Consider the following 54,309-nt stretch of genomic DNA (forward strand, 5'->3'; position numbering starts at 1 on the left):
GTTGCCCTTGCTGTTCTGAAGAGGGGGAACCACCTGTTTTGGGTCTATCCCCCCCTCCCTCCCCCTCCCCTCCCGCGCCCCACATCCCCCCCCCCGCCCCCCCCCCCCCCCCCCCGGGCCCCCCCCCCCCCCCCCCCGGGCCCGGGCGCCGTGCCGGTCACGGACGTGCCGTGCCGGTCACGGACGTGCCGGTCACGGTACGACGGTGACCGGCCAGCGCCCGGCCTTCACCAGCCGTACCGCCACCGAGCCGATGATCCGGTGGCCGGCCTGCTCGGAGGCGCCCACCACCACCGCGTCCGCCTTCAGATCGTCCGCCGCCTTCACCAGGCCGGTGTAGGGGTCGCCGCGGAAGGTGTGGAACTCCCAGCGCACCTCGTACAGCCCCCTGACCCGCTGGGAGGCCTCCCGGATCTGCTTGACCAGGTCCTCCGCGATCTCGTCGGTCGTGTCGGCGACCGGCGCCCCCATCGCCGCCCCCGCCGCCATGACCGGCTGGACGTACACGACGGCGAGCAGCGCGTGCTGCCGCCTGGCCAGGCCGGCCGCGTACGCCGCGGCACGGAGCGAGGAGTCGGAGCCGTCGACGCCGACCACGATGACCTTCGGCCCGTCCGTGCCCCGCTCGAACTGGTGCGAGTGCTGTTCCGTCACGGCTTCGAGGCTATCGGAAGCCGCAGGTCCGGCCGCCACGCGGGATCCTCCCGGCGGGCGGGGCGCACGCGGCACGCACCCCGACGCCGTTGGGCCGAGGGCCGGCCGCCGGACCGGACGCCCGGGTCGTCGAGATCCGTCGGCGGGGCCGGTCGTCGCCGCCCGTGCGCAAACTCCGGTGAAAGGGGCACCCGTAGACCGCGCCGCGGCCCGGGATCACCCGCGGACACGTCGTCGCCGTCGGCGCCCGGCCTCGCCGAGGGGACGAGGCCGGGCGCGACGCCGCCTTCTACGGCCGGCGTGAACGGACCGTCCCCGGTCCCCTGGTCGCCGTCCCCGCGCGTGCCTCCGCCGCCCGGGCGGCGGCCAACCCGCCCTCACCCGACCGGAAGACGGCGTTCGTCGTATGACCCGAATACTTGAGCCGGGTGAGTGCATTCCTACCGCCGCATCGGTGCAGGTGCGGTGCGCCCGGCTACGGCCGGTCGACTGATGAGTCATGAAGAAGGATCAATTGCTCACCCGACGGCGGCTGTTGCTCGCGGGCGGCGCCGCAGCCCTGGGCGCGGCCGGCACGGTCGGTGTGTTCACGCTCGGCGGGGGCGACGCGCCCGCCGGGTCCACCGCCCCGGTCGCCGGCCCGCAGGCCCGCCGGGCCCGCCAGGCCCGCCAGGCGCTCAAGCCGTCCGCCTACCGCCTCCAACCCCTGACCGGATACGGCCCGCCGCGCGCCGCCCCCGGCCCGACCGTGGTGCGGCACGAGCCGTTCCTGCGGCTGCCCGGAAACGGCCGCACCATGGTGTTGACCTTCGACGACGGACCGGACCCCCGGTACACGCCGCGGGTCCTGGACGTGCTGGCCGAGCACGACGTGCACGCGATGTTCTTCGTGTGCGGGGAGATGGCCTCCTACAACAAGAACCTGCTGGCCAGGATGGCGGACGCCGGTCACGTGATCGGCAACCACACCTGGTCGCACGCCCTGCTGACCAGTCTGAGCGGCGCCCGGATCCGCTCGGAGATGGAAAGCACCAGCGCCGTCGTCGAGGAGGCCTGCGGCGAACGGCCCGCCTGGTTCCGCGCGCCCTACGGGGCCTGGAACCGCACGGTCTTCCAGATCGGCGCCGAACTGGGCATGGAGCCGCTCGCCTGGAGCATCGACACCCTCGACTGGACCACCCCCGGCACGGGCGCCATCGTCGACCGGGTCGAGCACGGCGCCGCCCCCGGCGTCGTGGTGCTCTCCCACGACGCCGGGGGCGACCGCTCGCAGAGTGTCCGCGCGCTGCGCGACTATCTGCCGTACCTGCTGAACAACGGCTATCACATCACCGTGCCGCGAAGGCACCCCGTGTGACGGTGAATCCGCCCGCCCGGGCCGGGGAACGCTCAGCGGACCTCGGCCAGGCGGGCGAAGACGACGACATTGCCGTCGTATCCGTTCTGTTTGGTGAAACCGCCCCCGCAGGTGATGACCCGCAGTTCCGGGGTGCCCTTGGAGGCGTAGACGCGGTCGCCGGGGAAGTTGCTCTTCGCGAAGACCTCGACGCCGTAGATCTCGAACACGGCCGTCTTTCCGTCCTGGCGGGCGACCTCGATGTGATTTCCCTTCTTCAGGGCCCCGAGACCGTAGAAAACGGCGGGGCCCTGCATGTTGTCGACGTGGCCGACCACGACCGCGGTGCCCTTTTCGCCGGGAGTGACGGCACCGGTGAACCAGCCCGCCAGATTGGGGTCCTCCGGCGGCGGTGCCGCCACCCAGCCGTCCACGTCGAGCCCGACCGGCATGACGGGCGCGTCGACCTGGATGGCCGGGATCCGCACCCGGTCGGGGGCGGAGTAGGGCAACGCCTGGAGCGTGGCGGGGGCGGCGGAAGGGACGCGACCGTCCGCGGCGGCCGCCGAGGCGGGCTGCGGCGGGCCCATGTCGAATTCTCCCGAACCATTCCGAATGAGCGCGAGGCCGGTCAGCAGAACCAGCGCTATCACGCCCCAAGGAGCACGCCTCTTCGGCCGCAGCTCCTCCTCGTCCTCGGCCAGCTCGAACGCAGACATTCGACTTCCCCTCTCGACGCGGCCGTCGCCGCGTCATTCGCGCATACGAGAAAGCTATGTCCCGCGCGCGGAACCGGCGACGGGGAAGAAGCGAACGGGTGGCCCCGTACTTCCTTGGTGAGCCATCCGAGTTGCCGAGTAAAGAAATTTTCTGACGGTCCGTGACCTGGGCTGATATCCGGTTGCGCGGTCATCGCCCGGCGTGTTGTCTCACCAGGACGGACCATCGCCGAAATGCGGGCGGGCACGCGGCAACTGAGGGTCGATTGCGGGAGGCGCTTTCTCGCCGATCCACCGGGGACGGGCCCCGGGGCGTCTTCCGCGGAGGATCACATGCGTACTACTCGTGCCCTGGCTGCCTCTGCCGCCGCGGTCGCCGCCCTCGGGCTCGCCGCACCGGCGGCGGTCGCGCGGGACGGCATGAACGTCAACCCGCGCAACATCGTCGCCCTGCCGAGCGTCATCGCCCGCGGCGGGCAGCTCACCATCACCGTCGACGGCTGCCCCACCGGGGGTACCGCCACCTCGGACGCCTTCCAGCAGCCGGCCACCCTGACACCCATTCGCGATGACGGCTCGATTCACAGTGACGGCTCGACCATGCGCCGTGACGGCACGACCGCGAAGGGCACGGCGACGATCAGCCTCAACGCGAGGACCGGATCGCACAGCATCACCGTCAACTGCAACGGCAAGATCCTGACCAACCCGGCCGCCTTCACCGTCATCGGCGGTGTCCGCGGCGGCCTCGGCGGCAGCAGCTCCAGCGGGGCGACGCCGACCGACATCGCGATCGGCGGTGGGCTGGTGGCGGCCGCCGTCGTCGTCGGCGGGCTGTTCTGGATGCGCCGCCGCTCGGAGAGGCAGGTCTGAATCCCCGGGCACACCGGACCCCCGGACCCCCGTTCCCCTTCGCGGGGCCGGGGGTCCGGTGCGTCCGGCCGGGTGCGTCCGGCCGGGTGCCCGCGCGGGGTGGGCCGGTCAGCCCGTGACGTGGGGGAAGAGGTGCAGGAACGGGGAGGCCGAGGCGGGCAGGCCCCGGCTGTAGGGCGCGTCGAAGTCCCAGATGAGGAACAGCAGGAAGGCGATCAGGGCGGAGAACAGGGCAGCCAGCGCCAGTTCCCGGGCGGTGCTCCGGATCTGCAGCGCGAACACCATCCCCACGGTGACCACGGCGCCGCCGATGAGCCCGAACCACACCACCCCCGGCATCGTCGCCCCCTGCGAGTCGGCGCGGGCGCTGCGCGCCTGGTCCGCCGCGGCGACCTGGTCGACCAGGGGCTGGTAGGCCTGTGCCTCGAAGTCCGTCCTCGGCTGGTAGTCGGTGACGTCCCGGCGGACGCGGCCGAGCAGTTCGGCGCCGCGCTCGGTGACCCGGTGGTGTTCCGCCATCGCCTTCCACTCGGTGCCGACGACGTGTCCGACGTAGGCGTCGACATCGCCGCGGACGCGGTCGCGGACGCCGGCCGGGTAGACCCGTACCCGCTCGGAGATCTCGTGCAGGGCGACGGCCTCGCTGCGGACGTGGTCCTGGGCCGCGCTGCGCGCCTCCCACACCCCGGCGATGGCCAGGCCCAGCACGATGGCGTACACCACGCCGATCCACATCGTCATGTACTCGATGACGTCCGGGGTCTCGCTGGGGTCCTCGTCGGCGGCGGCGGTGCGGTGGCGCAGGAAGGTGACAGCGACCACCGCGACGCAGGCGGCCGGCAGCGTGAGGGTGAGAACGAGCCAATCCGGCAAGACGTGCCTCCTGAGGGTCAGCGCGGCCGCAGCGCGGCGACGGCGATCACCGCGGGCGCGGTGATGAGCAGGACGAAGGTGACGGGCGACCGGCGGTGGCGGGGAGGCAGCCGGGGCGGCGCCTGGAAGCGGGGGTAGCTCACCGGAGTCGCGGACGGCCGCGGGGCCGGTGTGGCCGAGTGCCGCGGGACGGGTCTGGGAGCGGGCGCCGACGGGTGCGGCGGGGGTGCGGGTGGCGGGGGAGCGGGAGGGGCGGGCGGTGGCTGGGGCCGCGGCTGCGTCGGCCGGGCCGACGGGGGCTTCGGCGGCGGGGCCGGAATCCTGGTCGGCGTCGGCGTCGGCGTCGGCGTGGGCGTGGGCGTGGGTGTCGGCGTCGGGGTGGTCTGCGGGGGGTCCGGGCAGGCCGGGGGTGTCGGCCAGGTGGCCGGGGATGTCGGCCAGGCATGGTTCCCGGCGACCGCCACCGCCGTGGTGCCGCCCGGCCCGGTCGACGCGTAGGCGCAGGCGTCGGCGGCCGCGACACCGGCCGGGGCGGCCAGCAGCAGCCAGGTCAGCGCCGCCGACGCCAACATCCGTACGACGAGGCCGGATCGGGACGGTTCGGGTCGATGCACGACGGAGAGCATGAGCCGCCGCGGGGCGTCACATGCCGCCGCGCCGGGAGGGTTGGCCCGAAGGGAGGATGCGTGGGCTGTGCCGGTTTGGCCGCGACCGGTGCCACATGTCGGCGTGGTGGACACTTGCGCGGGATGTCGCACCGGTTCACAGATCCCGGAAAGAAATTCGTGCCGCGGTTGAACACATCCGCGTGCTCCGTGCGTACCCAGTGTCGTGCGGCGGCGCAGCAGGGCGCTGCGACACCCGTTGTGATTTTGGGGAGTTGACGATGAAGACCTCCTGGCGGAGCGCCTCACTCGTGGCAAGCGCTGCGGCCGTGCTGGCGCTGACGACGGCGTGCGGTCAGGAAAACGCCACGTCGGCGGGCACGCAGAACGTGGGCGCCACGGCGGCGGCGGGGGACTACGGAAGTGTGGGCGCCGCCGCGAGCGCGAGCCCCAGCAACGGATACGGCGCGGACGGCCAGGGCGCCGCGACCCAGACCTCCGCCGCGGGCAAGCTGTCCGTCGCCCAGAACCCGGAACTCGGCAAGGTGCTGACCGACGGCGCCGGCCTGACTCTCTACCGCTTCGACGCGGACACCGCCGAGCCGCCCAAGTCCAACTGCGACGGAGCCTGTGCCACGACCTGGCCGCCCGTGCCCGCGGACGACGCCACCGCGGGCGCCGGTGTCGACAAGTCCCTGCTCGGTGAGGTCACCCGGGCCGACGGCAGCAAGCAGCTGACCATCGGCGGCTGGCCCGCGTACCGCTACGCGAAGGACACCAAGGCCGGGGACATCACGGGACAGGGCGTCGGCGGCAAGTGGTACGCGCTGGCCCCGGACGGCAAGAAGGCCACGCTGGCCTCCCTGCCCGGACTGTCCACCCGTAACGATCCCAAGCTCGGTGAGATCGTCGTCGACAAGAACGGCCACACGGTCTACCGCTTCATGAAGGACGAGGCCTGGCCCAAGCCCGTGTCCGCCTGCACCGGCTCCTGCCTGGAGAAGTGGCCGGCGGTCGGCCCGGTGGCCGCGAACGACACCAAGGGCGTGCAGAAGAAGGGCCTGATGAGCTTCACCCGGCCCGACGGCGTCAAGCAGCAGACCATCAACTGCTGGCCCGTCTACACCTTCTCCGGTGACAAGAACCCCGGGGACACCAACGGTCAGGGCATCGGCGGCACCTGGTACGCCGTCGCGCCCGACGGAAAGCCGGTCGGCGCGCCGAAGCAGTAGCGGTCGCCTCCCCACGGCTGATCGCCCGGCAGCGCGCTCGACCCACCGTCCGCCCCCTCCGCACCGCACGGAGGGGGCGGACCGTTGTGCGTCATGCCCGGACATGGTGGTATCGCTTCGTTCGTATCGTCCTGGACCGGAATCTTGCGGAAGGCTCCGATACCTTTCGCAGCGAGTGTGTGGTATGTCAAATCGGCACATGCCGCAGGCAGTGACCGGGAACGGATGGTCAATTTCCGTTTCCTCTCGCCCTGTTGGCAGGCGATCAGTAGCCTCACTTCGAACACCGGATCGCCTACGCCTGGAGAGATAGATGGAGCGTCCCGCCTGGGCCCCACGGAGCATCGACATCTCGGTGCCGAGCGTTTCGCGAATCTACGACTACTACCTGGGCGGTTCGCACAACTTCGAGGTCGACCGGGAAGCGGCCCGCAAGGCCATGGAGTTCCTGCCGGGACTCCCCAAGATCATGCAGGCCAACCGGGCGTTCATGCGCCGCGCGGTGCGCTTCGCGGCCGCCGAGGGCATCACCCAGTTCCTCGACATCGGCTCCGGCATACCGACGTTCGGCAACGTCCACGAGGTGGCCCAGGCGGCCGCACCCGGCACCCACGTCGTCTACGTCGACCACGACCCGGTCGCCGTCGCCCACAGCCAGGCGGTGCTGCAGGGCAACGACGACTGCGGCGTCGTCGCCGCCGACCTGCGCAAGCCCGAGGAGATCCTGGAAAGTTCCGAAGTCCGGCGGCTGATCGACCTGAACCGCCCGGTGGCGCTGCTTCTGGTTGCCATACTGCACTTCGTGGAAGACCAGGACGACCCGTACGAGGCGGTGGCCCAGCTGCGCGACGCGCTCGCGCCGGGCAGTCTGCTGATCCTCACCCATGCCTCGTACGAGGGAATACCGCTCCCTCAGGAGCGGGCCGCGGGCACCGTGGACGTCTACAAGGACATCCGCAACCCGCTGATCATGCGCTCGCGCGACGAGATCGCGCGGTTCTTCGAGGGGTACGACATGGTGGAACCGGGACTGGTGCCGATGCCGCTCTGGCGGCCGGAGACGGCGCCGGAGGACGAGGATCCCTTCGCCTTCTCCGGTTTCGCGGGCGTGGGGCGTACGGCGTGATCGAGGAACCGGACGGCCCGGAGGGCAGACTGCGCCGGTTCGCGACGATCTGGAGCCGGGCCGTGTTCCCGGTGACCTCCACGTCGCTGACCCGGCCCGAATTCGAGGAACAGCTCCTGCCGCTGGCGCGGCGGTTGAGTCAGGCACTGCACACCCGGGCCTTCGACGCGGACCAGGGCAGGGCCGCCGGCGCCGCCCTGGTCACCGCGCACTGCACCGACCCGGAGGCCCTCAGCCGCACCCTGGACTGCGTCGACGCCTACCTGGTGCTGTACTGCGGCGAGGACGGCGACCAGGAGGAGCTGCGGGCCCGTTCGGCGCGGCTGCAGCACGCCATGGCCGCCGGGTTCGCGCAGGCGCTGCGGGAGCGGACGCTGGCCGAGCAGGAGGCCATATCGGCGGCAGCCCTGACGGCGCAGGGGGTGGTGGCGCAGGCGCTGCACGCCAGCGAGGCCCGGTTCCGGGCGGTCTTCGAAGGCGCGGCGATAGGCATCGGCATAGCCGACCTCGAGGGCAACATCCTCCAGGTCAACGGGGCGCTGCTGCGCATGTTCGGCCAGTCCCCGCAGGCCTTCCGGGGCCGTAACGTCACGGAGTGGACGCACCCCGAGGACGCGCCGCAGACCTGGCGGCTCTACGAGGAACTCGTGCGCGGCGAGCGCGAGCACTACCACCTGGAGAAGGCGTTCAACCGGTCTGACGGAACGGTTCTGTGGACGAACCTGACGGTCTCCCTGCTGCGCGACCCCGACGGCAACCCGCAGTACCAGCTGGCCCTCATGGAGGACACCACCGAGCGGCGGCTGCTCAACCTGCGCCTGCGCTACGAGGCCACGCACGACGCGCTCACCGGCCTGCCCAACCGCACCTTCTTCTTCGAACGTCTGGAGAAGGCGCTCGGCGCCGGGGAGGGCCACCGTTTCGGCCTGTGCTACCTCGATCTGGACGGCTTCAAGACCGTCAACGACAGCCTCGGTCACGCGGCCGGCGACCGGCTGCTGGTCGAGGTCGCCGACCGGCTGCAGGCGTGCGCGACCGCGCCCGGCGAGATGGTCGCCCGGCTGGGCGGCGACGAGTTCGTCGCGCTCACCACCGGCCCCGACACCGAGCGCGGGGTCGACGAGCTCGCCACCCGCATCATGAACGCCCTCATCGCCCCGATCAGCGTCGACGGCCGGGAGCTGACCGTGCGCGGCAGCATCGGCATCGTCGAGGGCCCGGCGGCGGAGCGCAGCCCGGCGGAGGTGCTGCGCAGCGCCGACATCACCATGTACCGGGCCAAGTCGGCGGGCGGCAACCGCTTCGAGCTCGCCGACCCCGAGGCCGACGCCCGCGTCATCACCCGGCACGGGCTGACCACCGCGCTGCCGACGGCGCTGGACCGGGGCGAGTTCTTCATCGAGTACCAGCCGCTGGTCCACCTCGGCGACGGCAGCGTGCGCGGCGCCGAGGCGCTGGTGCGGTGGCTGCATCCGCAGCACGGCGTCCTCGGCCCGGACCGTTTCATCCCGCTCGCCGAACACACGGGCCTGATCGTGCCGCTCGGCCGCTGGGTGCTGGAGCAGTCCATCCGGCAGGCCCGCGCCTGGCGCGAACGGCACGGGGCGGGGGCGGACGCGGGGCCGTTGCGCATCAACGTCAACCTCTCGCCGTGCCAGCTCACGCATCCCGGCCTGGTCCAGGACACCGTGGACATCCTCGAGCGGGCCGGCGTCGAACCGCACGCGCTGTGCCTGGAGGTCACCGAGTCCGCGCTCATCGGCGCCGACGACGACCTGCTCAAACCGTTGCGCCGGCTGGCGGAGATGGGCGTCGACATCGCCCTGGACGACTTCGGCACCGGCTACTCCAACCTGGCCAACCTGCGCCGGCTGCCGGTGAGCGTCCTCAAGCTGGACCGCTCCTTCACCCAGAGCATGCAGCAGTTCCCCGCCGACCCCGTCGACCTGAAGATCGTCGAGGGGATCGTCTCGCTCGCCCACAGCCTGGACCTCGCGGTGACCGTGGAGGGCGTGGAGACCGGAGCCCAGGCCGAGCAGCTGCGGCTGCTGGGCTGCGACACGGCCCAGGGCTGGTACTACGCCCGCCCGGGCCCGCCGGACCGCCTGCACGAGCTGGCGCTGGTCGACGCGACGGGCTGACGCCCCGACGGGCTGACGCCCCGACCCGCACGCCGTCATGTGCGGGTGACGCGTGAACCGGCCGACGACGTGGGCGCGGCGATCGCGGGCGAACCGACCCCCCGGACCCGGCGGTCCGCTCCCGCGTTGAGACCGCCTGCCCGACCTCAGTTCGTGTCGGGGGCGTCCCGCGTAGCCGACGGGCGCGGGCCTGTTCGCGCGACTGGTGGCGTGCACGGTGTTCCGTGCGGCCGGCCGCGCACGGTGCTGGACGGCCGACGGGCCGCGGTGCTCGGGCCGCGGTGCCCGGGCCGCGCAGCCCGGCCCGCGGAGCCCGGGCCGAGTGGGGACGGTCGGCCCGGTCGGGCCGGCGTCGGATCACCGCCCGGCCGTCCCGGACGGTCGGTGGTCCGCGGAGTCCGGTCCGCCCTGCCCGCGCGACCCGCCGTGCCCGCGCGACCCGCCCGGGCCGCGCGGGCAGGGCGCGGTGGCGTCGGGTCAGCGTTCCAGCAGCATCCGCTGCAGCTCGCGGGCCGCTCGTGGCGGAGCCACGTCGCTGCGGTGGGCCAGGGCGATGATGCGGTGCAGGCCGGGGCGGGCCAGCGGGGTGACCCGCAGGCCGCGGCCCGACCGGGTCGCGACCATGCGGGGGACGACGGCCACGCCCAGGCCCGCCCGGACGAAGCCCAGCACCGCGTCCATCTCGCCGCCCTCCACCGCGAAGTCCGGCTCGAACCCCTCGGCGCGGCACGCGGCCACGGTCAGTTCGCGCAGGTCGTAGCCGTGCCGGAACATCACCAGACGCTCGCCCTCCAGGTCGGCGACGCGCACGGTCCGCCGGCCCGGTCCGCCGGGCGCCGGCGCCTCCGGCGAGGAGACCACCACCAGATCCTCGCGCAGCAGCTCCACCGTCGTCAGCGCGGGCGACGGCGTCGGCAGCGGCAGCACCACCAGGGCGAGGTCGAGGGCGCCGCGGGCGAGCTCCCGTACCAGGTCGTGGGAGCCGCCCTCCTCGACCATCAGCCGGATGCCGGGGTAGCGGTCGTGGAAGGCGCGCAGCACGTCCGGCAGCAGGCCCGTGCACAGGCTCGGCGTCGCGCCCAGCCGGACCCGCCCGCCGCGCAGCTGCACCAGCTCCTGCACCTCGTACCGGGCCGTCTCCGCGTCGGCGAGGATCCGCCGGGCCAGCGGCAGCAGGGCCTCGCCGGCGTCGGTGAGGCTGATGTTGCCGCGCGCCCGCAGGAACAGGTCGGCCCCCAGCTCCCGCTCCAGCGCCTTGATCTGCTGCGACAGCGACGGCTGGGCCACGTGCACGAGTTCGGCGGCCCGGGTGAAGTGCCGGGTCTCGGCGACGGCCACGAAGTACTGGAGTTGCTGGAACTGCATACACCCACGATAGTGCCGGCCTATGGAAACAAGGCGGACCATGTCTTGGACCGATGGGGCCTTTCGGTCCTAACGTCAGGACACATGGCTCTGGCAACGCGGACGGACCGACGGCCGTCTATGGCGCGCACCGTGTGGGACTCCTCCGTCGGCAAGAAGACGGTGATGGCCGTCAGCGGCGTGATCATGCTGCTGTACCTGGTCGCCCACGTGATCGGCAACCTGAAGATCTTCTTCGGCCCGCAGGAGTTCAACCACTACGCGCACTGGCTGCGCACCGTGGGCGAACCGTTCATGCACTATGAGTGGACGCTGTGGCTGATCCGCGTGGTCCTGGTGGTCGCGGTCGTCGCGCACGCCGTCTCCGCGTACCAGCTCAGCCGCCGCGACATCAAGGCGCGTCCCAGCAAGTACGTGCACTCCAGGCCGCGGGCGAGCTACGCGACGCGGACGATGCGCTGGGGCGGGATCATCCTCGGCCTGTTCATCGTCTGGCACATCCTCGACCTGACCACCGGCACCGCCCACCCGGGCGCCTTCCAGGAGGGCCACCCGTACCAGAACGTCGTGGACACCTTCTCCACCTGGTACGGCAACGCCGTCTACATCCTCGCGGTGCTGGCGCTCGGCCTGCACATCCGGCACGGCCTCTGGAGCGCCGCCCAGACCCTTGGCCTCGGCAGCCGCGCCCGCGACCGCGCCCTGAAGACCGTCGCGAACGTCCTCGCGCTGCTGCTCACGGCCGGCTTCATCGCCGTCCCCGTGGGCGTCATGACCGGAGTGGTGAGCTGACATGACCTACACCGCCTACACGACCGGTGAGCCGGTCGCCGACACCAAGGCCCCGTCCGGCCCGGTCAACGAGCGCTGGGACAAGCGCCGTTTCGAGGCCAAGCTGGTCAACCCCGCCAACCGGCGCAAGCACACCGTCATCGTCGTCGGCACCGGTCTGGCCGGCGGTTCCGCGGGCGCCACGCTCGCCGAACAGGGCTACCACGTGGTCCAGTTCTGCTACCAGGACTCCCCGCGCCGCGCCCACTCCATCGCCGCGCAGGGCGGCATCAACGCGGCGAAGAACTACCGCAACGACGGCGACTCCGTCCACCGCCTCTTCTACGACACCGTCAAGGGCGGCGACTTCCGGGCGCGCGAGTCCAACGTCCACCGCCTGGCCCAGATCTCCGTCGAGATCATCGACCAGTGCGTGGCGCAGGGCGTGCCGTTCGCCCGCGAGTACGGCGGCCTGCTCGACACCCGCTCCTTCGGCGGCGTCCAGGTCTCCCGCACCTTCTACGCCCGCGGTCAGACGGGCCAGCAGCTCCTGCTCGGCGCCTACCAGGCGCTCAGCCGGCAGATCGCGGCCGGCAACGTCGAGATGCACCCGCGCACCGAGATGCTCGACCTGATCGTCGTCGACGGCCGGGCCCGCGGCATCGTCGCCCGGGACCTGATCACCGGCAAGATCTCCACCTACTTCGCCGACGCCGTGGTCCTGGCGTCCGGGGGCTACGGCAACGTCTTCTACCTGTCGACGAACGCCATGAACTCCAACGCCACCGCCATCTGGCGGGCGCACCGGCGCGGCGCGTACTTCGCCAACCCGTGCTTCACGCAGATCCACCCGACCTGCATCCCGCGCACCGGCGAACACCAGTCCAAGCTGACGCTGATGAGCGAGTCGCTGCGCAACGACGGCCGGATCTGGGTGCCGAAGGCCAAGGGCGACACCCGGCCCCCGAACCAGATCCCCGAGGACGAGCGCGACTACTACCTGGAGCGCATCTACCCGTCCTTCGGCAACCTGGTCCCGCGCGACATCGCCTCCCGCGCCGCGAAGAACGTCTGCGACGAGGGCAGGGGCGTCGGCCCCGGCGGACAGGGCGTCTACCTCGACTTCGCCGACGCCATCGCGCGCATGGGCCGGAAGGCCGTCGAGGCGAAGTACGGCAACCTCTTCGACATGTACCAGCGGATCACCGACGAGGATCCGTACCGGGTGCCGATGCGGATCTACCCGGCCGTGCACTACACGATGGGCGGCCTGTGGGTCGACTACGACCTGCAGACCACCGTCCCCGGCCTGTTCGCGATCGGCGAGGCCAACTTCTCCGACCACGGCGCCAACCGGCTGGGCGCCTCCGCCCTGATGCAGGGCCTGGCCGACGGCTACTTCGTGCTGCCGGCGACCATCAACGACTACCTCGCCCGCAACCCGCACCAGGGCGAGGTGGGCGACGGACACCCGGTCGTACGGGAGGTGCTGGCCGAGACCGAGGACCGGCTGACGCGGCTGCTCTCGGTCGACGGCGACCGCACCCCCGACTCCTTCCACCGCGAGGTCGGCGAGCTCATGTGGGAGTTCTGCGGCATGGCGCGTACCGAGGCGGGGCTGCGCAAGGCCCTGGAGCGCATCCCGCAGATCCGCGAGGAGTTCTGGCGGCGGATCAAGGTGCCGGGCACCGGCGAGGAGTTCAACCAGTCGCTGGAGAAGGCCAACCGCATCGTCGACTACCTCGAGCTCGCCGAGCTGATGTGCCTGGACGCGCTGCACCGCGCCGAGTCCTGCGGCGGCCACTTCCGCGAGGAGTCCCAGACCCCCGACGGCGAAGCCGCCCGCCGGGACGACGAGTTCGCCTACGCGGCCGCCTGGGAGTTCACCGGCACCGGCGACGCTCCCGTCCTGCACAAGGAAGACCTGGTCTTCGAGTACGTCCACCCCACTCAGCGGAGCTACGCATGAAGCTCACCCTGCGCGTCTGGCGGCAGAAGAACGCCGACGCGGAAGGCACCATGTCCACGTACGAGGTGGACGGCATCTCCTCCGACATGTCCTTCCTGGAGATGCTCGACACGCTCAACGAGGAGCTCATCCTCAAGGGCGAGGACCCGGTCGCCTTCGACCACGACTGTCGCGAGGGCATCTGCGGCGCGTGCTCGCTCGTCATCAACGGCGACGCGCACGGGCCGGAGCGCACCACCACCTGCCAGCTGCACATGCGGTCCTTCAAGGACGGCGACACCATCGACATCGAGCCCTGGCGCGCGTCCGCGTTCCCGGTGATCAAGGACCTGGTGGTGGACCGCTCGGCGTTCGACCGGATCATCCAGGCCGGCGGCTACATCACCGCGCCCACCGGCTCCGCCCCGGAGGCGCACTCGACGCCGGTGCCGAAGCCGGACGCCGACTTCGCCTTCGAACACGCCGAGTGCATCGGGTGCGGGGCGTGCGTCGCCGCGTGCCCGAACGGCGCGGCGATGCTGTTCACCTCCGCCAAGATCAACCATCTGAACGTGCTGCCGCAGGGCGCGCCCGAGCGGGAGACCCGGGTGCTGGACATGGTCGCGCAGATGGACGAGGAGGGCTTCGGCGGCTGCACGCTGACCGGCGAGTGCGCCACCGCCTGCCCCAAGGGCATCCCGCTGATGTCCATCACCAGCATGAACAAGGAGTGGCTGCGCGCCACCCGGAAGGTCGCCAAGCGGTAGCGCCTGCGCTTGGCACAGTGAACGTTCGCCGAGGGCGCGGACGGGCGGGGCCGGGAGTGGTGCTCCCCGGCCCCGTCTCGCATGTCCGGCGGTCGCCGGGGGCGCCGCGCGAGCCGTTCAACAACCTCACACCGGCACTCCTGGCGCCGGTCACGCGAAGGTCAGCCGGCCTCGGAAGAACAGGGGCGGCAGATCGCACGCCCCGGTTCTGCTCCCCGCCTCGCCGACCCGGCCCGCGACCAGGAGACAGCCATGACCGCCACCGCACTCGACCTTCCCCCGCAGCCCGCGGCCCCCGCCCGCTACACCGTCACCCTCGCCCGCGACGAGTCCGACGTGCGCGCCGCGCAGCGGCTGCGGCACGAGGTGTTCGCCGGGGAGCTGGGCGCCCTGCTGACCGGCCCGGAGCCCGGCCTCGACATCGACCCCTTCGACGCGTACTGCGACCACCTGCTGGTGCGCGAGGAGACGACCGGGCAGGTCGTCGGCACCTACCGGCTGCTGCCCCCGGAACGCGCCGCGGTCGCCGGACGCCTCTACGCCGAGGGCGAGTTCGACCTCGGCCCGCTCGACGCCATCCGGCCCGGCCTGGTCGAGGTGGGCCGCTCCTGCGTGCACCCCGGCCACCGGGACGGCGCCGTCATCGGGCTCATCTGGGCCGGCATCGCCCGCTACATGGTCGACCGCGGCCACGACTGGCTGGCCGGCTGCTGCTCCGTCCCGCTCGCCGACGGCGGCGCGCTCGCCTCCGCGACCTGGGACCGGGTGCGGACCAAGCACCTGGCCCCCGAGGAATACCGGGTACGGCCGCTGCTGCCGTGGATCCCGGACGCGGCGACGTCCGCCGCCCCGGCCGAGCTGCCGGCGCTGCTGCGCGGCTACCTCCGCCTCGGCGCCTGGGTGTGCGGGCAGCCCGCGCACGACCCGGACTTCGGGGTCGCCGACCTGTACGTGCTGCTGCCGATGCGCCGGGTCAACCAGCGCTACCTGCGGCACTTCCTCTCCCTCGTCCCGGCCTGATGAGCGGCTGGCTCCCCAGCGCTCCCTGCACCCCCGGGGCGTGCCTGGAGCCGGCGCGGCCGACGGCCACGGGGCTGGCCGTGCTGCGGCTGGCCGCGGTGCTCGCCCTGGTCCTCGCCGGCATCGCGCTGTCACCGCTCGGCGGGCACCTGCCGGCCGGGCTGGTGCGGTGGTGGTGCCGGTGCATCGTGCGGGCCGCCGGAGTGCGGGTCCGGGTCACCGGCGCCGCCCCGCCCACCGGCGGACTGCTGCTGGTCGCCAACCACATCTCGTGGCTGGACGTCCCGCTGCTGGCCGCCGTCCGCCCGGCCCGGATGCTGGCCAAGGCGGAGATCCGGCGGTGGCCAGTGCTGGGCCGGCTGGCCGCCCGGGGCGCCCTCTTCATCGAACGCGACCGGCTGCGCTCGCTGCCCGGCACGGTCGCCCGCATCGCGGACGCCCTGCGCGCCGGCCGGGCGGTCGCGGTCTTCCCCGAGGGCAGCACCTGGTGCGGCCGCGCCCAGGGCCCCTTCCGCCGCGCCGCCTTCCAAGCCGCGCTCGACGCCCGGGTCCCGGTGCAGCCGGTGCGCCTGCGCTACCGGAACGCCGCCGGAACGGCCAGCACGGCGCCCGCCTTCGTCGGCGACGACGCGCTGGCGGCCTCGGTGTGGCGGGTGGTGTCGACGCGCGGGCTGGTGGCGGAGGTCGAGACAGGCGCCGTCATCCTCCCGGGCAGCCACCCCGACCGGCGCAGCATGGCGCGTGCCGCCCAGCCGGACGCGCCGGCCGCTCCGGACCCGGCCCATGCCGGGCCGAGGACGGCCGTCGGGCCGAGGACGGCCGTCGGGCCTACGGCGGCAGTCGGACCGCCGGACGGACGGACCGCGGCGGAAAAATCCTGACGGCGCGGGAGCGGAGAAAATCCGGTGGGGAAAAGGGGGTCCGGCATCGTGGCCGGTTTTTCCGGCCGATGTTTTTCCGTGGCGCCGAATCGTTCCGTGCTAGGCTCAGCGTCAGTTGCAGTCGTGGTTGCCATTCTTGCCATTTTTCGGGCAGGTGATCATCACAGCGATGAGGAGGCCCGCGAGGTGCGGGCACCCTAGCACTTGCCTTAGGAGAATTTGACATGGCCACCGGTACCGTGAAGTGGTTCAACTCGGAAAAGGGCTTCGGCTTCATCGAGCAGGACGGCGGCGGCGCTGACGTCTTCGCCCACTACTCGAACATCGCCACCCAGGGCTTCCGTGAGCTGCAGGAAGGCCAGAAGGTGACCTTCGACGTCACGCAGGGCCAGAAGGGCCCGCAGGCGGAGAACATCCTTCCCGCCTGACACCAGCGACGGTCGTGACGCGCGCCTGAGTTGTCGGCGCGCGGTCGCGAGCCAGGGGCCCGCACCTCGGTGCGGGCCCCTGGGCTGTTTCCGGACGATTTTTCCGCCGTCCGATCGAGTGGAATTTTCCGGCGCGAAGGCGCGATTTTCCGCAGCCGTTTTTTGCCGCTTCCGGTCGCGCCCGGTCAGTGGGACGCGCGGTGGTTCAGCCCGCGCGAGAGTTCCCGGCGGAGCGATGTCCGCCGCCGGACCGTGGTGCCGGGCTCCCGCGTCACGCCGAGCCGCCGCCGGCCGCGCGTTCCCGGGACGCCTCGATCTCCGCGTACGCCGCGTCCCGGCCCTCCCAGTGCGATCCCTCGACGGACTTGCCCGGTTCGAGGTCCTTGTAGACCTCGAAGAAGTGGGTGATCTCCAGCCGGTCGAACTCGGCGATGTCGCCGATGTCCTGCACATCGGCGTAGCGCGGGTCGTGGGCCGGGACGCACAGCACTTTCTCGTCGGGCCCGTGCTCGTCCTTCATGCAGAACATGCCGACGGCCCGGCACTCGACGGCGCAGCCGGGGAAGGTGGGGTCGGCGGTCAGGACCAGCGCGTCGAGCGGGTCGCCGTCACGGCCCAGCGTGCCGTCGATGTAGCCGTAGTCGGCCGGGTACTGGGTCGAGGTGAACAGCATGCGGTCCAGGCGGATGCGGCCGAGCCGGTGGTCCATCTCGTACTTGTTGCGGGAACCCTGGGGAATCTCCACGATCACGTCGAACTGCACGAAGGCCTCCTGGTGTCGTAGGTGTTCTCGTCCGGCCGGCGGGTGAGCGCGGTCACATAGGTCTGTTCCCAGGAACCATGCCCCGGCACGCCGGGGGTCCTCCGGGAAGCCCAACGAACGGGATGCAGAGTTGCAAAATTTCGCAATTCGTTAGATGCTGTATTCGCTGTGCTCGCAGGTAGCCGCGGGTGCGGCCTTACGCACCGGCCCCGAGACGGGGCTTCGCAGAAAAGCCGAGGGTTCGTGTCCGTTCCGCTGTACCAGGCCAAGGCCGAGTTCTTCCGGATGCTCGGACATCCGGTCCGTATCCGAGTGCTGGAGTTGCTGCAGAGCGGGCCGAAACCGGTACGGGACCTGCTCGCCGCCATCGAGGTCGAGGCCTCCGGCCTCTCCCAGCAGCTCGCGGTGCTGCGCCGCTCGGGCATCGTCACCTCCACGCGGGAGGGCTCGACGGTCGTCTACGAACTGGCCGGCGGCGACGTCGCCGACCTGCTGAAGGCCGCCCGCCGCATCCTCACCGAGATGCTGTCCGGGCAGAACGAACTGCTGGCCGAGCTGCGGGAAGCCGAGGTCACGGCGCGATGACGACCCCCACCCGAACCGGCCGGACGTGGGCCCGGATCGCCGCACTGCTGCCCGGCCGTGACGATCTGGCACAGATGCGGCGCAACCCGCGCCGGGACCTCCTCGCGGGCCTGACCGTGGCCATCGTCGCCCTGCCCCTCGCCCTGGGCTTCGGCGTCTCCTCCGGGCTCGGCGCGGAGGCCGGACTGGCCACCGCGGTGGTGGCCGGCGCACTCGCCGCGATCTTCGGCGGATCCAACCTGCAGGTGTCCGGCCCGACCGGGGCGATGACCGTGGTCCTCGTGCCGATCGTCGCCCGGTACGGTCCGGGCGGCGTGCTCACCGTCGGCCTCATGGCGGGACTGATGCTCGTCGGCCTGGCGCTGCTGCGGGCCGGAAAGTACATGCGGTACGTGCCCGCCCCTGTCGTCGAAGGCTTCACCCTCGGCATCGCCTGCGTGATCGGCCTGCAGCAGGTCCCCAACGCGCTCGGCGTGCCGAAGCCGGAAGGCGACCGGGTGCTGGTGGTGACCTGGCGGGCGGTCGAGGCGTTCGCCGGTTCCCCGAACTGGACGGCGGCCGGCTTCGCCGTCGCGGTGGCCGCGATCATGCTGGTCGGCGCCCGCCTGCGGCCGACCGTGCCGTTCTCCATCCTTGCCGTGATCGCGGCGACCGTCGTGGCGCAGCTGGCCCACCTGGACGCGGCGAAGCCGATCGGCGATCTGCCCGCCGGGCTGCCCGCTCCGTCGCTGTCCTTCCTGGAACTCGGCTCGCTCGGCACCCTGCTCGCCCCCGCCGTCGCGGTCGCGGCGCTGGCCGCGCTGGAGTCGCTGCTGTCGGCGTCGGTCGCCGACGGCATGACGGTGGGTCAGCAGCACGATCCCGACCGCGAACTCTTCGGCCAGGGGCTGGCCAACATCGTCGCCCCGCTGTTCGGCGGCGTGCCCGCGACCGGCGCCATCGCCCGTACGGCCGTCAACGTCCGCACCGGCGCGGGCTCCCGGCTGGCGGCACTCATCCACGCCGCGATCCTCGCCGTGATCGTCTTCGCGGCGGCGCCCCTGGTCTCGAAGATCCCGCTGGCCGCGCTGGCCGGCGTGCTGCTGGCCACCGCGATCCGCATGGTCGAGGTCGGCTCCCTGCGAGCGATGGCCCGGGCCACCCGGTCCGACGCGGTGATCCTCGTCCTGACCGCCGTCGCCACCCTGGCCCTCGACCTCGTGTACGCGGTGATCATCGGCCTGGTCGTGGCCGGCGCCCTCGCCCTGCGCGCGGTGGCCGCGCAGGCCCGGCTCGACCAGGTGCCCCTCGACCGCGGCGACCACAGCGCCGAGGAGCACGCCCTGCTCGCCGAGCACATCGTCGCGTACCGCATCGACGGGCCCCTGTTCTTCGCCGCCGCGCACCGATTCCTGCTGGAGCTGACCGAGGTCGCGGACGTGCGCGTCGTCATCCTGCGTATGTCGCGGGTGTCCACCATCGACGCCACCGGCGCGCTGGTCCTGAAGGACGCGGTGCAGAAGCTGAAGCGGCGCGGCATCCTCGTCATCGCCTCGGGCATACGTGCCGAGCAGCGCCAGGTCCTGGACTCCGTCGGCGCATTGGACCTGCTGTGCCCCGGCGGCCGCGAGTACGCCACCACCCCGGAGGCGATCCAGGGCGCCCGGCACCTGCTGGAGTTCTCCGGGGTGCTGCCCGCCGGCCCCGCCCGGAGGGCCGGGGCCTCCCACGAGGAAGCCGTGCGATGACCGCACAGACCGCACAACTGGCGGCCCTGCCCTTCCGGCACGTTCTCACGGTGCCCGCGGAACCCTCCGCCGTCCGGCTCGCCCGGGAGACGGCCGAACTGGCCCTGGCCGAGTGGGGGATCAACCCCCACCATCCCACCGTGGACCCCGCCCTGCTGATCCTCAGCGAGCTGGTCACCAACAGCGTCCGGCACGCCGCCGACCGCTCCCCGCAGGTCACGGTGATCTACGCGGCCGGCGCCGACTGCCTGGCCTTGGCCGTCCACGACCGGCACCCCCACCGGCCCACGCTGCCCGGACCGGCCACCGGCGACGGCTCGGGCGGGCTTGCCACCGTCATGGAACTCACGCTCGGCCTCGGCGGTACCGCCGTGATCCGCGCCGACGCGGACGGCGGCGGCAAGAGCATCTGGATCACCCTGCCTCTCTGACCGACCGGACAGCAGACCCCGACCGGCAACCCCCGCAAGGAAGTTCATCACCATGACCATCGACTGGCGTTACACCGTCGAGGAGAACGTCGGCATCCTGTCCGTCGCAGGCTACCTGGGCCCGGAGGCCGTCCGCCGCTTCAGCGGCGCGGTCGGCTGGGCGCTGGCCCGGGGCACCGGCCCGGTCGTCGTCGACCTGACGGAACTGCGCAGTTGGTCGCCCGAGGGGCAGCTGGCCATCACCGAGGCCGCCGTCCGGCTCGCCCGGGCGGGTCGGCGACTGGAGCTGGCCGCCATCCCGGCCGACGGCTCCCTCGTCCCGGCCGGCGACTGCCCGCCGATCCCCGTCCACGCCGACCTGGCCGCCGCTCGCGCCGCGCACAGCGCGGAGCCCGGCGAACAGGTGGAGGGCCGCCACGAGTGGTGCACCACCGGCTGGCCGGCCGGGGACCACGCGGACGCCTGACCGACCCCGGACCACCGCACCGCACTGCACCGCACCGGGCCGCGCGAGAACGAGTCGTGGCCGCCTGCGTGCTGTCCGGTGCGCGTGGCGCGCGTCCGTGGTCACCGGCTCGCTTGCCGGGTGCCGGGTGCCGGGTGCCGGGTGCCGGGTGCCGGGTGCCGGTGTCCGGCCGTTCGTCTCGGATGGCGCCACTGCCCGCTCCGGTGGCGGATCAGCCGCGTCCTGCTCCCACCACCCGGTATCCGGTGACGATCACCGGCCGGATGCGTATCAACTGGCCCGGCTCCGCGTCGAGCCACGGCATGAGCAGCCGGTGGTAGCGGGCGAGCGCGTCGGGGTCCTCCACCCGGGTGGCCGTCCCGGTCACCACCACGCTCCACCCGGTCCGCGTCGCCGCGTCGATCTCGTCGGCCTCGTAGGCCACCACCTCGGACAGCAGCGCCCGCCCCAGCAGGGCCGCCCCGCCGTGCGTGCGCACGATCAGGTCGCCGCCCTCGACGAGGTGGTTCACCGGACGGATCGCGGGCAGCGCCCGCTCACTGAACGCCACCCGCCCCAACTGGACGGTCCCCAGCAGCCGTAGGGCCTCCTCGTGGCTCAGCTCGACCATGCGCCGGGACGAACCGGACGCCGGGAGCTGCGGGATCACGAGGCCCTCGCGCCCGGCATCATGCGACCGGCTCCCTCGGGCCACAGGATCTCGACGTCCATGCCGCTGCTGCGGGCGAAGGCCACCAGATGGGCCGTCGCGTCACGGCCGCTGGAAGGGGAGCCGTCCCACACCGCCAGCAGACGCTCGCAGGAGCGCAGCAGGCTCTCGTCCGCGCCCACGCACGCGTCGCGGTCGGACGGGTCGAACTCCAGCAGCCGTACCTGCTCCGAGAGCAGCAGCAACTCGCCGGCCGCCCTGCGATCGCCCGGCCGCAGCACCTCGGGCACGCCGTTCCTGGACGGCAGGACGGTCACCAGGGCCAGTCCCGCGGCGCGGGCGGCCCTGCCGAAGGCGACCGGCAACCCCTGACCGGCGCGCACCAGCCCGGCCCGGCCCGCCCTCGCGAAACCTGCCAGCCGCTTGCGCAGCTCTTCCTCCAGCATCGCCAGCGTGGGCGCGGTGAGGTCGGAGTGTCCCACCACAGCGATCACTTCGGGCAGTCCTTCCGGGCTTGTGCGGGTGGCGCAAGTGTCCGATCGGGGAGAGTCTCCCCTCGGCCGCCGCACAGCGTGCCAGACCGCGCGCGACCGGCACCAGGGCCGGTCGGCCCTACCCCCGGGGGTTTGTGCCCGCCTCCACAGGCAGGCCGAACCGGACCACGACGATCTTCCCGTCGTGGTCGACGGCGGGCTCCGCGCCGACGCTGCCGCCGTGGTCGGCGGTCACCTCGGTCACCAGCCGCAGCCCGGCGCCCATGCCCTCCGCGCTGAGGTCGGGCAGCCGGGGATCGGCGTCGGCCACGCCGACGACCAGCTGCCCGGCCGCGACCGTGAGCCCCACGTCGATCACCGGGGTGCGCGGGGCGTGCCGCAGCGCGTTCGTGACCAGTTCGCTGGTCACCAGCAGCACCGCGTCCGCGAACGCCGACCTGGGTGCGACGCCGACCGCGGGCAGGTGCCCGGTCAGCGCCTCCCGGGCGCGCCGCACCGTCTCGGGGCCCGGCGTGAGGGAGGCGACGTGCCGGCGTACCGCCCGTGGCGCGGGTTCGACGACCGCCCGCTGTCCGCCCCGCCGCCACGGCAGCCGGAACCGGCCGCCGACGGTCAACGCGCCGGTCCCGTCGCGCGCAGTTCGTCCAGCAGGTCCTGCCTCCCGGTCAGCAAGGTGGCCAGGATCCGCCGGGCGGCGGCGAGCAGTTCGGCCACGTCGCCGCCGGCCAGCTCGTACACCACCGTGGAGCCGGTGCGGGTGGCGGTGACGATGCCCGCGCGGCGCAGCACGGCGAGTTGCTGGGACAGGTTCGACGGCTCGACCTCGATCGCGGCGAGCAGCTCGCGCACCGGTTTCGGCCCGTCCTGCAGCAGCTCCAGCACGCGTATGCGGACGGGGTGCCCGAGCATCCGGAAGAACTCGGCCTTCGCCTCGTACAGCGGAACCGGCATCCCGGTCACTCTCCTGTCACCTAGTGAATTGAAGAACTCTTCAATTCTAAGGCCGCTTCGCACGGGGTGGAGACGCAGGTCACACCGGCCCGCGTCACACCGCGCCCGGCCGTTCCGTCAGAGAAGTGGAAGTGCCCACGAATACACGGGAGTCGACCATGGAAGCTCGTCTGAACCTCTTCGCCAACGCCGTCGCAGGCCGGTTCTTCAAGCACCTCAACGCGGCGGGCGGCACGGTCACGAACTCGCCGTTGCCGCTCGCGACGCAGGAACTGGTGAAGCTGCGCGCCAGCCAGATCAACGGCTGCGGGTTCTGCACCGACATGCACGGCAAGGAGGCCGCGCACGCCGGGGAGAGCCAGACGCGCCTGAACCTGGTGGCGGCCTGGCGGGAGGCCACGGTGTTCACCGACGCCGAGCGCGCCGCGCTCGAGCTGGCGGAGCAGGGCACCCGCATCGCGGACGCGGCGGGCGGTGTCACGGACGAGGCGTGGGCGAACGCCGCCAAGCACTACGACGAGGATCAGCTCGCCGCCCTGGTGTCCCTCATCGCCGTCATCAACGCCTACAACCGCCTCAACGTCATCGTCCGGCAGCCCGCCGGCGACTACACGGTGGGCCAGTTCGGCTGACATCTGCCGGCCTGTCCCCTCAGCGGTCCGGCGGCCACGGCCGTTCCGGGGCGACGAAGGGCCGCAGGTGGTCGGCGGCGATCCGCAGCCCGGTCTTCGTCCGCTCGAGCGTGCCGCCCCACACGGGATCCTCGTGCTCGACCGCGACGGCGCCGTCGTAGCCGGCCCGGTGGAGCCTGTCGACGAGGCGGTTGAAGTCGAGCGAGCCCCGCCCCGGGACGCGGTAGCGCCACCAGCCCACGTCCGTCGGCGAGCCGCGTCCCACCGTCTTGCCGAACACGCCGTAGCGGGTGCGGGCGCTCTCGTCGATCTCGACGTCCTTCGCCTGGACATGCGCGACGATGCCCCGCTCCAGGGCGTGGTCCAGGGCGGCGACCGGGTCGATGCCCAGCCACACCAGGTGGGAGGGGTCGTAGGTGAGGAGGAAGCCGCGGCCCTCGCCGCCGAGGCCGGCCATCCAGTCCCACAGTTCCGGGGAGTAGGCCAGGTTGCCGGGGTATCCGTCCGGGTGCCAGCCCTCCATGGGGCAGTTCTCGGCGAGCAGCCGGACGCCGCGTTCGGCCGCGTAGTCCAGCAGCGGCGGCAGGATCCGTTCGGCCAGCTCGATGCCGGCGGCGACGGGCCGGGTGACGTCGCGGCCGACGAAGGTGTTGACGTGGGGGACGTCCAGGGCCTGCGCGGCGTCGACACAGGCCCGCAGGTGACGGTGGACGCGGTCGCGTTCGCCGGGGTCGGGGTGCAGGTTGTTGTCGCAGTAGGTGACCGCGGAGACGGTGAGTCCGTGCCGGTCCAGCAGTTCGCGGACGCGCGCCGCGTCGTCGCGGGAGAAGCCGGCGACGTCGAGGTGGGCGGCGTGGTGCGGGTGCGTGCCGCCGGACGGCCAGGCCGCCAGCTCCAGGTCCTGGTAGCCGGTGCGGGAGGCGAAGGCCGCGACCTCGTCGAGGGAGAGTTCGGGCAGGCACGCGGTGAGGAGCCCGAGTCTCATCGGCCCGCCGCCGATCCGGTGAGCACGGTCAGCCACTGCCGGGTGTCCCGGGTGTTGAGGTGGTCGGGGCCGTGCCGCCGGGTCTGCGCCCGCGCCACCCGCCGCAGTTCGCGGACCGCCCGGCGGCGCGTGAGGCCGCCGCGGCCGGGCCGCGCCAGGGCGTGGGCGACGGCGAGGTACTTGCGGGTCTCCAGCGTGTCCGGGTGGCGGCGCCCCAGGACCCGTGCGCGGTCGGCGAGCAACGGCCGGAGAACCGCCAGCGCCCCCGCCGCGTCCCCGGACCGCACCAGCATCTTCCCCTGGGAGTGCCGGGCGTCGAGGGTGTCGGGGTGGCCGGGGCCCAGCTCGCGCGACCTGAAGGCGATCACCGAGTCGTAGGCGTCCTCCGCCTCGTCGTGCCGGCCCTGGCAGGCCATCGCCCAGGACAGCATGCACGCGATGTGCAGCTTCAACGCCATCTCGTCGGCGGGCACTCGATCCGCCAGCGACCGCAACTCCGCCTCCGCCTCGGCGAAGCGGCGCTCGCCCACCAGGGCCCAGCCGAGCAGGCGGCGCGTGCGGAACGTCTCCGGCGCGCCCGGGCCGAAGACCCGGACCTCGTCCGCGCCGAGCTCGCGCAGCAGCGCCTCCGCCCGCCGGAAGCGGCCCAGTTGGAGCAGCGCGTGGGCGTGGGCGCGGCGGATGCCGAGCACGGCCGGATGCCCGGGATCCAGGCTCTGCGTCAACGGGCGTGCGGCGACGGCGAGTTCCTTCGCCGTGTGCTCGTCCCGGTCGTCGATGAACGCCTCGCACGCGGTCACCGCGGCCGCGAGCAGGCCCGCCGCGGTGTCCCGGTCCGCCGGGCGCTCGAGCTGTTCGCGCAACCGGGCGGTCAGCGCCGCGAACTCCCGGCGGCGGCCCGGGGGCAGCGCCCGGACGTCCTCGAAGCCGTCCAGACGGACGGGCGTGACCGCGGCGAGCGCCTCGGCCATCCGCGCACCGCCGCGCCGGAGCCACAGGGACAGGGCGTGGCCGGTGGCCCTGGCCAGCCTGGTGAGCGGCCCGGCCTCCTCGTCGTGCAGGATGAAGTGGAGGTCCGGCAGCCACGTCTCCTCGTAGATGTCGGTGCGCTGGTCGGGTGGCAGCCTGCGGGCGGCCAGCCGCAGGACCAGGAACGGCAACCGGAAGAGACGGGCGCGGATCTCCTGGCTGAGCAGGTCGCACACGACGAGGCAGGCGAGCGCTCCCGCCAGGGCCACCACGAAACCGGCCGTGACGGAGGCCGCGCTCACGAGGGATCTCCCTGCGGGCGCAGGATCCCGACGCCCGCGTCCACGGGCGGACGCAGTCGCTCGCTGAGCGCGGCGAGCTCCAGTCGGGCCGACTCGATCCCTTCGGGGCTGAGCCGGTACATACGGCGCGCAGGGCGGCCGGCCACGGAGGGATCGATGTCCTCCTGCTCCTTGACCAGCCAGCCGGCCGCCTGCAGCCGGGCCACGATCGGGTACAGCTTGCCGCTGGGGAAGCCGGTCACCCGCATGAGGTCGTAGCCGTAACGAGGCCGGCCGACGTCTTCGAGGAAGACCCGCAACACGGTCGCCACGGCGACGGTCATTCGCACAGAGGGCACAGAAGGCACGGTAAGACTCTTACATAGGGGGTCCGGGTCGTCCAGACGCCCCCTGTGTCCACCGCACGATTCCGGCCAGCCGCCGGTAGGAGTCCAGCAGCGCCGCGTGGTCGTAGGTGCTGGTGGTGACGAGGACTTCCTGCGCCCCGGTGTCCTTCAGGACCGTCTGCAGTTCGCGGGCGACCTGTTCCTCGGTGCCGGCGATGTGGCCGGTGAGCGCGGACTCGAAGAAGCCGCGCTGCTTCCCGGTCATGGTGAGCGCCTCGACGCGCTCGGCGGGCGGCAGCGGCGGGAAGGTGCCGTGCGTGCGGGAGTACGCCGCCGACCAGGCCTCCGGCACCAGCAGCCGCCGTGCCTCCTCGGCGGTGGCGGCCACCGCGACCGTGCCGGAGACCACGACGTACGGTTCGGCGGCGAAGGCGGAGGGACGGAACTCGGCGCGGTAGCGATCGATGCCGCGCCGCATCCGGTCGCGGTCGCGCAGGTCGCCGATCACCATCGGCAGGCCCGCGCGGGCGGCGATCGCGGCGCCCTCGCCCATCGCCAGCACGAACGGCGGCACGGCCAGGCCCTCGGCGGGGCGGGCGTGCACCCCGGTCGGGGAGGTGCCGCGGAACCAGCCGAGCAGTTCGGCCAGTTGGTCCGGGAAGTCGTGGGCGTCGTCCTTGTCGCGGCCCAGGGCCTTGCGCACGCCGTCCGTGAAGCCCACGGACCGGCCGAGGCCCATGTCGATCCGCCCGGGGAAGAGCGACTCCAGCACCCCGAACTGCTCGGCGACGACGAGTGGCCGGTGGTTGGGCAGCATCACCCCGCCCGTGCCGACGCGGATCGTGCGCGTCGCGGCCGCGACGGCGGCGGCCAGCACGGTCGGCGCGGAGCCGGCGACGCCGGGAACGCCGTGGTGCTCCGACACCCAGAACCGGTGGAAGCCCAGTGCCTCCGCCTCCCGGGCCAGCGCCACGGTGTCCCGCAGCGCCTCGGCGGGCGGGTGCCCCTCGCGGACGCGGGAGCGGTCGAGGACGGAGAACCGTACGGCGGTGGTGTCGGGGCTGGTCGTGGTCACGTGGGGTCGACGCCGCCGGGGACGCCGTTATTCCGGGTCCCGCCGGGCCGGGCGGGACCGGAGCGGCGCGGCGGCCGCGGGGTCGCCGCGCCGCGCGGGTCAGCCGGTGGTGCAGGAGACGGTGGGCCAGGTCCAGTTGCCGTTGTGCTGGATGGTGACGCCCCAGTTGTTGCCGTTGCCGTTGGGTTTGGCGGTGAGTACTTGGGCGCTGGGGTAGTTCGCGGTGATGTTCCAGGTGGAGAGGATCTTGGCGGGGGAGGGGACGTTCATGGTGACGGTCCAGTTGTCGGAGCCGGAGACCGAGACGTCGAGGTTGTAGCGGTCGCTCCACTGCTGGCCCGCGGAGAGCGTCGCGGTGCAGCCGCTGTTCCCGCCTCCGCCGGTGCCGCCGCCCGAACCGGTGTCGCCCACCGTGATGCTGGAGTTGCCGCTGCTCTGGTATCCCTCGGTGGCCATGATCATGTAGTTGAAGCTGCCGAGGTTCATCCCGTGACCGGCCCACGCGTCGAAGTGGTTGCCGGTGGTGATGGTGCCGCCGGTCCGCCTGGTCTGGCGCACGCTCCAGTACTGGTTGAAGGTCTTGTTGCCCTCGATGGAGGGGGCGTTGTACCGGGTCGTCTCGTAGATGTCGTAGGTGCCGCCGTCGCTGGTGACCGTGCCCTTGTACGTCCCCGTGGGCCGGTAGGTGCCCCAGTTGTCGACGATGTAGTACTCCACGAGCGGGTTCTGCGACCAGCCGTACAGCGCGAGGTAGGCGTTGCCGGACGGGTTGAAGCTGCCCGAGTAGTTCACCGTCCGGCGTCCGCCGGTGCTCCAGCCCTTGCCGGCGACGAAGTTGCCGGTGTTGCTCCAGGAGGTGCCGTAGCCGCCGCCGGAGCCCAGGTTCATCGAGACCGACCCGGGCGAGTCGGTCCAGAAGGAGTAGAAGTAGCCGTTGTCGGTGCCGGTCTGGTTGCTGGTGACGACCGTGTCCGCCCGCGCGGTGCCGGGCAGGACCAGCGCGGCGACGGCCACCAGCAGCAGGGTGCAGGCGCCGCTGAGGAGCAGCCGGAAGCGGCTGCGTAAGCGTGCGTCGTTCATGGGCGTGCTTCCTCCTCGTCCTCGTGAGCCCGTCGGTGCCGGGTCCTCTGCCAGTGGCGACAGTGTTGGTCTGCCCCTGTCAACTGTCAACGGTTTCGGAGACTGTTGCGAAAGCTGCGAGGGGTCGACCGACGCTGCTCTGAGTTCGTGGCCGCAGCTCAGGCGGGTCGTTGTGGCGATCCGGCCATTGAGGACGAGGAGGGTTGACGCGGTGTTGGATTCGTTCGGCGGATTCGATCTTCCGAATGTTTCGAAGGCGGCCGGATCACTCGCTGCCGACGAGCATCCTCACCTCGAACTCCTCCTCCACGACGGTCTCCTGACGTGCCGTCAGTACCGTGCCGAGCCAGCCCAGCAGGAAGCCGGCCGGGATGGAGACGATGCCGGGGTTCTGCAGCGGGAAGAAGGCGAAGTCGGCGTCCGGGTAGATCGAGGACGGCGTCGAGGAGACGACCGGCGAGAACACCACGAGGAGGACGGAGCATGCCAGTCCGCCCCACAGGCTGAGCAGCGCGCCCTGCCCGGTGAAGCGCCGCCAGAACAGGCTGTAGACGATCGTCGGCAGGATCGCGGACGCCGCGATGGCGAACGCGAGGAAGGCGAGGTTGGCGGTGTTGGCCTGCCAGGAGAACAGGGACAGCAGGATGCCGAGGACCCCGATGACGACCGCGGACAGGCGGGCGACGGTGAGTTCCTCGGCCTCGGTCGCCCGGCCCCTGCGGATCACCTCGCCGTACACGTCGTGGGCGAGGGAGGAAGCGGCGGCGAGGGTGAGCCCGGCCGCGACGGCGAGCAGGGTGACGAAGGCCAGGCAGGACAGCAGCGCGGTGAGCACGCCGCCGCCCAGGGCGTGGGCGAGCAGCAGGACGGCCGCGTCGCCCTTGCGGTCGGTGGCGGCGATGGTGTCCCGGCCGACGACGGCGGTGGCGCCGAGGCCGAGGATGCCGGCCGCCAGGCAGACCAGGCCGACCAGGCTCACGGCCCACACCACGGAGGTGCGCAGTACGGCGCCGGTGCGCGGGGCGAGCAGCCGCATCAGCACATGGGGCAGGGCGGCGAGGCCCAGCACGATGGCCAGTTCCAGGCTGAAGAAGTCCAGCTTGCTGGAGGTGCTGGCGCCGTAGCGCAGTCCGGGCTGCAGGAAGCGCTCGCCGCCGCCGCTGCCGTCGGCGGCCGCGGAGAGCAGGGCGTCGGGGCTCCAGTGGTAGTGGTGGAGCACCATCACCGTGGTGATCGCCACCCCGGCCAGCAGCATCACGGCCTTGATGATCTGGATGACGGTCGCTCCCGGCATGCCGCCGATGGAGGCGTAGGCGATGACGATGGTGCCGATGACGACGATGCACAACGTGCGTGTCGTGGCGCCCGGTTCTCCGGTGAACTGGGTCAGCAGGGCGACGCTGCCGAGCAGTTGGGCCACCAGGTAGAGGGTGGTGAGGGTCAGGGTGCACACCGCCAGGGCGATCCGCACCGGCCGCTGCATCCGGGGCAGCCGCAGGGCGATCATGTCGCCGGGCGTGAACCTGCCCGCGTGGTGCAGGGGTTCGGCGATCAGCAGCACCACCATCATCCAGGCCACGGTGGTCCCGCCCAGGTACAGCAGTCCGTCGTACCCGGTCAGGGCGACCAGCCCGGTGGTGCCCAGCAGCGTCGCCGCGGACAGGTAGTCGCCGCACATGGCCAGGCCGTTGCGCAGCGCGGACATGCCGCGGTTGCCGAGGTAGAACTCGCTGATCTCGTCGCGGTGCGGGGCGGTCAGCAGGGCCATGAACAGCGTGACGACGACCACCGACAGGAACAGCAGGAACGTCAGCTGCATGCTGAACCGGTCGACCACGCCCGCGGATGTGGTCACCACGTGCGGTACCCCCTCGGACCCTGGTCCGGGTTCTGCCCGGCGGCCTCGTGCGGCGCGGCCGTGCGGGCGCGGTGGGCCGGGCGCTGGTGCAGGTGCGCGCGCACGCCGCGGGCGAGCGGATCGACGCGGGTGCGCATGTGCCGGGTGTAGGCCCACACGGTCACCGCCATGACGGCGAACTGCCCCAGTCCCAGGGCGAGTCCGAGAGTGAGGTGACCCGCCAGGGGCTGGTTCATGAGGCCCGGCGTGAAACTCGACAGCAGTACGTACAGCAGGAAACCGCCGACCGACCACATCGTTGCCCGGACGCCGAACCGCCGGTGCGCATGGCGCAGTGAACGGAATTCGGGATGGGCGGAAATAAGGGGCGGGTCAACCCGGCCGCCGTGTGCGCGGTGGTAGGCGGACGAGTCGTCGGGCCATGCGGACTGCTCGGGCACAAAAGCACCTTCTTCGCTGCTTCGTGCCCGCACCGGCTCGGGGGAGCCGTCGGGCGTCCGGCTTCCCTGAGCGGTGGGAAGAGGCGGACGCGCTGGTGAGGTGCGGGCTCAGTCGGGGGACCGTGAATCGGAATTGCTCGGTTTCTGAATTCACGGGGGTGTTATCGGGGATTTGGTGTGAAGATCCCGGGGCCTTGTCGGGGGGTGAGGACGAGGCCGGAAGCGGAGTATGACAGCGACGTCTTTATGTAATCAACAGGCGGGGTCGATTTGTCGGCGCATCCGGCGTATCCGGCGCCTTCGCGCGCGAGGCGGGGATTCCGGGATGGCATGCCGCCGGTCCCCGGGGCCGTTCCCGGTGAAAAGTCCGGACCAATTTCCGGGTCAAAGCATCTCGAATGCGACGACTTACAGGGGCGGCAGTGCGGTGGCCCGGTGGCCCGGTGGGGCGGCAGTACGGCGGTCCGCTGCGGCGGCAGCGCGAGGGCCGCTCCGGCGGCGGTCCGACGGGCACGGGGGCGGGTGGGCCGATCGGCGTGGCTTGTGCCCGTTGGACCCATGAAACCCGCATCGCACCGCACAAGGCTGGACGTGACGGGAGGGGTGGACCAGCACACCGGGCGCCGCCAGGACACCGGCGGCGACGACGGCCCGGGGCGAGGAGTGTGGACATGACGTACGAGCACAAGACCCTCTGGGACTACGGCAAGTACGCCCCCCGGACACCCTTGAGCGGACATGTCCTGGTCGGCGTCGACGGATCGGCCGAGGCGGCACGCGCTCTGGACCGCGCGGTCGCCGAGGCCCGGGCCCGCCGGGCGCCGCTGGAGATCCTGCACGGCTGGCCGTGGGCCAGGCACGGGACCCCCGAGCCGCCGCGTGGCGCGGACCAGGGCGCGCACTCCCTGCTCGACCGGGCCCACGGTGTGCTGCAGACCGCCGTGGTGCAGGCCCGACAGCGTGCTCCCGGGCTGAGCGTGACGGCGACCCTGAGCCCGCAGCCCGTCGCCGCGGAACTGGTGCGCCGGGGCCGCAACGCCGCGCTGACCGTCATCGGCAGCCGCGGCCTGGGCGAGATCACCGGCCTGACGGCCGGGTCCGTCGGCTGGCGGGCCGCCGCGCACTGCGCGAGCCCGCTGCTGGTGGTGCGCGGCGAGGCGGCCCACGGAGGGCTCGAACACGGCACCGTGCTGGTGGGCGTGGCCACCGACCTGGACACCGAGGCCACGCGGTTCGCCTTCGAGGAGGCGCGGGTGCGGGGCTCCCGGGTGCGGGTCCTGCACGCGTGCGCCGTCCCGGTGTCCGCGGGAACCGCTCCCGCGGCCGAGGCGGACGCCGCCGTACGCAGGCGGGCGGCCGTGCCCGGACGGGCCGTCGCCGCGCTGCGCGGGAAGTACCCCGAGGTCGAGGTGGAGACCGACACGGTGTGGGGCGGCGCGACCCAGGCGCTGGTCGAGGCCACCCGCGCCGCGGACGCGGTCGTGATCACGGTGCATCGGCGGCACGGTCAGCGGCCCGGTCCGCGGCTCGGCCCGGTCACGCACGCCCTGCTGCACCACGCGCACTGCCCGGTCTTCCTCGTGCCCATCCCCTGAGCGCGGCGTCCGCCGCCACCCCGACCACGACCCCGATCCCGACCCGGACTCGGACCCGGAAGGAACACGAACACGACGATGAGGCACCGCAGGATCACCGACGTCATGACCCGCGAGGTCGTACGCACCACCGGCGACACGCCGTTCAAGACGGTCGCGCGCCTGCTGGCGGAGCATCGCATCAGCGGGCTGCCCGTGGTGGACGACGAGGAGCGGGTCCTCGGGGTGGTCTCCGAGACCGACCTGCTCCGGCACCAGGCGGTGCGGGACGGGGAACGCCGTGCCCGGCGCTTCGGCCTGCCGCCACTGACCCGGTCCGCGCGCGCCGCGGCGGTCGAGGCCCGCGCGCTGACCGCGGGGGACCTCATGACCCGGCCCGCCGTCACCGTGTCCCTCGGCCAGACCGTGCGGGAGGCCGCGCACACCATGCAGTGGCACGGCGTGGAACGCCTGCCCGTGGTCGACGGGCGGAACCGCCTGGTCGGCATCGTCACCCGCGGCGACCTGCTCCAGGTCTTCCTGCGCCCGGACGAGGAACTCCGGCGCGACGTGCGCGACCAGGTGGCCGGCGCGCTCTCCCGGCCCCCCTCCACGGTCGAGGTCGGGGTCGGCGGGGGAGTGGTCACCCTCACCGGACACCTGGAACGGCGCGCCGACGCCGCGCTCGCGGTACGGGTCGCGGGCGGCGTGGACGGCGTCGTGGCCGTCGTCGACGGCCTCGTGCACAGCCTGGACGACACCCGGCCGCTGCCGACCGGTGTCTCCCCGGGCCACATGTGAGGGGCTTCCGGCCACATGCGGGGGCTACGCGCCCCGGTCGTCGGCCGCGTGGGACCAACGGCCCCGTGACGCGGGCCCGCCGCCGTCCGATCATGAATACGGGAGCGGGTGCCGAAGCTCCCGGACCTGACCGGCCGTGCGGACCGCACGGTCCGGATCCGGGTTCGGCCCCGACCGTGTCGGCATCAGGAGGAGAAGACCATGCCGCACACCAAGGAATGGAAGGTCCGTCTCCACCTCTTCGAGGACAAGGGGACGACGAAGGCGCACGCGGTGCTGGAGACCGGCACCACGTCACTCACCGGCCGCGGGACCGCGCACTGCAACCCCGTGGACACGGACGTGCCGGAGATCGGCGACGAACTGGCGGTCGGCAGGGCCCTGGGCGACCTGAGCCGGCAGTTGGTGGCCATCGCCGAGCGGGACGTCGAGGGCATGGGCGCGTCCGGGAACGAGCGGGACAGCCGCCCGGTGCCCGGCTGGTCCCTCTGAAACACCGATCACGTCCTGACACCGATCACGTCCTGGCCGGGGGCCGGCCGGCCCCCGGCCACCGGCTCCACCGGGCGTGCCGACGACGTCGTCGGACGGCGTGCCAAGGCTCCGTCATGCCCGCGGGACGAGGAACACCGGGCAGGCCGCTCGGCGTACGGCGGAGTGGACGACCGCGCCGAGCCGGGATCCGGCGCCCGACCCCACCCGGTGGCCGAGCACCGCGAGGCCGGCGCGACGCGTCTCGGCGCCGACGGCGCCCGCGGGCACGTCCTCCAGGCACACCTCCTCCACCCGGACGTCCGGATACTTCTGCCGCCACGGCTGCAGGGCCTCGGCGAGCCGCTGCGCGGCCTGCCGGGCCGCGCTCGAACAGGCCTCGCGCCCCGGCGTGACCGGGTAGGTGCGCGCGGGACCGGGCGGCGTCCACGCGTACAGCGCCCGCAGCGGCACCCGCCGCATCGCGGCCTCCTCGAAGGCCACGGCGATGACGTCCTCCTGCTCGGCGTGCCCGGCGTCGAGGGCCAGCAGCACCGGCCCGGCCGGCCCGTCACCGGGGTGGGGCACGGGCCGGACGAGGACGACGGGGAAGTCGGCCCGCGCGGCGGTGTGCGCGCCGGTGGAGCCCAGCAGGAGCGCGGACATGCCGCCCAGGCCCCGGGAACCGAGCACCAGCAGGTCCGCGCCGACCCCGGCGAGCAGCAGCGCCTCGTGCGGAGGCAGTCCCAGCAGCGTGGCGCGGATGGGGAGCCGGGGGTGACGGCCGCGGATGCGGTCCCTCGCGAGTTCCAGGGAGCGGGTGGCCCAGTTGCGCCGTTCGGCCGCCTCCGGCGGCTCGGGGGCGGTGCCGCCCGGTGGCGGCCAGGCGGAGACCAGACGCAGGGAGGTGCCCCGGAGCTCGGCTTCGCGGGCGGCCCAGGCGGCGGCGGCGAAACTGGCGGCGCTGCCGTCGATGCCGGCGGTGACGGGGCGGGTCATGTCGTACTCCTCCGGGCGGACGGGGTCCCGTTGCGGGGGGCAGAGGGGGGCGTCCTCACTTTGACGTGTGCACGGGCGCCGGCGGGAGGGCTCCTCGGGTCCCGTCATGGGGCCGAACGGCTACTTGGCGCGCCGGGCTGCGTGGTGCCGGGCCGCCGGCCGCGCCCCTTCCTGCGGGCGCGACCCCTCCTGGAGGGGTTCCACGTCCCGCGCCGGGCGGAGTCCGGCCGCGTTCCCGTGCGTCAGGGGTGACACTGGGTGCGGAGGCCCGTGCGCGCACGCCGTTCGGCACGCTGCTCTCGCGTTCCGGCGTTCCGGCGTGGCGGCAGGCCGCGGAGAAGACCGGATGCGGGAGGCGGAGCCATGGCCGTCACCATCGCCCTGGCGGGCGACACCATGCTGGGCCGCGGGGTGGCCGAGACACTCGCCCACAAGAAGCCGCACCCCCTGTTCAGCCCGGCGATCGAGCGGATCACCGGGAGCGCGGACCTGTTCCTGCTCAACCTCGAGTGCTGCGTGTCGGACCGGGGGTCCCGCATCGACGTGGCCGGCAAGCCGTTCTTCTTCCGCGCCCCGCCCCGGGCCGCCGCCGTACTGGCCGAACTGGGCGTGGACGTGGTGTCCCTGGCCAACAACCACGCCCTCGACTACGGTCCCGAGGCGCTCCTGGACACCCGGGACCACCTCGGCCGGGCCGGCATCCGGTCGCTCGGCGCGGGCGCCGACGTCGGCGAGGCCCGTGCCCCGCTCGTCCTGGAGGCCGGCGGGCTGCGCATCGGGATCCTCGCGTTCACCGACCACCCGCCCGAGTACGCCGCGGGCCCCGGCCGGCCCGGTGTGGCGTACGCGAATCTGTGGGAGGAGGACGTACCAGCCTGGCTCACCGACGCCGTCCGGGCCCTGGCCGCCCGGACCGACCTGGTCCTGGTCAGCGTGCACTGGGGCCCCAACATGACCAGCCGGCCCGTCGCGCACGTCAGCGGCGCCGCCCCCGCCCTCACCGCGGCCGGCGCCGATCTGGTGGTCGGGCACTCCGCCCACGTCTTCCACGGCTTCACCCGGCACGTCCTGTACGACCTGGGCGACTTCATCGACGACTACGCGGTCCATCCGGCCCTGCGCAACGACCTCGGTCTGCTCTGGCTGGTCACCCTGGACGAGCACGGTCCCGTGCGCACGGAGGCCGTTCCCGTCGCCCTGGACTACTGCCACACCCGCCTCGCCAACGACGCCGAGTACGCCTGGATCGCCGACCGGCTCGGCCAGGTCTGCGCCGAACTGGGCACCGGTGTCACCGACGAGGGCGACCGGCTGTCCGTCGACTGGCCGCGCTCCCTGGCCCGCGCGAGCTGACCACCAGAACCGGCAAGCACGGAATTCCGTTTTTGAGAAGGGTCGAACGGCACCCGTTCGGCGGTGCTTTGTTCCCTTTCGCAGGGTCAGTCGGCAGTGCCCCGATCATCCCTTCGGGTGATGTGATGCGGACACGCCCTCCGGCCTCGCCCCGATGGCGTATGCACCCTCGTCGCCGATAGGAAAAGTGCCGATGCTCCGCCCAGTTGTCATCACCCCGATCGTCTGTGCCCTCGCCGCGGGTGCCGCCGCGGTGTCCTTCGCACGGGGATCCTGGGTGGGGGTGGTCTGGCTGCTGCTGGCCGGGCTGACGTCCAACATGGCCCTCTCCTACGCCCGCCGCGCCAGGTCCGCGACGCGTGCCGGCGCGGCCGGCGCCTGCGCGGGCGGCGGGGCCGGCGGCGGGTCGTGCGGCACCTGCGTGAAGAAGGTCTGCGCATGAGCGCCGACTACCACGCCCTGCTCGCGCGCCGGGAGGCCATGCGCCTGCGCGACCGGCTGCTCGCTCCGGCGCCCACCGCGGCACGTGCCGCCATGGGATCGCGGACGTCCGCGCCGCGCCCCGGCGCCTGCCGGTCCGGGGCCTACGACGGGGCCGCCGACCAGGACCTGATCACCCGGAACCTGGTGCACGTCACGCCGTTCGACCGCCTCATCGCCCACCTCTACGAGGTCATGTTCGAGCGGCACCCGTATCTGCGGAAGCTGTTCCCCGACTCGATGGAGTTCCAGCAGGTCCATCTGGAACGGGCGTTGTGGTACCTGATCGAGAACCTGCACCGCCCCGAGGAGGTGGCCGCCTTCTGTACCCGGCTCGGCCGTGGCCACCGCAAACTCGGCGTGCTGCCGGTGCACCACCGGGTGTTCGAGGAGGCACTCGCCGACGCGCTGCACCGGTCCGCGGGCGGCCGGCTGGGCGTGGACGTGGAGCAGGCGTGGCTACGCATGGTCCGCTTCGCCACCACGGCGATGGCGGAGGGCGCCGACGAGGCGCTGGCGGAGCCGGCGTACTGGAGCGGCACGGTCGTCGACCACCAGCGCCGCCGCCCGGACCTCGCCGTGCTGCGCGTGCGGCCCGCCGAGCCGTACCCGTACCGCCCCGGCCAGTACGCGACCCTGGAGACGCCCCTCCTGCCGCACACCTGGCGCCCGTACTCGCCGGCCGGCCTGCCGGGCGCGGGCGGCGAACTGGAGTTCCACGTCCGGCGTACCGGCCCCGGCGGGGTGAGCGACGCCCTCGTGACGGCGACCGGCGTCGGCGACACCGTCCGCCTGGGGCCCGCCCAGGGGACGACCACCCTGGACGACGGCGTCCCGCGCGACGTGCTCATCGTGGCCGGCGGCACCGGCTGGGCCACCGCCAGGGCCCTGGTGGAGGACATGGCCGAACGGCGCAGGCCGGGCCGCACCGTCCACCTGTTCCTCGGCGCCCGCACGGCCGACGACCTGTACGACGCGCCGGCGCTGACCCGGCTGGAGAGCCGCTGCCCGTGGCTGCGGGTGATCCCGGTGATCGACGACGGCCCCGGCCTGTCCGGGCACGCGCCGGTCATCGGAGCACTGGCCGCGCACGGCGACTTCAGCGGCCACACGGCGTACGTCAGCGGCCCGCCCGGCCTGGTCACGGCCGCCGTGCGGCGCCTGGCCGAGCTGGGGCTGCCGGCGGACCGCATCCGGCACGACCCGGTGGCGGCGGGGATGCCCGCGCCGCCCGCGTTGCCGTCGACGGGCCTGTCGGCGTGACCCACCGGGCGGTTCTACAGTGGGCGCCGTGACCGACCGCAGCCCACGCCCACTGGCCGTGTTCGACCTGGACAACACCCTCGCCGACACGGCGCACCGGCAGCGCTACCTGGAACGCAGCCCCCGTGACTGGGACGGCTTCTTCGCCGCCGCGCCCGAGGACCCGCCGATAGCGGAGGGCGTCGCGCTGGCGCGGGAGAGCGCCGAGGAGTGCGAGGTCGTCTATCTGACCGGCCGGCCCGAGCGCTTCCGGCGCGACACGCTCGACTGGCTCGCCGCGCACGGGCTGCCCGACGGGCGCCTCCACATGCGGCGCGATGATGATCGGAGGCCCGCCCGCCGGACCAAGCTGGAGGTCCTGCGCCGCCTGGCCGGCACCCGGGAGATCCAGGTGCTGGTGGACGACGACGAGCTGGTGTGCGAGGACGCCGAGCGGGCGGGGTTCACCGTCGTCCGGGCACGGTGGGCCGTCCCCTCCGCGGAACTGGAGGCGGCACAGGAGCGCGAGGGACGCACCTGACGGGCCCGGCCCCGGCCCTCGCCGGTCCCCGTGCGGGGCTCAGGCCCCGGTGCCGCCGGTCCGGTCGGTCTGGCTGGTCCGTCCGGGGCGTCGGTCAGGTCAGTTGGTCCGGCTGGTCCGTCCGGGTTGGTTCGTCTGGTCGGTCGGTCAGTCAGTCAGGTCGGTCCGTACGGGGGAGGCCGGTCTCGTCGTCGGTCCCTTTCGGGGGCCCTTCCGTCAGTCCGTCTCGTCCAGCCGGAAACCCACCTTCAGGCCGACCTGCCAGTGCGCGATCTGCCCCTCCTCGATCCGGCCGCGCACCTGCGTCACCTCGAACCAGTCCAGGTTGCGCAGGGTCTGCGAGGCGCGCTCGATGCCGTTGCGGACGGCCTCGTCGACGCCGTCCGGTGAGGTGCCGACGATCTCCGTGACCCGGTAGGTGTGGTTCGACATGCGGTTGACTCCTCTCCGCCGCGTGACGGACCTGCCACGCCTGGTTCCACCGTGCCGTACGGCGCGACCGGGCGCGACCGCGCCGAGTGCGTACTCGGCGCGGTCGCGCGGGGTACCGGGCTCAGTGCGACCGGCTCAGCGCGCCGTGCTCAGCGACAGCGCGAAGCGGCCCTCGCCGTCCGTCCACCAGTGGGACAGTTCCAGTCCAGCGGCCCCGAGTTCGGCGCGCACACCCTCCTTCCGGAACTTCGCCGACACCTCGGTGCGCAGCTCCTCGCCCGCCGCGAAGTCGACGGCCAGATCGAGCGCGGGCACCTTCACGGTCTGCGCGCGGCGCGAGCGCAGCCGCATCTCGATCCACTCGTTCTCCGCGTCCCACAGCGCCACATGGGCGAAGGCGCCGGGATCGAAGTCGGCGCCCAGCTCGCGGTTGACGACGGTCAGGACGTTCTTGTTGAACGCGGCCGTCACCCCGGCCGCGTCGTCGTACGCCCGGACCAGCACCCGCTCGTCCTTGACCAGGTCCGTGCCGAGCAGCAGCGCGTCGCCGGGCGAGAGCAGGGCGCGGACCGAGGCGAGGAAGTCGGCCCGTTCGGCGGGCAGCAGGTTGCCGATGGTGCCGCCGAGGAAGGCCAGCAGCCGGGGCCCGGGTGTCTCCGGCAGGGCCAGACGGGCGGTGAAGTCGGCGATGAGCGCGTGCACGTCGAGCGCCGGGTGCTCGGCGATGAGGGCGTGGCCGGCCTGGGTGAGCGCGCTCTCGCTGACGTCGACCGGGACGTAGACGCGCAGTCCGGTCAGGGCGTCGATGAGGTGGCGTGTCTTCTCCGAGGAGCCCGAGCCCAGTTCGACCAGGGTGCGGGCGCCGGTCGCCGCGGCGATCTCGGCGGAGCGGGCGAGGAGGATCTCCCGTTCGGCGCGCGTCGGGTAGTACTCGGGCAACTCGGTGATCTGCTCGAACAGTTCGCTGCCGTGGGCGTCGTAGAACCACTTCGGCGGCAGCGTCTTCGGCGTGGCGGTCAGGCCGCGCTGGACGTCGGCCCGCAGGGCGGCCTCGGTGGCGTCCTCGGGCAGGGTGCGGGTGACAAGGAACGGGCTCACGAACTGGGCTCCTTCGGTGGTGCCGGCGGCAGGGCGTCACTCGGCTCCTTGAGCGGGGTCAGCAGCACGTCGGTGCGGGTCGCCGCGAGCAGGGTGCGGTCGGGGACCTCCTGCCAGCGCGGGTCGTCGTCGTAGGGCTCGGAGGCCACGACGGTGCCGCGGCCGGGCGTCCACAAGTAGTGGAGCGCGTCGCCCCACGCGGTCGCGGTGATCGTCTCGCCGTCGGTGAGCAGCAGGTTGAGGCGGGAGCCGGGGGCCGCCGCGGCGACCTCCAGGACCGTGCCGGCCATGGCCTCGCCCGGGTCGTCGCCGCCGCGCAGCCGGGCGAGGACCAGCGCCCACACGAACGCCGAGTCGTTGCGGGCCTCCAGCGACAGCAGGTCCTCGGCGGGCAGCGCCCGGGTCAGCGGCGCCAGCGAGCCGGGCCAGCCCGCGACCGCGCCGTTGTGGCTGAACAGCCAGGTGCCCGCGGCGAACGGCGCCGCCGCGGCCTCGGCGTCGGCCCCGGACAGCGTCGCGTCCCGTACGGCGGCCAGCACGGCGCGGCTGCGCACCACCCGGGCCAGGTCGGCGAAGGACAGGTCGGCCCAGATCGGCCCGGCCCGCCGGTACCGCGCGGGCACCGGGTCGCCGTCGGCGTACCAGCCGACCCCGAAACCGTCGGCGTTGACGGTGCCGTACCGCTGGTGCCGGGGCGCCCAGGACTGGCGGTACAGGCTGTGCGGGGGTTCCACGAGGAGCCGGCCGAGCGGCTCCTCGGTGCCCAGGAAGGCCACGTGACGGCACATCAGGCGGTCTCCGAACGGGCGGTGCGGAAGCCGCTGAAGATCTGCCGCCGGACCGGATAGTCCCAGTTGCGGAACGTGCCCCGGCAGGCCACCGGGTCCACGGCGAACGAACCGCCGCGCAGCACCTTGTACTCCGGCCCGAAGAACACCTCCGAGTACTCCTTGTACGGGAACGCCTCGAAGCCCGGGTACGGCAGGAGGTCGCTCGCCGTCCACTCCCACACGTCACCGATCAACTGCCGTACGCCGAGCGGCGACTCGCCCGCCGGGTAGCTGCCGGCCGGGGCGGGGCGCAGGTGCCGCTGGCCGAGGTTGGCGTGCTCGGGCGCCGGGTCCGCGTCGCCCCACGGGTAGCGCCGCGAGCGGCCGGTGGCGGGGTCGTGGCGGGCGGCCTTCTCCCACTCGGCCTCGGTGGGCAGCCGCCGCCCGGCCCAGCGGGCGTAGGCGTCCGCCTCGTACCAGCACACGTGCACGACCGGCTCGTCGGGCGGCACCAGCTCGGTGACGCCGAAGCGGCGCCTGAGCCACTGTCCGCCGTCGCGGCGCCAGAACAGCGGGGCGCGCAGCGAGTTGCGGCGGACGTGGGCCCAGCCGTCGGCCGTCCACCACCGCTCGTGGTCGTAGCCGCCGTCCTCGATGAACGCCTGGTAGGCGGCGTTGGTGACCGGCGTGGTGTCGATCCAGAACGGTGCCACCTCCCGCCGGTGCGCCGGGCGTTCGTTGTCCAGCGCCCAGGGCTCGGTGCTGGTGCCCATGGTGAACGGGCCGCCCGGGACGAGGACTTCGGCCGGTCCGGTGAACGGGGGGAACGGGTCCGGGTCGGGGGCGGTCAGGGCCGGCGGGCCCTTGCGGAGCTGATGGGTGATCAACATCGTCTCGTCGTGCTGCTGTTCGTGCTGCGCGATCATCCCGAAGGCGAAGCCGGCCCGGTTCAGCCGGGTCCCGTGGAAGTCGGCGTTCTCCAGCACGTCCAGCACCCGGCCGCGCACCTCGGCCGCGTAGGCGCGGGCCTCGGCGGGGGGCAGCAGGGGCAGCCTGGGCCGTTCGGAGCGCGGATGCTCGAAGGCGTCGTAGAGACTGTCGATCTCGGGGCGCATCGCCTCCCGGCCGGCGACGGCCCGCAGCAGCCACAGCTCCTCCTGGTTGCCGATGTGCGCCAGGTCCCACACCAGCGGCGACATCAGCGGCGAGTGCTGTGCGGTCAGGTCGGGCTCGTCGACGCAACTGGTCAGCAGCGTGGTGCGGGCGCGGGCCGTGGTGAGGGTGAGCAGGGTCCGTTCCCGCAGCGCGTCCGCGTCGAGGGAGGGGTCGGTCATGTGCGGCTGTCCTTCCCGTGGCTGCGACGGCCGGTGCCGTGCAGGTGGTCGAGCAGGTCGTCGGCGGGGCAGCGGCCCGGTGCGACGTAGCGCTCCAGGTACTCCGTGACGGCGTGCGTCACCTCGGCGCCGGCCCCGAGCCGGGGCAGGGCCTCCAGCGCCGCCGTGAAGCAGCCGACGGCCGCCTCGTGCAGTTCGGGGTCGGCCAGGCCCAGCCGGGCCGCGTCGCTCCACAGCGGGTTGTGCGGCGCCGGCCGGGCGGTGGCCCGCTCGGCCAGCGGCTTGACCATCCGGTAGGCGGTCTCGGCGGTCTCCGGGTCGTCGAACAGCGCGGCCGTCACGGCGAGCGGGACGATCCACCCGTCGTCGCCGGGCTGCGCGTCGATCATCCGCAGCTCCAGGTGGCCGCGCGGTCTGACCGGCGGGAACAGGGTCGTGATGTGGTAGTCGAGGTCCTCCCGGGTCGGCGCGCCGGATCTGGTCCATTCCCGGAACGTCAGCCCCTCGGGGACGTCCCAGGGCGCTCCGTCGCGGCGTACGCACATCACCGGCGCGTCCAGGACGTGCCGGGCCCAGGCGTCCCGCGGGTCGCCGTTCAGGCGCGGCGCGCCCGCCCGGCCGGGGCCGATCTCCATCCACCGCAGCTGGCGGGTCGAGCGCCAGCCGGTGGGCCGGCCCCCGGCCAGCGGTGAGTTGGCGAACGCGGCCAGCAGGACCGCGCCCAGCTGGTGCGCCAGCCACCAGCGCCGCCCGTGCCCGAGCGGGCCGGGCTCCTCGTACCCGGCGTCCAGGCAGACCTGGACGGAGGCGGAGGCGCACATCATGGCGCGGCCGGCCGGACCGCCCCGGTCCAGGCAGGCCTCCATGGCGTCGTAGCGCGGCTGGCGCAGGAACCGGCGCGGCGGGTGCCAGGGATCGTGGCCGATGCCGAAGAGGCCGAGACCGTGTCCGGCGAGGACCGCGCGTACGGCGTCCAGGTCGGCGGAGACGGTGGCGATGCACTCTGTCAGCGAGGCGGCGGGAGGCGAGCTGAGCTCCAGCTGGCCGCCGGGTTCGACGGTGAACGCCGACCGCAGGGGCACGGTCCGCAGTGCGGCGTAGGCCGCCGCGAGTCGTTCGGGTGTGACGGGGAGCTGCGGTGCGCGCAGCTCGTGGACGAGCCATTCCACCTCGACCCCGAGGGCGCGCGGTGGGCCGGTCTTGAAGCAGATGCCCCTGACCAGGGCCTCCACCTCGGCTTCGGTGACTGCGGTGCGGTTTTCCGGACAGTCGCCGCAGTCGCTCACTGAGTTGGACATGTCGGGATTCCTCCTGAGATTCCACGATGCCACCGATCACCCTGTGGGGTGTCCGGCGGCGGCGCTCGTCCCACCCAAAACCCTCGCGCCGATTCGCACAAGAGTGCGTACCGGTGTGTTCCGGCTCGGTAATCTCCGCCTTCCCGTCGTTTCCCAGGCCTTTCCCGGGCGTTCCCGGGACCCCTGAAACCCAGTTGCCCCGGATCACCAGCATCACCCACGATGCCTGCATGAGCACGACGGGGGAGCACGCGCAGGGCGTGGTCATGGCGCCCACGGGGGTGGCGCCATGAGCGCGCGCCTGCGCGGCATCGCACAGCGGACGGAAGAGATCGTGGCGGCCGGGGCCTACCGCGCGCCGGGCGGGCACGAGGTGCCGCTCGCCGCGGCCGTCGAGGCCGCGCGGGCCGGTACGCGGATGTACGGCCCGGGGCCCGTGCGGGTGACGCCGACCGCCGGCGACGACATGCTCGTCGAGGTCACGGGCGAGAGCAGTCTGGAGGCCGCCCGCCGCCTCGGCACGGACACCGCCGTGCTGAACTTCGCCTCGGCCCGCAACCCCGGCGGCGGCTACCTCAACGGCGCGCAGGCGCAGGAAGAGGCCCTGTGCCGGGCCTCCGCGCTGTACACCTGTCTGCTGCGGGCGCCCGAGTTCTACGAGCACCACCGCGCCCACCGCGACCCGTTCTACACCGACCGGGTGATCCACTCACCGGCGGTGCCCGTCTTCCGGGACGACCGCGGCCGCCTGCTGGACGAGCCGTACACCGCGGGTTTCCTGACCGCCGCGGCGCCGAACGCCGGAGTCGTCCTGCGCGGCGCGCCGCGGCGGGCCGGTGAACTGCCGCGGGCGCTGGCCGTGCGGGCCGAGCGGGTGCTGGAGACGGCCGCCGCGCACGGCTACCGGCGGCTGGTGCTGGGCGCCTGGGGCTGCGGGGTGTTCCGCAACGACCCGGGGCAGGTCGCGGGCGCGTTCCGGGCGCTGCTCGGGCCGGGCGGCCGGTTCGCGGGGGCCTTCCAGCACGTGGTGTTCGGCATCCTGGACCGCACGCCGGGCGCGACGGTCCGGGAGGCGTTCGTCCGGTCCTTCCCCGAGCGTCAGCTCCAGCCGTAGCGAGCGAGGTCCGGCTGCAGCTCTCGGGTCCGGCTGTAGCGAGCGAGAGCTGTGGCGGCCGAGCGTTCGGCTCCAGCCGTAGCCTTCGAGTTCCAGCCGTAGCGTTGGTCCCAGCCGTGGCGCTCGAGTTCCAGCCGTAGCGTTGGTCCCAGCCGTGGCGCTCGGGTCCGGTTGTGGCGCTCGGGTCCGGTGTAGCGGCCGAGCGTTCAGCTCCAGCCGTAGCGCTCGCGGAGCCGGTGGCGCACCAGGTCGAACCGCATCCGGTCCAGGGCGCAGGCCTCCCGGCGCATCCCGTCCTCGTGCAGCCGCAGCACCCGGTCCACGCCCACCCAGGAGTCCCGCCCGGACCTGTCCCACGGCCCGCAGCCGATCGCCACCCACTCCCGGTCGCCGTCGTGCCGTTTGCTGGTGAGCTGCACGGCGAGGAAGGTGCCGGCGGCCTCACGGGCGACGACCAGCACGGGCCGGTCCTTGCCGCGGCCGTCGTTCTCCTCGAAGGGCACCCAGGTCCAGACGATCTCGCCGGGGTCGGGGTCGCCGTCGTGCGCGGGCGAGTACTCGGTGCGCACCCTGCCGACCCGACGGGGGTCGGCCTCGGTGGTGGCAGTGGGGCCGTGGCGGCCGGGGACGTTCTCATCGATAGACGCGGTCACGAGGGCACCTTAGAGGGTGCCCCCGCGACCTGTGCGCCGGTGTCCCGGTAAGTCGGGCCCCGTCACTCCTCGTCGGAGTCCACCGGCACCTTCCGTGCGGGCGCGGACGCCGTCCCGTTCAGTGCCGAAGTGCCGTTCGTCGGTTGCCCGTTCGGGTTCATCGACGACAACAGCTGGCGGGCGAGGCCCAGTCCGGTGCCGCCCATGGTGAGCGCCTTGGCGAACATGTCGGCCATGCCGTCGGCGCCGTTGAGCAGCACCATGTTGTCCACGTTGCCGAAGGCGGACGCGCCCGCCTTGACGATCTCCGGCCAGTTCTCGGCGAGTTGCTGGGCGACCACGGCCTCCTGGTTCTCGGCGAGGGCCGCGGCCCGCGCCTTGATGGCCTCCGCCTCGGCGAGGCCCTGGGCCTTCGTCGCCTCGGCGGCCGCCAGGCCCTTCGCCTGCGCCGCCGCGGCCTCGGCCTCACCGGTGGCCCGGGTCGCCGCCGCCGTGGCCGCGCCCCGGGTCTTGGTCGCCTCCGCCTCGGCGCCCGCGGCCGCCTTGACCCGGGTCGCCTCGGCCGCCGCCGCGAGCTCCGTCTCCTTCGCCTTCGCCTGCGCGGCCGAGATGCGCGCGTCGCGCTCGGCCTCGGCCAGCGTGCGCTTCTCGTACGCCGTGGCGTCCGCGGGCTTGCGGACGTCGGCCTGGAGCTGCTGCTCGCGCCGGTGCGCCTCCAGTTCGGCCACCCGCGTCTCCTGCACGACGACCTCCTGCCGGGCGCCGGCCTCGGCGAGCGGGCCGGCCTGGCGGGCCTTCGCCGCCGCCTTGTCCCGCTCCGCCTGGTAGCCGGCCTGCAGGATCTCGCTGTCCCGGGTGGCCTCCGCCATCCGCGCGAACGACTGCTGCTCCGCCTCGGTGGCGAGCCGGTTCGCCTCGGCCTGCGCGATGCGCGCGTCCCGCTGGACGGCCGCGGCGTGCGGCATGGCGAGATTCTGGATGTAGCCGGTCGGGTCCTCGATCTCGTGGATCTGCAGCGAGTCGACGATCAGGCCGAGCTTCTCCATCTCCGTGCCACAGGCGGCCCGGGTCTGCCCGGTGAGCTTCTCCCGGTCGCGGATCATGTCCTCGACCGTCAACCCGCCCACGATGGACCGCAGATGACCGGCGAAGACGTTGTGCACCCGCTCCGCCATCAGCTTCTGCTGGTCCAGGAAGCGGCGGGCCGCGTTGGCGATCGACACGAAGTCGTCGCCGACCTTGAAGATGACCACGCCCCGCACCTTGAGCGGAATGCCCTGGTGGGTCACGCAGTCCACGTGCAGTTCGGTCTCGTTCAGGTCGAGCGACAGCTTGCGCACCGCCTGCACCCCGGGCAGCACCAGCGTGCCGCGCCCGGTGACGATGCGGAATCCCATGCCCTCCTCGAGGCCCTCGGTACGGTGCTTGGAACCCGAGATGATCAGAGCCTCGTTGGGCTCCGCGACCCGCCACATGAGCTTGAACAGACCGATCAGTACGAGGACGGCGGCTACCGCCACCCCCGCAACGACGCCGACGATCATCGGCATACGCCCCCTTTGGATGGTGCCCTGTCGGCACCGAACGAAGGGGAGTGTGCTCCCGCCTGACGCCGCGGCGGAAGATGCCGAAGGACCCTTGTAGCAATCTTGACGCACAGGCACCCGCACGGGTCCGTGCACCGCTCCCACCTGGGCGGGAGTCGGCTCATCTGACAGCCCGTCGGCGGCTCAGCCGTCGTAGGCCTCGGTGACGTAGACCGTCCGCGGCGGCAGGTACTCCACGACCATCACGACCGTGCCCGTCTCGATACGGCCGCTGCCGGGCGCGGGATGGGCGAGGAAGTGCTCGGCCCCGCCGCGCACCCGCACCATCACCTCGCCGACGAGTCCGGGTCCGACCGTTCCGGTGACCCGCCCCACGAGCCCGACCATCGACGCATCGTCCATGGTCACAGGGTACGGGTCGAACTCGCCTACGCCGCCGGGGCGTCGGTGCCGGTGTCGGTGCCGGTGCCGGTGCCGGGGTCTGCGTCGTCGGGGAGACCGGCCGGCGGCGGCCACGCCTCGTGCCAGCGCAGTTCGGCCTCCAACTGCGCGGCCAGCGAGATCAGCAGCGGTTCGCTGCCGCCGGGGCCGAGCAACTGGGCGCCGACCGGCAGACCGCCGGCGGCGAATCCGGCCGGGACGGCGACGCCCGGCCAGCCCAGGACGTTCCACGGCCAGGCGTACGGGCAGGCGGCGATCATCGCACGGTCGGTCGCGAAGCCGCTCAGCGACAGCAGCGCGCCGATGCGCGGCGGGGGAGCGGCCGTCGTCGGCGCGAGCACGACGTCGTAGGAGCGGAAGAACCCGCCGATGCGGCGCTGCAGGACCGCCTCCGCCCGCCGGGCCGCCCGCAGCGGCGCCCCGTCCAGCAGCCGGCCCAGCCGCGCGGCGTCGCGGGTGCGCCGGTCCAGCAGCGCGGGGTGCGGAGCGTCCCGGACGTATTCGGCGATGCCGACGGTGGCGCGCGGCAGGAACGCCAGCCCGATCTGCCCGTAGGGCGGGTCGGCCTCCTCGACGGTGTGACCCAAGTCGGCCAGCTTCTCCGCGAGTTCGACGACCCGCGCCCGTACGTCCGGCTGGAGCCGGGCCGGCAGGGCGGTGAACGGCGGCTTGAGGGAGAGGGCGATCCGGAGCCGGCCGGGGTCGCGGCCGGCCGCCGCTCGGGCGTCGACGGGCGCGGGCCGGTGCGGGTCGTGCGGGTGGTTGCCGCTCGCCGCGTCCAGCAGCAGGGCGGCGTCCGCGACGGTGCGGGCCAGCGGGCCGTTGACGGTGATGCCCTGGAAGGACTCGCCGCGCGGCCAGGTGGAGATCCGGCCGCGCTGCGGCTTGATGCCGACGAGATGGGTCCAGGAGGCCGGGATGCGCACCGATCCGGCGCCGTCCGAGCCGAGCGCGGCGGGCACCAGGCCGGCGGCGACCGCGGCCGCCGAGCCGCCGGACGAGCCGCCGGGGGTGTGGGCGAGGCTCCACGGGTTCCGGGTCGCGCCGAACGCCGGCCCCTCGGTGAAGGGCCACTGCCCGAACTCGCAGGTGTTGGTCTTGCCGACGATCACCGCGCCGGCCGCGCGCAGCCGCCGTACGGCCTCGCTGTCCTCGGCGACCGGCGGGAAGGCGCCGTCGCAGCCGAACGCGGTCGGCTCCCCGGCGACGTCCATGTCGTCCTTGACGGCCACGGGCACCCCGAGCAACGGCGCGCGGGCCCCGGCGGCCAACCGCGCGTCCGCGGCGTCGGCTTCGGCCAGGGCGGCCTCGGCCCGCACGATCCGGAATGCGTTGACGGCCGGCTGCGTCGCCTCGATCCGGGCCAGCGCCGCCTCCACCAGCGCCCGCGAGGTCACCTCCCCGGCGGCCAGCGCACGGGCGGACTCCGCGAGGCCGGGCGAACGGTCGGGCAGCATGCGGGACACCTCCGGGAGCGCATTGTCTACCGAACAGTAACGTCTCCCGGTGCGCCCCGGTACGGGACGTCGAACGTCTGCCGCGTTCAGGGGAGTTGGCGCAGGGCACGCGGGCCGCCGGACCTCTGCCCGAACCATTGACGCACACCAGCCCCACCCCTACCGTCTGACCGACTTGGCGAACCATGTTCGACATCACGAACATTCACGCCTCGGTATTCGCTCGCACCAAGGAGCCACACGTGACCCCCCACCGCCCCTCCGCCCCGTCCCGGCGCAGCCTGCTGCGCGCCGTGGCCGCCCTCCCCGCCTCGGCGCTCGTCCTGCCCACGCTGCCCGGACTGCTCGGCACGGCCGCCGCCGCGGCGCCCGCCGACGGCTCCGCCACCCGGTACACCATCGTGCCGTTCCGCAACAGCGACGACGGCACGGTCGACGTCTACCAGTCCGACGACGCCACCGACTTCCGCCTCGCCCAGGCCTCCGTCTACACCCCGCCGAGCAACCGGATCCGCGACGCGAGCCTCTTCCGGCACACCGACGGCTTCTACTACCTGACCTACACCACGCACACCTGGCAGGACGTCAGCACCACCATCGGCTTCGCCCGCAGCGCCGACCGCGTCGCCTGGACCTTCCTGTACGACCACACCGTCCCGATCGCCGGTCTCTCCCGCGCCTGGGCGCCCGAGTGGTTCGTCGACGGCGACGGCAGCGTCCACGTCATCGTGTCCTGTTCCACCACGGACAACGAGTGGATCTTCACGCCGTACCTGCTGACGGCGACCGACTCCACGCTCACCACGTGGAGTTCACCGGTCGCCCTGCCCGGCCTCGGCGCCAACCACATCGACACGTTCGTCGTGAAGACCGGCTCGCTCTACCACGCCTTCACGAAGAACGAGACGACGAAGTACATCGAGTACGCCACCGCGCCGAGCCTCACCGGCCCGTACACCATCAGCCGGACCGGCGACTGGGCCGGCTGGGGCAGCTACCGCGAGGGCCCGTCCGTGATCCGACTGGACAACGGCGCCTGGCGGATCTTCTTCGACGGCTACGGCGACGGCAGGTACTACTACAGCGACAGCCACGACACCTTCGCCACCTGGAGCGCCCCGACGGCCCTGCCCACCCTCTCCGGCACGGCCCGCCACTTCACGGTCGTCAAGGAGACGGTCTCCGGCGGCCCGGTCCTGCCGAGAAACGTCACCCGCTCCTTCCAGTCGGTCAACTACCCCACCCGCTACTGGCAGGAGCGGTCCGCCCTGCTCGACCTCCCGGTGGTGACCGCAGCCGGCACGGCCGCCGAGAAACAGGCCGCCACCTTCACGGTCGTCGCGGGCCTGGCCGACCCGAACGCCTGCTCCTTCCGCGACGCCTCCGGCAACTACCTGCGCCACTACGGCTTCCGCGGCCGCTTCGACACGAACGACGGCACGACCACGTTCGCCGCGGACGCCACGTTCGTCGCCCGCACGGGCACCGCTTCGGGCTCGGTCCGCTTCGAGTCGTACAACTACCCCGGCCGCTACCTGCGCCACTACGACTACCAGTTGCGGGTGGACCCGGCGGACGGAACGGCCCTGTTCCGCCAGGACAGCTCCTTCACGCCGGTGACCGCCTGGGCCTGAGCGGCCCGGACGCCGTCGCGCCGGGCGCCGGGCAGGGGACGGCATCCCCTGGGTCCCCGCCCCGGCCGGCCGTCAGGATGGACGGCATGGGCTCTGTGAAGTACGCCGAACTGGGGGCTTTCCTGCGGTCGCGGCGCGAACGCATCCGACCCGCCGACGTCGGGCTGCCGGCCGGCCCGCGCCGCCGGGTGCCCGGGCTGCGCCGTGAGGAAGTCGCCCAGCTCGCCGGGGCGTCGGTGGACTACTACAACGAGCTGGAGCGCGGCGCGGGATCCCAGCCGTCCGAGCAGATGATCGCCGCGCTGGCGAGGGCGCTGCGGCTGACCGCCGACGAACGCGACTACCTGTACCACCTGGCGGCCCGCCCGGTGCCGCAGGCCGGCGCGGCCGCCGCGCACGTGCACCCCGGCATGCTCGACCTGCTCGGCCGGCTGACCTCCACGCCCGCGCAGGTCATCACCGACCTGCACGTCGTCCTCGTACAGAATCCGCTCGCCGTGGCGCTGCTCGGCGACCAGTCCGGGGCCCGGGGCCCCCGGGCCGGCTTCATCCACCGGTGGTTCACCGACCCCGACGCGCGGCGCCTGTACCCCGAGGCCGACCACGAGAAGCAGTCCCGCGCCTTCGTCGCCGATCTGCGGGCGGCCGCCGCGCGCCGGGACGCGAAGGACACGGAGGCGAGCGCGATGATCGGAACGCTGCTCGACGTCTCCGACGAATTCGCCGCGCTGTGGGCCGACCACGAGGTGGCGTTCCGGCGCGACGACCGCAAACGCATCGTCCACCCCAGGCTCGGCCTGATCGAGGTCAACTGTCTCAACCTGTTCAGCGAGGACGGCCGGCAGCGGCTGCTGTGGTTCACCCCCGCCGTCGGCACCGACAGCGCCGGCCTGCTCGACCTGCTCGCGGTCCTCGGCACCGAGGACGTCGCCGGCCCGGCCGCCGGTCCGGCCCGCTGACCCGGCCGGTCACGGCGCACCGGCGGAGGGGAGGCGGAGGCCGGCTCAGGCCGCCTTCTGGGAGGCCGCCGCCTCCGGGCGCAGGTCGTCGAGGGTGAGCCGGTGGGCGGGGGCGTGCGGCACGGCGCGGTGGCGGGTGGCGCGCAGATCGGCGCCCACGTGGAGGAGTTCGCCCGGTTCCATGAGACGCCAGTCGGGGTTGTCGTCCATGCGTTCGCTGGCGACCACGACCGCGGGGTGGCCGACCAGGTCGGCGGAGTGCACGCGCATGCGTCCGCCGGTGCCGCTGTGGTCGAGATGCCGGGTGCCGTGGCGGCCGCCCGGCGGGCGCTCGAGGACGTACAGCTCGTGGGTGTCGGGGTAGCGCAGCGCCCACAGCCCGTCGGAGGTGATCAGGACCAGGTTGAGGGCGAAGAGCGGCAGGTTCCCGGCGATCCAGCGGGCGGCGCTCTCGATGCCGGCGCGGACGTCGCCGCCATGGGCCCGGGTCTCCCGGGTGATCAGGGCGAAGAACCGCTCCGAGTCGGTGTCGCCCCGGACCAGTGACCGGTCCGGGCCGAGGTGGTCGTCGAGCGCGTCGAGGCCCTCGACGACCCCGTTGTGCGCGAACAGCCGCCCCTCCTGCGTGAACGGGTGGGTGTTGCGGGCGTCCAGGCTGCCCGTCGAGGCGAAGCGCACATGGGCGAGGAAGGTGGCCGACTCGACCTGCCTGGCGTCCTCGGCGAAGGCCCGGTCCGCGTAGGCGGCGATCGGCGCCTTGTCGACGTGCGGGGTGCCGTCGGGCGCGAAGTAGCCGAGGCCGGTGCCGTCGGGGTCGCGATGGCTCTGCAGGCTGAGACTGTCGGGGGCGTCCAACAGCCAGAAGGTCGCGTGGGTGCGCCGCGGTGCGCTGCTGAGACCGAACAGGCGGCACATCGCCTCTCCTCTCCCGACGGCGGCGGTGTCCCCGCGCTCCGTTTCCGGGGCCGTGCCCTGGACTCCCTTTCCGGGCCGTGCGCTGGATTCCGTTTCCGAGGCCGCGACCGGCCGCCGGGCCGGGCCGGCGCGGGGGGCCCGCCGGGGAGCGAGCCGAGTACCTCGCCCCGGGCGACCCACACCGTGCGGCCGTACCAGGCGCCGCGGAGCTACCGCAGGCCGGCTTCCGTTTGCCCTCCGGGCAGGGGGAAACCCGGCTGCGTATGAACACAAGGCGACGCCACTCGCGGACGCGGCACAACCGGCTCCTGAGCATGCTGGACCGCCTGGAGCGGGGGCAGCGGACAGACCCGGTGATCGACACACTCCAGAAGGGGGTACGGTCCCTGCCGATGGGGCGCGGCAGGGACGTCCTGCACGGCAGGTGGCTCGGGCACCCGGTCCATCCGCTCACGGTCCAGGTGCCCATCGGCAGCTGGCTGTCCGCCGCGGTGCTGGACCTGTGGCCGGGCCGCTCCCGTGAGGCGGGCCTGCTGGTCGGCGTCGGTCTGGCCGCCGCCGCCCCCGCGGCGCTGGCCGGCGCGACCGACTGGGCGGAGCTGCACCGTCAGCAGATGCGCGTCGGGCTGGTGCACGCGGCGGCGAACGTCGCGGCGGTCGGCCTGTACGCGGCCTCGCTGGCGTGCCGCCTCACCGGCAGGCCGGGCGCGGGACGGACGTACGGCTTCCTGGGGCTGACGGCGGTGGGAGCGGGCGGTCTGCTGGGCGGCCACATGGCGTACCGGCAGGCCGCGGGCGCCAACCACGCCGAAGAGGTGCCGCACGTCGTCTCCCAGGGCTGGCACCCGGTCGGGACGGTCGAGGAGTTCCCGGCCGGCCAGGCCGTGCGGCGGACCGTGGACGACGTGCCGGTCATGGTGGTGCGGGAGATCGGCGGCGAGATCCACGCGCTGGCCGACCGGTGCAGCCATCTGGCCGGACCGCTGTCCGAGGGCACGATCGCCGACGGGTGCGTGCAGTGCCCCTGGCACGGCAGCGTCTTCCGCCTCGCCGACGGCTGGAACGTCCGCGGGCCCGCCACCGCCCCCCAGCCGGCCTTCGACACCCGTGTCACCGACGGCCGGGTCGAGATCCGCCTGCGCCAGCAGGACGGCGAGGTCCGCACGGGCGACGGCCGGGCGTCCTGGTACCGGAGCGGTGCCGGGGCGGGACCGGCCACCCGCGGGCAGGACGGCTGACGGTCGCCGCCGTCGGCATGCGACGGGACGGGCGCCCCGGTAGGTGACGCCCGGACGCCGACGACACCATGCACCGCTCATCTGTGCGGCAATCACGTCAAAAGGGCGAGATCACGGTTGGGTGGCGACGCCCTGGGCACCTGGGGCCGGCACACACTCGGGCAACACCCCAAGGAGAGCGACCGTGAACCCTGGTCTCGGCGTGGAAGAGGAATTCCACGTCCTGGAGGTGGAGAGCGGCCTGTTGGTGCCGCGCGCCGACGCACTGCTCCGCCGGCTGCCCCGGCGCAGCTTCCAGGCGGAACTGCACCAGTCCACCGTGGAGTCCAACAGCGGCGTGCACACCTCTCTGCACGAGCTGTACGCCGACCTCGCCGGCCTGCGCGGCCGCCTGGACGCGGCCGCCTCCTCGCTGGGCCTGGCGGTGGCGGCCGCGGGCACGGCGCCGCTGGCGCCCGCCTCCTCCGGGCACCCCACCGCGGACGCCCGCTACCGCCGGATGGTCGACGACTACCGCAAGGTCGCCGACGAGCAGCTCATCTGCGGCGCCCAGGTCCACGTCGACGTACCCGACCGCGACACGGCGGTGCGGGTCATGTGCGAGGTCGCTCCCTGGCTGCCCGTGCTGCTGGCGCTGTCCGCCAGCTCGCCGTTCTGGCAGGGCGCCGACACCGGGTACGCCAGCTGGCGCACCCTGCTGTGGCAGCGCTGGCCCACCGCCGGCCAGGCCGGCTGTTTCCCGACCGCGGCCGACTACGACGCCGCCGTGCGCGACCTCGTCCGGGCCGGGATCATCACCGACCCGGGGATGATCTACTACGACGTCCGCCCCTCCGCCCACCTGCCGACGCTGGAGCTCCGCCTCTGCGACGCCTGCCCGCGAACCGAGACGGTCGTCCTGGTCGCCGGACTGTTCCGCGCCCTGGTCGTCTCGGCGCGGCAGCGGCTGCGCAGCGGCGGCGCACCGGCCTGCGGGGGCCGGCACGAGTGGCTGCGCGGCGCCTCCTGGCGGGCCGCCCGCTCCGGCCTCGAGGGCACCCTGGTGGACCCCGAGACGTGTCGCGAGGCGCCCGCCGCGCAGGTCGTCCGCAAGCTGCTCACCCGGCTGCGCCCGACCCTCGAAGCCCTCGGCGACCGGCAGACCGTCGAGGCGCTGGCCTGGCAGGCCCTCGCCGACGGCAGCGCCGCCCAGCGCATGCGCCGCAAGGCGCACGACGAGGATCTGCTGGCCTGCGTCGACATGCTGATCGCCGAGACCCGCGGCGAGCGCCGGCACCGGGGGCGGCGCCCCGCCGGCCACGGACGTGTCCCGTCCCCCGGCACGCCCGCCCCCTCCGCCGGCACCGGCACGCCCGGCCCCTCCGCCGGGTCCGAGGCCCCGGAGACCATCCGGACCTGACCGGAACCGCGCCGGGGGGGGGGGGGGGGGGGGGGGGGGGGGGTGGGGGGGGGGGGGGGGGTGGGGCGGGGGGGGGCGTCCGCCGGG

The 54,309-nt window shown here is 73.3% G+C and carries 56 protein-coding genes; 28 read left to right on the forward strand and 28 right to left on the reverse strand.

The window, feature by feature from the left end; translation table 11 throughout:
- Positions 1-192 precede the first annotated feature (192 nt).
- Positions 193-654: a universal stress protein gene (locus ACZ5GT_RS33910; protein ID WP_469034070.1), complete on the reverse strand. Its 462-nt coding sequence runs from the start codon at positions 652-654 to the stop codon at positions 193-195.
- 499 nt (positions 655-1,153) lie between these two features.
- On the opposite strand from ACZ5GT_RS33910, the gene ACZ5GT_RS33915 reads away from it, so the two are divergent.
- Positions 1,154-2,011 carry a polysaccharide deacetylase family protein gene (locus ACZ5GT_RS33915; RefSeq protein ID WP_469034072.1) on the forward strand — a complete coding sequence of 286 codons (858 nt, stop codon included), beginning with the start codon at positions 1,154-1,156 and terminating at the stop codon, positions 2,009-2,011.
- Positions 2,012-2,043: 32 nt separating this feature from the next.
- On the opposite strand, the gene ACZ5GT_RS33920 is transcribed toward ACZ5GT_RS33915, so the two are convergent.
- Positions 2,044-2,709 carry a class F sortase gene (locus tag ACZ5GT_RS33920; protein WP_469034075.1) on the reverse strand — a complete coding sequence of 222 codons (666 nt, stop codon included), beginning with the start codon at positions 2,707-2,709 and terminating at the stop codon, positions 2,044-2,046.
- A 333-nt stretch (positions 2,710-3,042) separates the two neighbouring features.
- Between ACZ5GT_RS33920 and ACZ5GT_RS33925 the strand changes: the two genes are divergently transcribed.
- Positions 3,043-3,582, forward strand: coding sequence for a hypothetical protein (locus ACZ5GT_RS33925; protein ID WP_469034077.1), 540 nt, complete (start codon positions 3,043-3,045; stop codon positions 3,580-3,582).
- Between the two features lie 108 nt (positions 3,583-3,690).
- Here the strand turns inward: ACZ5GT_RS33925 and ACZ5GT_RS33930 are convergent, their stop codons facing one another.
- Both ACZ5GT_RS33930 and ACZ5GT_RS33935 read right to left on the reverse strand, forming a co-directional pair.
- Complete coding sequence (locus tag ACZ5GT_RS33930; RefSeq protein ID WP_469034078.1) at positions 3,691-4,455, reverse strand: bestrophin-like domain; 765 nt, start codon at positions 4,453-4,455, stop codon at positions 3,691-3,693.
- Positions 4,456-4,472: 17 nt separating this feature from the next.
- Positions 4,473-5,069 (reverse strand): hypothetical protein, encoded by a 597-nt coding sequence (locus ACZ5GT_RS33935; protein ID WP_469034080.1) that lies wholly within the window; start codon positions 5,067-5,069, stop codon positions 4,473-4,475.
- Between the two features lie 272 nt (positions 5,070-5,341).
- On the opposite strand from ACZ5GT_RS33935, the gene ACZ5GT_RS33940 reads away from it, so the two are divergent.
- The 3 genes from ACZ5GT_RS33940 to ACZ5GT_RS33950 all read left to right on the forward strand — a co-directional run bounded on the left by ACZ5GT_RS33940 (position 5,342) and on the right by ACZ5GT_RS33950 (position 9,559).
- A complete protein-coding gene (locus ACZ5GT_RS33940) occupies positions 5,342-6,292 on the forward strand; it encodes an SCO0930 family lipoprotein (protein WP_469034082.1) in 951 nt (316 codons plus the stop codon).
- 313 nt (positions 6,293-6,605) lie between these two features.
- Entirely contained in the window at positions 6,606-7,418 is an 813-nt protein-coding gene (locus ACZ5GT_RS33945) for an SAM-dependent methyltransferase (RefSeq protein WP_469034084.1), read from the forward strand.
- Complete coding sequence (locus ACZ5GT_RS33950) at positions 7,415-9,559, forward strand: putative bifunctional diguanylate cyclase/phosphodiesterase (protein WP_469034086.1); 2,145 nt, start codon at positions 7,415-7,417, stop codon at positions 9,557-9,559. Before ACZ5GT_RS33945 ends, ACZ5GT_RS33950 begins: the two co-directional genes overlap by 4 nt.
- A 477-nt stretch (positions 9,560-10,036) precedes the next feature.
- Here ACZ5GT_RS33950 and ACZ5GT_RS33955 read toward each other — a convergent pair whose 3' ends face one another.
- Positions 10,037-10,924: a LysR family transcriptional regulator gene (locus tag ACZ5GT_RS33955; RefSeq protein ID WP_469034088.1), complete on the reverse strand. Its 888-nt coding sequence runs from the start codon at positions 10,922-10,924 to the stop codon at positions 10,037-10,039.
- A gap of 120 nt (positions 10,925-11,044) precedes the next feature.
- Here ACZ5GT_RS33955 and ACZ5GT_RS33960 point away from each other — a divergent pair, with 120 nt between their 5' ends.
- The 6 genes from ACZ5GT_RS33960 (at position 11,045) to ACZ5GT_RS33985 (ending at position 16,739) form a co-directional block, all read left to right on the forward strand.
- Positions 11,045-11,716 (forward strand): succinate dehydrogenase, encoded by a 672-nt coding sequence (locus tag ACZ5GT_RS33960; protein WP_469034090.1) that lies wholly within the window; start codon positions 11,045-11,047, stop codon positions 11,714-11,716.
- A 1-nt stretch (position 11,717) separates the two neighbouring features.
- Positions 11,718-13,664 (forward strand): fumarate reductase/succinate dehydrogenase flavoprotein subunit, encoded by a 1,947-nt coding sequence (locus ACZ5GT_RS33965; RefSeq protein ID WP_469034092.1) that lies wholly within the window; start codon positions 11,718-11,720, stop codon positions 13,662-13,664.
- Complete coding sequence (locus tag ACZ5GT_RS33970) at positions 13,661-14,410, forward strand: succinate dehydrogenase/fumarate reductase iron-sulfur subunit (RefSeq protein WP_469034094.1); 750 nt, start codon at positions 13,661-13,663, stop codon at positions 14,408-14,410. Before ACZ5GT_RS33965 ends, ACZ5GT_RS33970 begins: the two co-directional genes overlap by 4 nt.
- Before the next feature lie 252 nt (positions 14,411-14,662).
- Positions 14,663-15,430, forward strand: coding sequence for a GNAT family N-acetyltransferase (locus ACZ5GT_RS33975; RefSeq protein WP_469034097.1), 768 nt, complete (start codon positions 14,663-14,665; stop codon positions 15,428-15,430).
- Positions 15,430-16,311, forward strand: a complete 882-nt coding sequence (locus tag ACZ5GT_RS33980; protein ID WP_469034100.1) for a lysophospholipid acyltransferase family protein — start codon at positions 15,430-15,432, stop codon at positions 16,309-16,311. Before ACZ5GT_RS33975 ends, ACZ5GT_RS33980 begins: the two co-directional genes overlap by 1 nt.
- 224 nt (positions 16,312-16,535) lie before the next feature.
- Complete coding sequence (locus ACZ5GT_RS33985) at positions 16,536-16,739, forward strand: cold-shock protein (RefSeq protein ID WP_042152846.1); 204 nt, start codon at positions 16,536-16,538, stop codon at positions 16,737-16,739.
- 271 nt (positions 16,740-17,010) lie between these two features.
- On the opposite strand, the gene ACZ5GT_RS33990 is transcribed toward ACZ5GT_RS33985, so the two are convergent.
- Positions 17,011-17,502 (reverse strand): inorganic diphosphatase, encoded by a 492-nt coding sequence (locus tag ACZ5GT_RS33990; protein WP_469034104.1) that lies wholly within the window; start codon positions 17,500-17,502, stop codon positions 17,011-17,013.
- A 243-nt stretch (positions 17,503-17,745) separates the two neighbouring features.
- Between ACZ5GT_RS33990 and ACZ5GT_RS33995 the strand changes: the two genes are divergently transcribed.
- From ACZ5GT_RS33995 to ACZ5GT_RS34010, 4 genes are read left to right on the forward strand one after another with little or no spacing between them, the layout of a single operon-like run.
- On the forward strand, positions 17,746-18,087 hold the full coding sequence (locus tag ACZ5GT_RS33995) for an ArsR/SmtB family transcription factor (RefSeq protein WP_469034106.1): 342 nt from the start codon (positions 17,746-17,748) through the stop codon (positions 18,085-18,087).
- Positions 18,084-19,814, forward strand: a complete 1,731-nt coding sequence (locus ACZ5GT_RS34000) for a SulP family inorganic anion transporter (protein ID WP_469034108.1) — start codon at positions 18,084-18,086, stop codon at positions 19,812-19,814. The genes ACZ5GT_RS33995 and ACZ5GT_RS34000 overlap by 4 nt, the downstream gene beginning before the upstream one ends.
- Positions 19,811-20,245, forward strand: a complete 435-nt coding sequence (locus ACZ5GT_RS34005) for an ATP-binding protein (protein WP_469034112.1) — start codon at positions 19,811-19,813, stop codon at positions 20,243-20,245. The genes ACZ5GT_RS34000 and ACZ5GT_RS34005 overlap by 4 nt, the downstream gene beginning before the upstream one ends.
- Before the next feature lie 52 nt (positions 20,246-20,297).
- The gene (locus ACZ5GT_RS34010; RefSeq protein WP_469034114.1) at positions 20,298-20,711 is read left to right on the forward strand and encodes an STAS domain-containing protein; all 414 of its coding nucleotides are present in this window, start codon (positions 20,298-20,300) and stop codon (positions 20,709-20,711) included.
- Between the two features lie 211 nt (positions 20,712-20,922).
- On the opposite strand, the gene ACZ5GT_RS34015 is transcribed toward ACZ5GT_RS34010, so the two are convergent.
- The 4 genes from ACZ5GT_RS34015 to ACZ5GT_RS34030 all read right to left on the reverse strand — a co-directional run bounded on the left by ACZ5GT_RS34015 (position 20,923) and on the right by ACZ5GT_RS34030 (position 22,805).
- Positions 20,923-21,360, reverse strand: coding sequence for a pyridoxamine 5'-phosphate oxidase family protein (locus ACZ5GT_RS34015; RefSeq protein WP_469034116.1), 438 nt, complete (start codon positions 21,358-21,360; stop codon positions 20,923-20,925).
- Positions 21,357-21,854, reverse strand: a complete 498-nt coding sequence (locus ACZ5GT_RS34020; RefSeq protein WP_469034119.1) for a hypothetical protein — start codon at positions 21,852-21,854, stop codon at positions 21,357-21,359. The genes ACZ5GT_RS34015 and ACZ5GT_RS34020 overlap by 4 nt, the downstream gene beginning before the upstream one ends.
- A 118-nt stretch (positions 21,855-21,972) precedes the next feature.
- On the reverse strand, positions 21,973-22,470 hold the full coding sequence (locus tag ACZ5GT_RS34025; protein ID WP_469034121.1) for an ATP-binding protein: 498 nt from the start codon (positions 22,468-22,470) through the stop codon (positions 21,973-21,975).
- The gene (locus tag ACZ5GT_RS34030; RefSeq protein WP_324785993.1) at positions 22,467-22,805 is read right to left on the reverse strand and encodes an ArsR/SmtB family transcription factor; all 339 of its coding nucleotides are present in this window, start codon (positions 22,803-22,805) and stop codon (positions 22,467-22,469) included. The genes ACZ5GT_RS34025 and ACZ5GT_RS34030 overlap by 4 nt, the downstream gene beginning before the upstream one ends.
- A 158-nt stretch (positions 22,806-22,963) precedes the next feature.
- On the opposite strand from ACZ5GT_RS34030, the gene ACZ5GT_RS34035 reads away from it, so the two are divergent.
- Entirely contained in the window at positions 22,964-23,437 is a 474-nt protein-coding gene (locus tag ACZ5GT_RS34035; RefSeq protein ID WP_469034124.1) for a carboxymuconolactone decarboxylase family protein, read from the forward strand.
- A gap of 19 nt (positions 23,438-23,456) precedes the next feature.
- On the opposite strand, the gene ACZ5GT_RS34040 is transcribed toward ACZ5GT_RS34035, so the two are convergent.
- From ACZ5GT_RS34040 to ACZ5GT_RS34070, 7 genes are all read right to left on the reverse strand, one after another.
- Positions 23,457-24,422: a sugar phosphate isomerase/epimerase family protein gene (locus tag ACZ5GT_RS34040; protein ID WP_469034126.1), complete on the reverse strand. Its 966-nt coding sequence runs from the start codon at positions 24,420-24,422 to the stop codon at positions 23,457-23,459.
- Positions 24,419-25,693: a tetratricopeptide repeat protein gene (locus tag ACZ5GT_RS34045; RefSeq protein WP_469034129.1), complete on the reverse strand. Its 1,275-nt coding sequence runs from the start codon at positions 25,691-25,693 to the stop codon at positions 24,419-24,421. Before ACZ5GT_RS34045 ends, ACZ5GT_RS34040 begins: the two co-directional genes overlap by 4 nt.
- The gene (locus ACZ5GT_RS34050) at positions 25,690-26,031 is read right to left on the reverse strand and encodes a PadR family transcriptional regulator (RefSeq protein ID WP_469034132.1); all 342 of its coding nucleotides are present in this window, start codon (positions 26,029-26,031) and stop codon (positions 25,690-25,692) included. Before ACZ5GT_RS34050 ends, ACZ5GT_RS34045 begins: the two co-directional genes overlap by 4 nt.
- A gap of 19 nt (positions 26,032-26,050) precedes the next feature.
- On the reverse strand, positions 26,051-27,094 hold the full coding sequence (locus ACZ5GT_RS34055; RefSeq protein ID WP_469034133.1) for an MsnO8 family LLM class oxidoreductase: 1,044 nt from the start codon (positions 27,092-27,094) through the stop codon (positions 26,051-26,053).
- 99 nt (positions 27,095-27,193) lie between these two features.
- Positions 27,194-28,174, reverse strand: coding sequence for a glycoside hydrolase family 11 protein (locus ACZ5GT_RS34060; RefSeq protein ID WP_469034135.1), 981 nt, complete (start codon positions 28,172-28,174; stop codon positions 27,194-27,196).
- A 265-nt stretch (positions 28,175-28,439) separates the two neighbouring features.
- Positions 28,440-30,032 (reverse strand): sodium/solute symporter, encoded by a 1,593-nt coding sequence (locus ACZ5GT_RS34065; RefSeq protein WP_469034136.1) that lies wholly within the window; start codon positions 30,030-30,032, stop codon positions 28,440-28,442.
- A complete protein-coding gene (locus ACZ5GT_RS34070; RefSeq protein WP_469034138.1) occupies positions 30,026-30,472 on the reverse strand; it encodes a DUF485 domain-containing protein in 447 nt (148 codons plus the stop codon). Before ACZ5GT_RS34070 ends, ACZ5GT_RS34065 begins: the two co-directional genes overlap by 7 nt.
- 671 nt (positions 30,473-31,143) lie before the next feature.
- Here ACZ5GT_RS34070 and ACZ5GT_RS34075 point away from each other — a divergent pair.
- The 3 genes from ACZ5GT_RS34075 to ACZ5GT_RS34085 all read left to right on the forward strand — a co-directional run bounded on the left by ACZ5GT_RS34075 (position 31,144) and on the right by ACZ5GT_RS34085 (position 33,339).
- Positions 31,144-32,067, forward strand: coding sequence for a universal stress protein (locus tag ACZ5GT_RS34075; RefSeq protein ID WP_469034141.1), 924 nt, complete (start codon positions 31,144-31,146; stop codon positions 32,065-32,067).
- Between the two features lie 78 nt (positions 32,068-32,145).
- The gene (locus tag ACZ5GT_RS34080; protein WP_469034144.1) at positions 32,146-32,847 is read left to right on the forward strand and encodes a CBS domain-containing protein; all 702 of its coding nucleotides are present in this window, start codon (positions 32,146-32,148) and stop codon (positions 32,845-32,847) included.
- 201 nt (positions 32,848-33,048) lie between these two features.
- Positions 33,049-33,339 carry a DUF1876 domain-containing protein gene (locus ACZ5GT_RS34085; RefSeq protein WP_469034147.1) on the forward strand — a complete coding sequence of 97 codons (291 nt, stop codon included), beginning with the start codon at positions 33,049-33,051 and terminating at the stop codon, positions 33,337-33,339.
- A 114-nt stretch (positions 33,340-33,453) separates the two neighbouring features.
- Here the strand turns inward: ACZ5GT_RS34085 and ACZ5GT_RS34090 are convergent, their stop codons facing one another.
- Positions 33,454-34,317 carry a universal stress protein gene (locus ACZ5GT_RS34090; RefSeq protein ID WP_469034149.1) on the reverse strand — a complete coding sequence of 288 codons (864 nt, stop codon included), beginning with the start codon at positions 34,315-34,317 and terminating at the stop codon, positions 33,454-33,456.
- Between the two features lie 363 nt (positions 34,318-34,680).
- Between ACZ5GT_RS34090 and ACZ5GT_RS34095 the strand changes: the two genes are divergently transcribed.
- The 4 genes from ACZ5GT_RS34095 to ACZ5GT_RS34110 all read left to right on the forward strand — a co-directional run bounded on the left by ACZ5GT_RS34095 (position 34,681) and on the right by ACZ5GT_RS34110 (position 37,933).
- A complete protein-coding gene (locus ACZ5GT_RS34095; protein WP_469034152.1) occupies positions 34,681-35,670 on the forward strand; it encodes a CapA family protein in 990 nt (329 codons plus the stop codon).
- A 193-nt stretch (positions 35,671-35,863) separates the two neighbouring features.
- The gene (locus ACZ5GT_RS34100; protein WP_469034154.1) at positions 35,864-36,112 is read left to right on the forward strand and encodes a hypothetical protein; all 249 of its coding nucleotides are present in this window, start codon (positions 35,864-35,866) and stop codon (positions 36,110-36,112) included.
- On the forward strand, positions 36,109-37,413 hold the full coding sequence (locus tag ACZ5GT_RS34105) for a globin domain-containing protein (protein WP_469034156.1): 1,305 nt from the start codon (positions 36,109-36,111) through the stop codon (positions 37,411-37,413). Before ACZ5GT_RS34100 ends, ACZ5GT_RS34105 begins: the two co-directional genes overlap by 4 nt.
- A gap of 28 nt (positions 37,414-37,441) precedes the next feature.
- A complete protein-coding gene (locus ACZ5GT_RS34110; protein ID WP_469034158.1) occupies positions 37,442-37,933 on the forward strand; it encodes a phosphatase domain-containing protein in 492 nt (163 codons plus the stop codon).
- Between the two features lie 216 nt (positions 37,934-38,149).
- On the opposite strand, the gene ACZ5GT_RS34115 is transcribed toward ACZ5GT_RS34110, so the two are convergent.
- The 5 genes from ACZ5GT_RS34115 to egtA form a co-directional block, all read right to left on the reverse strand.
- Positions 38,150-38,365: a dodecin gene (locus ACZ5GT_RS34115; RefSeq protein ID WP_324786006.1), complete on the reverse strand. Its 216-nt coding sequence runs from the start codon at positions 38,363-38,365 to the stop codon at positions 38,150-38,152.
- 135 nt (positions 38,366-38,500) lie between these two features.
- Positions 38,501-39,463: an L-histidine N(alpha)-methyltransferase gene (egtD, locus tag ACZ5GT_RS34120; RefSeq protein ID WP_469034160.1), complete on the reverse strand. Its 963-nt coding sequence runs from the start codon at positions 39,461-39,463 to the stop codon at positions 38,501-38,503.
- The gene (gene egtC / locus ACZ5GT_RS34125) at positions 39,460-40,251 is read right to left on the reverse strand and encodes an ergothioneine biosynthesis protein EgtC (RefSeq protein WP_469034161.1); all 792 of its coding nucleotides are present in this window, start codon (positions 40,249-40,251) and stop codon (positions 39,460-39,462) included. Before egtC ends, egtD begins: the two co-directional genes overlap by 4 nt.
- Positions 40,251-41,567, reverse strand: a complete 1,317-nt coding sequence (egtB, locus tag ACZ5GT_RS34130; RefSeq protein ID WP_469034163.1) for an ergothioneine biosynthesis protein EgtB — start codon at positions 41,565-41,567, stop codon at positions 40,251-40,253. Before egtB ends, egtC begins: the two co-directional genes overlap by 1 nt.
- Positions 41,564-42,865: an ergothioneine biosynthesis glutamate--cysteine ligase EgtA gene (gene egtA / locus ACZ5GT_RS34135; protein WP_469034165.1), complete on the reverse strand. Its 1,302-nt coding sequence runs from the start codon at positions 42,863-42,865 to the stop codon at positions 41,564-41,566. Before egtA ends, egtB begins: the two co-directional genes overlap by 4 nt.
- 289 nt (positions 42,866-43,154) lie before the next feature.
- Here egtA and ACZ5GT_RS34140 point away from each other — a divergent pair, with 289 nt between their 5' ends.
- On the forward strand, positions 43,155-43,979 hold the full coding sequence (locus ACZ5GT_RS34140; RefSeq protein ID WP_469034167.1) for a TIGR02452 family protein: 825 nt from the start codon (positions 43,155-43,157) through the stop codon (positions 43,977-43,979).
- Between the two features lie 206 nt (positions 43,980-44,185).
- Here ACZ5GT_RS34140 and ACZ5GT_RS34145 read toward each other — a convergent pair whose 3' ends face one another.
- The 4 genes from ACZ5GT_RS34145 to ACZ5GT_RS34160 form a co-directional block, all read right to left on the reverse strand.
- Positions 44,186-44,632: a type II toxin-antitoxin system PemK/MazF family toxin gene (locus ACZ5GT_RS34145; protein ID WP_469034169.1), complete on the reverse strand. Its 447-nt coding sequence runs from the start codon at positions 44,630-44,632 to the stop codon at positions 44,186-44,188.
- A gap of 62 nt (positions 44,633-44,694) precedes the next feature.
- Positions 44,695-46,182, reverse strand: a complete 1,488-nt coding sequence (locus ACZ5GT_RS34150; protein WP_469034171.1) for an SPFH domain-containing protein — start codon at positions 46,180-46,182, stop codon at positions 44,695-44,697.
- 180 nt (positions 46,183-46,362) lie between these two features.
- Positions 46,363-46,581, reverse strand: coding sequence for a hypothetical protein (locus tag ACZ5GT_RS34155; protein ID WP_469034173.1), 219 nt, complete (start codon positions 46,579-46,581; stop codon positions 46,363-46,365).
- Positions 46,582-46,607: 26 nt separating this feature from the next.
- Positions 46,608-48,077, reverse strand: coding sequence for an amidase (locus ACZ5GT_RS34160; RefSeq protein ID WP_469034175.1), 1,470 nt, complete (start codon positions 48,075-48,077; stop codon positions 46,608-46,610).
- Between the two features lie 242 nt (positions 48,078-48,319).
- Between ACZ5GT_RS34160 and ACZ5GT_RS34165 the strand changes: the two genes are divergently transcribed.
- Positions 48,320-49,711, forward strand: a complete 1,392-nt coding sequence (locus ACZ5GT_RS34165) for a glycoside hydrolase family 43 protein (RefSeq protein ID WP_469034177.1) — start codon at positions 48,320-48,322, stop codon at positions 49,709-49,711.
- Positions 49,712-49,788: 77 nt separating this feature from the next.
- The gene (locus tag ACZ5GT_RS34170) at positions 49,789-50,670 is read left to right on the forward strand and encodes a helix-turn-helix transcriptional regulator (protein ID WP_469034179.1); all 882 of its coding nucleotides are present in this window, start codon (positions 49,789-49,791) and stop codon (positions 50,668-50,670) included.
- Between the two features lie 45 nt (positions 50,671-50,715).
- On the opposite strand, the gene ACZ5GT_RS34175 is transcribed toward ACZ5GT_RS34170, so the two are convergent.
- Positions 50,716-51,585 carry a class II glutamine amidotransferase gene (locus tag ACZ5GT_RS34175; protein ID WP_469034183.1) on the reverse strand — a complete coding sequence of 290 codons (870 nt, stop codon included), beginning with the start codon at positions 51,583-51,585 and terminating at the stop codon, positions 50,716-50,718.
- 263 nt (positions 51,586-51,848) lie between these two features.
- Between ACZ5GT_RS34175 and ACZ5GT_RS34180 the strand changes: the two genes are divergently transcribed.
- Positions 51,849-52,823, forward strand: a complete 975-nt coding sequence (locus ACZ5GT_RS34180) for a Rieske (2Fe-2S) protein (protein ID WP_469034185.1) — start codon at positions 51,849-51,851, stop codon at positions 52,821-52,823.
- Between the two features lie 184 nt (positions 52,824-53,007).
- Positions 53,008-54,222, forward strand: coding sequence for a carboxylate-amine ligase (locus tag ACZ5GT_RS34185; RefSeq protein WP_469034187.1), 1,215 nt, complete (start codon positions 53,008-53,010; stop codon positions 54,220-54,222).
- Positions 54,223-54,309: the final 87 nt, after the last annotated feature.

It is taken from the genome of Streptomyces sp. NPDC031340, from assembly GCF_055569945.1.

Excerpts from the sequence above, each read along its gene's own strand:
- ACZ5GT_RS34105 (WP_469034156.1), top strand. The coding sequence starts at position 36,109 with ATGAGCGCCGACTACCACGCCCTGCTCGCGCGCCGGGAGGCCATGCGC.
- ACZ5GT_RS34095 (WP_469034152.1), top strand. The coding sequence starts at position 34,681 with ATGGCCGTCACCATCGCCCTGGCGGGCGACACCATGCTGGGCCGCGGG.
- egtC (WP_469034161.1), bottom strand. The coding sequence starts at position 40,251 with ATGTGCCGTCACGTGGCCTTCCTGGGCACCGAGGAGCCGCTCGGCCGG.
- ACZ5GT_RS34080 (WP_469034144.1), top strand. The coding sequence starts at position 32,146 with ATGAGGCACCGCAGGATCACCGACGTCATGACCCGCGAGGTCGTACGC.
- egtB (WP_469034163.1), bottom strand. The coding sequence starts at position 41,567 with ATGACCGACCCCTCCCTCGACGCGGACGCGCTGCGGGAACGGACCCTG.
- ACZ5GT_RS33980 (WP_469034100.1), top strand. The coding sequence starts at position 15,430 with ATGAGCGGCTGGCTCCCCAGCGCTCCCTGCACCCCCGGGGCGTGCCTG.
- ACZ5GT_RS34150 (WP_469034171.1), bottom strand. The coding sequence starts at position 46,182 with ATGCCGATGATCGTCGGCGTCGTTGCGGGGGTGGCGGTAGCCGCCGTC.
- ACZ5GT_RS34155 (WP_469034173.1), bottom strand. The coding sequence starts at position 46,581 with ATGGACGATGCGTCGATGGTCGGGCTCGTGGGGCGGGTCACCGGAACG.
- ACZ5GT_RS33985 (WP_042152846.1), top strand. The coding sequence starts at position 16,536 with ATGGCCACCGGTACCGTGAAGTGGTTCAACTCGGAAAAGGGCTTCGGC.
- egtA (WP_469034165.1), bottom strand. The coding sequence starts at position 42,865 with ATGTCCAACTCAGTGAGCGACTGCGGCGACTGTCCGGAAAACCGCACC.
- ACZ5GT_RS33915 (WP_469034072.1), top strand. The coding sequence starts at position 1,154 with ATGAAGAAGGATCAATTGCTCACCCGACGGCGGCTGTTGCTCGCGGGC.
- ACZ5GT_RS34060 (WP_469034135.1), bottom strand. The coding sequence starts at position 28,174 with ATGAACGACGCACGCTTACGCAGCCGCTTCCGGCTGCTCCTCAGCGGC.
- ACZ5GT_RS34170 (WP_469034179.1), top strand. The coding sequence starts at position 49,789 with ATGGACGGCATGGGCTCTGTGAAGTACGCCGAACTGGGGGCTTTCCTG.
- ACZ5GT_RS34180 (WP_469034185.1), top strand. The coding sequence starts at position 51,849 with ATGAACACAAGGCGACGCCACTCGCGGACGCGGCACAACCGGCTCCTG.
- ACZ5GT_RS33970 (WP_469034094.1), top strand. The coding sequence starts at position 13,661 with ATGAAGCTCACCCTGCGCGTCTGGCGGCAGAAGAACGCCGACGCGGAA.
- ACZ5GT_RS34040 (WP_469034126.1), bottom strand. The coding sequence starts at position 24,422 with ATGAGACTCGGGCTCCTCACCGCGTGCCTGCCCGAACTCTCCCTCGAC.
- ACZ5GT_RS33920 (WP_469034075.1), bottom strand. The coding sequence starts at position 2,709 with ATGTCTGCGTTCGAGCTGGCCGAGGACGAGGAGGAGCTGCGGCCGAAG.
- ACZ5GT_RS34090 (WP_469034149.1), bottom strand. The coding sequence starts at position 34,317 with ATGACCCGCCCCGTCACCGCCGGCATCGACGGCAGCGCCGCCAGTTTC.
- ACZ5GT_RS33960 (WP_469034090.1), top strand. The coding sequence starts at position 11,045 with ATGGCGCGCACCGTGTGGGACTCCTCCGTCGGCAAGAAGACGGTGATG.
- ACZ5GT_RS34000 (WP_469034108.1), top strand. The coding sequence starts at position 18,084 with ATGACGACCCCCACCCGAACCGGCCGGACGTGGGCCCGGATCGCCGCA.
- ACZ5GT_RS34035 (WP_469034124.1), top strand. The coding sequence starts at position 22,964 with ATGGAAGCTCGTCTGAACCTCTTCGCCAACGCCGTCGCAGGCCGGTTC.
- ACZ5GT_RS34160 (WP_469034175.1), bottom strand. The coding sequence starts at position 48,077 with ATGCTGCCCGACCGTTCGCCCGGCCTCGCGGAGTCCGCCCGTGCGCTG.
- ACZ5GT_RS33940 (WP_469034082.1), top strand. The coding sequence starts at position 5,342 with ATGAAGACCTCCTGGCGGAGCGCCTCACTCGTGGCAAGCGCTGCGGCC.
- ACZ5GT_RS33955 (WP_469034088.1), bottom strand. The coding sequence starts at position 10,924 with ATGCAGTTCCAGCAACTCCAGTACTTCGTGGCCGTCGCCGAGACCCGG.
- ACZ5GT_RS34140 (WP_469034167.1), top strand. The coding sequence starts at position 43,155 with ATGAGCGCGCGCCTGCGCGGCATCGCACAGCGGACGGAAGAGATCGTG.
- ACZ5GT_RS33965 (WP_469034092.1), top strand. The coding sequence starts at position 11,718 with ATGACCTACACCGCCTACACGACCGGTGAGCCGGTCGCCGACACCAAG.
- ACZ5GT_RS34115 (WP_324786006.1), bottom strand. The coding sequence starts at position 38,365 with ATGTCGAACCACACCTACCGGGTCACGGAGATCGTCGGCACCTCACCG.
- ACZ5GT_RS34010 (WP_469034114.1), top strand. The coding sequence starts at position 20,298 with ATGACCATCGACTGGCGTTACACCGTCGAGGAGAACGTCGGCATCCTG.
- ACZ5GT_RS33945 (WP_469034084.1), top strand. The coding sequence starts at position 6,606 with ATGGAGCGTCCCGCCTGGGCCCCACGGAGCATCGACATCTCGGTGCCG.
- ACZ5GT_RS34005 (WP_469034112.1), top strand. The coding sequence starts at position 19,811 with ATGACCGCACAGACCGCACAACTGGCGGCCCTGCCCTTCCGGCACGTT.
- ACZ5GT_RS34030 (WP_324785993.1), bottom strand. The coding sequence starts at position 22,805 with ATGCCGGTTCCGCTGTACGAGGCGAAGGCCGAGTTCTTCCGGATGCTC.
- ACZ5GT_RS33925 (WP_469034077.1), top strand. The coding sequence starts at position 3,043 with ATGCGTACTACTCGTGCCCTGGCTGCCTCTGCCGCCGCGGTCGCCGCC.
- ACZ5GT_RS34075 (WP_469034141.1), top strand. The coding sequence starts at position 31,144 with ATGACGTACGAGCACAAGACCCTCTGGGACTACGGCAAGTACGCCCCC.
- ACZ5GT_RS34100 (WP_469034154.1), top strand. The coding sequence starts at position 35,864 with ATGCTCCGCCCAGTTGTCATCACCCCGATCGTCTGTGCCCTCGCCGCG.
- ACZ5GT_RS34175 (WP_469034183.1), bottom strand. The coding sequence starts at position 51,585 with ATGTGCCGCCTGTTCGGTCTCAGCAGCGCACCGCGGCGCACCCACGCG.
- ACZ5GT_RS33975 (WP_469034097.1), top strand. The coding sequence starts at position 14,663 with ATGACCGCCACCGCACTCGACCTTCCCCCGCAGCCCGCGGCCCCCGCC.
- ACZ5GT_RS34085 (WP_469034147.1), top strand. The coding sequence starts at position 33,049 with ATGCCGCACACCAAGGAATGGAAGGTCCGTCTCCACCTCTTCGAGGAC.